The organism is Vibrio sp. TRT 21S02 (assembly GCF_050113675.1).
Taxonomy (GTDB): Bacteria; Pseudomonadota; Gammaproteobacteria; order Enterobacterales; family Vibrionaceae; genus Vibrio.
On sequence record NZ_JBNJOI010000024.1, the window covers coordinates 1 to 44691 of the forward strand.

General features: G+C 44.7%; 42 protein-coding genes and 1 riboswitch. Of the genes, 13 read left to right on the top strand and 29 right to left on the bottom strand.

The features are described from left to right. Positions 1-578: 578 nt before the first annotated feature. Complete coding sequence (locus tag ACQEXU_RS19955) at positions 579-1025, top strand: RNA recognition motif domain-containing protein (protein WP_427012041.1); 447 nt, start codon at positions 579-581, stop codon at positions 1023-1025. Here ACQEXU_RS19955 and murI read toward each other — a convergent pair. The 3 genes from murI to ACQEXU_RS19970 are packed head-to-tail and all read right to left on the bottom strand — an operon-like array spanning position 994 to position 4361. Continuing rightward, a complete protein-coding gene (gene murI, locus ACQEXU_RS19960) occupies positions 994-1785 on the bottom strand; it encodes a glutamate racemase (RefSeq protein WP_427012042.1) in 792 nt (263 codons plus the stop codon). The genes ACQEXU_RS19955 and murI overlap by 32 nt on opposite strands. Before the next feature lie 31 nt (positions 1786-1816). Then, positions 1817-2503 carry an ATPase gene (locus tag ACQEXU_RS19965; protein WP_427012043.1) on the bottom strand — a complete coding sequence of 229 codons (687 nt, stop codon included), beginning with the start codon at positions 2501-2503 and terminating at the stop codon, positions 1817-1819. A 40-nt stretch (positions 2504-2543) separates the two neighbouring features. Continuing rightward, on the bottom strand, positions 2544-4361 hold the full coding sequence (locus ACQEXU_RS19970) for a TonB-dependent receptor domain-containing protein (protein WP_427012044.1): 1818 nt from the start codon (positions 4359-4361) through the stop codon (positions 2544-2546). 44 nt (positions 4362-4405) lie between these two features. After that, positions 4406-4605, bottom strand: a riboswitch (cobalamin riboswitch). A gap of 148 nt (positions 4606-4753) precedes the next feature. On the opposite strand from ACQEXU_RS19970, the gene trmA reads away from it, so the two are divergent. After that, positions 4754-5863, top strand: coding sequence for a tRNA (uridine(54)-C5)-methyltransferase TrmA (gene trmA / locus ACQEXU_RS19975; RefSeq protein WP_427012045.1), 1110 nt, complete (start codon positions 4754-4756; stop codon positions 5861-5863). Between the two features lie 301 nt (positions 5864-6164). On the opposite strand, the gene ACQEXU_RS19980 is transcribed toward trmA, so the two are convergent. From ACQEXU_RS19980 to ACQEXU_RS20005, 6 genes are all read right to left on the bottom strand, one after another. Beyond that, positions 6165-7163, bottom strand: coding sequence for a virulence RhuM family protein (locus ACQEXU_RS19980; RefSeq protein ID WP_427012046.1), 999 nt, complete (start codon positions 7161-7163; stop codon positions 6165-6167). A gap of 222 nt (positions 7164-7385) precedes the next feature. Then, a complete protein-coding gene (locus ACQEXU_RS19985; protein ID WP_427012047.1) occupies positions 7386-8717 on the bottom strand; it encodes an McrC family protein in 1332 nt (443 codons plus the stop codon). After that, entirely contained in the window at positions 8707-11202 is a 2496-nt protein-coding gene (locus ACQEXU_RS19990) for an AAA family ATPase (RefSeq protein WP_427012071.1), read from the bottom strand. The genes ACQEXU_RS19985 and ACQEXU_RS19990 overlap by 11 nt, the downstream gene beginning before the upstream one ends. Positions 11203-11601: 399 nt before the next feature. Then, positions 11602-14916, bottom strand: coding sequence for a type I restriction endonuclease subunit R (locus ACQEXU_RS19995; RefSeq protein WP_427012048.1), 3315 nt, complete (start codon positions 14914-14916; stop codon positions 11602-11604). Positions 14917-15041: 125 nt separating this feature from the next. Continuing rightward, positions 15042-16412: a restriction endonuclease subunit S gene (locus tag ACQEXU_RS20000; protein WP_427012049.1), complete on the bottom strand. Its 1371-nt coding sequence runs from the start codon at positions 16410-16412 to the stop codon at positions 15042-15044. Then, positions 16402-18018, bottom strand: coding sequence for an N-6 DNA methylase (locus ACQEXU_RS20005; RefSeq protein WP_427012050.1), 1617 nt, complete (start codon positions 18016-18018; stop codon positions 16402-16404). Before ACQEXU_RS20005 ends, ACQEXU_RS20000 begins: the two co-directional genes overlap by 11 nt. Before the next feature lie 334 nt (positions 18019-18352). Here ACQEXU_RS20005 and radC point away from each other — a divergent pair, with 334 nt between their 5' ends. The 7 genes from radC (at position 18353) to ACQEXU_RS20040 (ending at position 21471) form a co-directional block, all read left to right on the top strand. Then, complete coding sequence (gene radC, locus ACQEXU_RS20010) at positions 18353-18826, top strand: RadC family protein (protein ID WP_222133925.1); 474 nt, start codon at positions 18353-18355, stop codon at positions 18824-18826. Further along, positions 18823-19260 (top strand): DUF2787 domain-containing protein, encoded by a 438-nt coding sequence (locus tag ACQEXU_RS20015; RefSeq protein WP_427012051.1) that lies wholly within the window; start codon positions 18823-18825, stop codon positions 19258-19260. The genes radC and ACQEXU_RS20015 overlap by 4 nt, the downstream gene beginning before the upstream one ends. A gap of 50 nt (positions 19261-19310) precedes the next feature. Then, complete coding sequence (locus ACQEXU_RS20020; RefSeq protein ID WP_427012052.1) at positions 19311-19754, top strand: DUF2787 domain-containing protein; 444 nt, start codon at positions 19311-19313, stop codon at positions 19752-19754. Positions 19755-19757: 3 nt separating this feature from the next. Beyond that, complete coding sequence (locus ACQEXU_RS20025) at positions 19758-19934, top strand: hypothetical protein (protein WP_427012053.1); 177 nt, start codon at positions 19758-19760, stop codon at positions 19932-19934. Positions 19935-20072: 138 nt separating this feature from the next. Beyond that, positions 20073-20813 carry a transcriptional regulator gene (locus ACQEXU_RS20030; protein ID WP_427012054.1) on the top strand — a complete coding sequence of 247 codons (741 nt, stop codon included), beginning with the start codon at positions 20073-20075 and terminating at the stop codon, positions 20811-20813. 23 nt (positions 20814-20836) lie between these two features. After that, the gene (locus tag ACQEXU_RS20035; RefSeq protein ID WP_427012055.1) at positions 20837-21196 is read left to right on the top strand and encodes a hypothetical protein; all 360 of its coding nucleotides are present in this window, start codon (positions 20837-20839) and stop codon (positions 21194-21196) included. A 47-nt stretch (positions 21197-21243) separates the two neighbouring features. After that, on the top strand, positions 21244-21471 hold the full coding sequence (locus tag ACQEXU_RS20040; RefSeq protein ID WP_427012056.1) for a hypothetical protein: 228 nt from the start codon (positions 21244-21246) through the stop codon (positions 21469-21471). Positions 21472-21918: 447 nt separating this feature from the next. Here the strand turns inward: ACQEXU_RS20040 and ACQEXU_RS20045 are convergent, their stop codons facing one another. The 5 genes from ACQEXU_RS20045 to ACQEXU_RS20065 all read right to left on the bottom strand — a co-directional run bounded on the left by ACQEXU_RS20045 (position 21919) and on the right by ACQEXU_RS20065 (position 25352). Then, entirely contained in the window at positions 21919-23019 is a 1101-nt protein-coding gene (locus tag ACQEXU_RS20045; protein WP_427012057.1) for a hypothetical protein, read from the bottom strand. Positions 23020-23143: 124 nt separating this feature from the next. Next, entirely contained in the window at positions 23144-23581 is a 438-nt protein-coding gene (locus tag ACQEXU_RS20050; RefSeq protein ID WP_427012058.1) for an RNase H family protein, read from the bottom strand. A gap of 81 nt (positions 23582-23662) precedes the next feature. Then, a complete protein-coding gene (locus ACQEXU_RS20055) occupies positions 23663-23863 on the bottom strand; it encodes an AlpA family transcriptional regulator (protein WP_095561332.1) in 201 nt (66 codons plus the stop codon). A gap of 70 nt (positions 23864-23933) precedes the next feature. Then, positions 23934-24530 carry a YagK/YfjJ domain-containing protein gene (locus tag ACQEXU_RS20060; protein ID WP_427012059.1) on the bottom strand — a complete coding sequence of 199 codons (597 nt, stop codon included), beginning with the start codon at positions 24528-24530 and terminating at the stop codon, positions 23934-23936. Between the two features lie 147 nt (positions 24531-24677). Then, positions 24678-25352, bottom strand: coding sequence for an inovirus Gp2 family protein (locus ACQEXU_RS20065; RefSeq protein ID WP_043036012.1), 675 nt, complete (start codon positions 25350-25352; stop codon positions 24678-24680). A gap of 742 nt (positions 25353-26094) precedes the next feature. On the opposite strand from ACQEXU_RS20065, the gene ACQEXU_RS20070 reads away from it, so the two are divergent. Further along, the gene (locus tag ACQEXU_RS20070; RefSeq protein WP_427012060.1) at positions 26095-26988 is read left to right on the top strand and encodes a hypothetical protein; all 894 of its coding nucleotides are present in this window, start codon (positions 26095-26097) and stop codon (positions 26986-26988) included. 68 nt (positions 26989-27056) lie between these two features. Here ACQEXU_RS20070 and ACQEXU_RS20075 read toward each other — a convergent pair whose 3' ends face one another. From ACQEXU_RS20075 to fabR, 3 genes are all read right to left on the bottom strand, one after another. Next, positions 27057-28316 (bottom strand): tyrosine-type recombinase/integrase, encoded by a 1260-nt coding sequence (locus ACQEXU_RS20075; protein ID WP_427012061.1) that lies wholly within the window; start codon positions 28314-28316, stop codon positions 27057-27059. Between the two features lie 262 nt (positions 28317-28578). Beyond that, positions 28579-28953: a YijD family membrane protein gene (locus ACQEXU_RS20080; RefSeq protein ID WP_367987533.1), complete on the bottom strand. Its 375-nt coding sequence runs from the start codon at positions 28951-28953 to the stop codon at positions 28579-28581. Beyond that, positions 28953-29594 (bottom strand): HTH-type transcriptional repressor FabR, encoded by a 642-nt coding sequence (fabR, locus tag ACQEXU_RS20085; protein ID WP_367987534.1) that lies wholly within the window; start codon positions 29592-29594, stop codon positions 28953-28955. The genes ACQEXU_RS20080 and fabR overlap by 1 nt, the downstream gene beginning before the upstream one ends. 240 nt (positions 29595-29834) lie before the next feature. On the opposite strand from fabR, the gene sthA reads away from it, so the two are divergent. Then, positions 29835-31265 carry a Si-specific NAD(P)(+) transhydrogenase gene (sthA, locus tag ACQEXU_RS20090; RefSeq protein ID WP_427012062.1) on the top strand — a complete coding sequence of 477 codons (1431 nt, stop codon included), beginning with the start codon at positions 29835-29837 and terminating at the stop codon, positions 31263-31265. 41 nt (positions 31266-31306) lie between these two features. On the opposite strand, the gene dinF is transcribed toward sthA, so the two are convergent. The 4 genes from dinF to ACQEXU_RS20110 form a co-directional block, all read right to left on the bottom strand. Beyond that, positions 31307-32608, bottom strand: coding sequence for an MATE family efflux transporter DinF (gene dinF, locus ACQEXU_RS20095; RefSeq protein ID WP_427012072.1), 1302 nt, complete (start codon positions 32606-32608; stop codon positions 31307-31309). Positions 32609-32683: 75 nt separating this feature from the next. Then, complete coding sequence (locus ACQEXU_RS20100) at positions 32684-33502, bottom strand: class I SAM-dependent methyltransferase (protein WP_427012063.1); 819 nt, start codon at positions 33500-33502, stop codon at positions 32684-32686. A gap of 84 nt (positions 33503-33586) precedes the next feature. Then, positions 33587-34207, bottom strand: a complete 621-nt coding sequence (gene lexA, locus ACQEXU_RS20105; protein WP_367987537.1) for a transcriptional repressor LexA — start codon at positions 34205-34207, stop codon at positions 33587-33589. Positions 34208-34306: 99 nt separating this feature from the next. Further along, complete coding sequence (locus ACQEXU_RS20110) at positions 34307-34669, bottom strand: diacylglycerol kinase (protein WP_427012064.1); 363 nt, start codon at positions 34667-34669, stop codon at positions 34307-34309. 180 nt (positions 34670-34849) lie between these two features. Here ACQEXU_RS20110 and plsB point away from each other — a divergent pair, with 180 nt between their 5' ends. After that, the gene (plsB, locus tag ACQEXU_RS20115; RefSeq protein ID WP_427012065.1) at positions 34850-37273 is read left to right on the top strand and encodes a glycerol-3-phosphate 1-O-acyltransferase PlsB; all 2424 of its coding nucleotides are present in this window, start codon (positions 34850-34852) and stop codon (positions 37271-37273) included. Positions 37274-37318: 45 nt separating this feature from the next. Here the strand turns inward: plsB and ubiA are convergent, their stop codons facing one another. Both ubiA and ACQEXU_RS20125 read right to left on the bottom strand, forming a co-directional pair. Further along, the gene (ubiA, locus tag ACQEXU_RS20120; protein ID WP_427012066.1) at positions 37319-38173 is read right to left on the bottom strand and encodes a 4-hydroxybenzoate octaprenyltransferase; all 855 of its coding nucleotides are present in this window, start codon (positions 38171-38173) and stop codon (positions 37319-37321) included. Next, the gene (locus ACQEXU_RS20125) at positions 38174-38713 is read right to left on the bottom strand and encodes a chorismate lyase (RefSeq protein WP_427012067.1); all 540 of its coding nucleotides are present in this window, start codon (positions 38711-38713) and stop codon (positions 38174-38176) included. 164 nt (positions 38714-38877) lie between these two features. On the opposite strand from ACQEXU_RS20125, the gene ACQEXU_RS20130 reads away from it, so the two are divergent. Further along, a complete protein-coding gene (locus ACQEXU_RS20130) occupies positions 38878-39285 on the top strand; it encodes a flagellar basal body-associated protein FliL (RefSeq protein ID WP_367987542.1) in 408 nt (135 codons plus the stop codon). 32 nt (positions 39286-39317) lie between these two features. Here ACQEXU_RS20130 and glpG read toward each other — a convergent pair whose 3' ends face one another. The 6 genes from glpG to ftsY all read right to left on the bottom strand — a co-directional run. Then, positions 39318-40151 carry a rhomboid family intramembrane serine protease GlpG gene (gene glpG, locus ACQEXU_RS20135; RefSeq protein ID WP_427012068.1) on the bottom strand — a complete coding sequence of 278 codons (834 nt, stop codon included), beginning with the start codon at positions 40149-40151 and terminating at the stop codon, positions 39318-39320. Positions 40152-40160: 9 nt separating this feature from the next. Beyond that, complete coding sequence (gene glpE, locus ACQEXU_RS20140) at positions 40161-40481, bottom strand: thiosulfate sulfurtransferase GlpE (protein ID WP_367987544.1); 321 nt, start codon at positions 40479-40481, stop codon at positions 40161-40163. A gap of 396 nt (positions 40482-40877) precedes the next feature. Further along, entirely contained in the window at positions 40878-41735 is an 858-nt protein-coding gene (rpoH, locus tag ACQEXU_RS20145; protein ID WP_427012069.1) for an RNA polymerase sigma factor RpoH, read from the bottom strand. Between the two features lie 167 nt (positions 41736-41902). Beyond that, positions 41903-42871, bottom strand: a complete 969-nt coding sequence (gene ftsX, locus ACQEXU_RS20150) for a permease-like cell division protein FtsX (RefSeq protein WP_367987546.1) — start codon at positions 42869-42871, stop codon at positions 41903-41905. After that, complete coding sequence (ftsE, locus tag ACQEXU_RS20155) at positions 42861-43535, bottom strand: cell division ATP-binding protein FtsE (RefSeq protein WP_367987547.1); 675 nt, start codon at positions 43533-43535, stop codon at positions 42861-42863. Before ftsE ends, ftsX begins: the two co-directional genes overlap by 11 nt. 52 nt (positions 43536-43587) lie before the next feature. After that, on the bottom strand, positions 43588-44691 hold a 1104-nt coding region (gene ftsY / locus ACQEXU_RS20160; protein ID WP_427012070.1), incomplete at its 5' end, for a signal recognition particle-docking protein FtsY.

Consider the following 44691-nt stretch of genomic DNA (forward strand, 5'->3'; position numbering starts at 1 on the left):
TTCAATTTAAGATTTTGTCGGCTCAATGAATACTGAACATTACATAAGTAATGTTTGAATTGACTGTGCTGAATCTTGCGATTCAATGGTCACTTCGTTTCATTGAAACCTAATTTGATACCGCTTTCCGTTAAGAAAGAAATACCTAATTGGATTATCATCAACGAGTGCCCACACAGATTGATAGGTTTATATTGTTAAAGAGCTTTTCTAACTGCCGCAGCGCTTAGCGCCTCGTCGTTAGGGGTGCGCATCTTACGCTTCCCATTTTGAGAGTCAAGCATTTATTCAAAATTTCTTTTCTCTCTTTCCAGAACTTCTATGTGACTTCCGTCTCATTCCGTGTCTGTGGGGCGGCATTATAGGGAGTTCAAATGCAATGACAAGGCTTTTTTTGAATTTCTTTTCCATTTGATTAAAAACGCATCAAATCACATTTTATCGACTAAAATTTCAACATTTGAGACATGTCACATCAATCAATTGGAAAAACAACAAGCATATACGTAAGATCCCTGTGTCTATTTTGTTAAAACAGACATTTTCCTTTTATCTATATATGTAAGTTGTATTCCTATATGAATTCGAACAAATCATCTCTAATGGTTATCGCCTTAGCTATTATTGGCGGAATCGTATTTTCACAGGTTGCAGTATCACCTGTAATTGCTTTTTTTGTTGGCGTTGTCGCTACCGCTTTTCTTCTTAAATTTTCAAACAACCCAATTTTAGAGCCAACAAAAGATACACCAGCAACCAAAACTCTTTACGTAGGGAATCTTCCTTATAAAGCGAATGAATCGCACGTAAAGGATCTCTTTGCTAAACACGGCGAGGTTTTTGCCGTCAGATTAATGAAGGATAAACGAACTGGAAAACGCCGAGGCTTTGGCTTCGTGGTAATGGCTGCATCAGATGCACAAACAGCCATTAATGGATTAAATGAACAGGATTATATGCAAAGGACATTAAAAGTCCGTATTGCAAACGATCCTAAAAATCCAGAATCGGATAATGGCGAATAGGATTAAAACCTAGAGCCATTAGCTTGTTATTCAGTGCTTCCTCTTCCCAAGGGGGAGCACTTGAAAAAATCTCTCTTCCCCCTATTTTATCCGCCCTATCTATTTTTAATAAATCCTGCACTCTACGTGCAATCGCCTCACCAGAGTCAATCAGAATCACGTGCTCACCCAACGCTGCTTGAATCTCATCTCGGATCAAAGGGAAATGCGTGCACCCTAATACTGCAACGTCGATATTATCTGCCAAAGGGGAAAGTATTTTTTGAAGTTCAGATAAACTCACTGGCATGCCGCGTAATTTTTCTTCAGCAATATCCACCAAACGGGTCGAACCCAACATCTCTACTGTTTTACTTTGAGCAAAGTCTCGGATCAGCTCTTTGGTATACTGGCGTGTCACAGTCGCAGGTGTAGCGATAAGCCCAACAGCTTTGCTTGCTAGGTTGGAGGCAGGCTTTATGGCAGGTACAACGCCAACCACGGGTATTGACAATGATTGGCGAAGTGTTGGAAGGACGATAGTGCTCGCCGTATTGCAAGCAATTACGACGAGATCAATCTGATATTCAGCAACCAGTTTGGTGACTAAGCATCTAACTCGTTTAATTAACGTCTCGTGCTCAAGCTCTCCATAGGGGTACGCTTCATTGTCAAAAATGTACAAGTAATCTAATTGCGGCAATAGCTTCTGAATTTCTTGGTAAACTGAAATTCCACCAACACCAGAATCAAAGATTAATACCTTTTGTTGTTTTGACACGACCACTTCCCCAAGCACAAGATGGGGCAAATCATACTGTTTCGATCAAATTTGGCAATGTTTTCGCGTGGTATCTTTGATAGCAAAATCGATCCGTTTGTTCTTTTATAGTCAAAGACAACTGAATTTCCCCGCAAAAACAAGGACTACTCGTCACCAAGGTATGAAATTCGCCATTTTCACCGCAGGGGTCAACGTTATCGGGCAATTGATTTAAAAAAGTGTCGCTATACCACTGGCCACAATAATCAGATGACAATACCTGACCGTCTGTCGTTACGACTAATGTTTGAATTCCTCGAGCTAAAATTTCTTTAGCCAATTTATCGCTCGGTTCGTCTAACAATGGAAAAATGCATTGCCACCCTGCTGGTTCGATATAACTGCGTCGGTATTCCGCAATCCCATTACAAAACATATCACCAAATGCTACGGCATCAATCGACAGTGCCGATGCTTTTAACGCATTCACAATTCTGGACTGATAGACCTCATTACTAGGGAAAACCTCTGGCAGTTCTATCATGATGAGTGGCAGCCCAATTAATCGCGCTTGTTGTTCTAGCACTTCAATAGGGGTTCCTTGAAAAGGCACTTCATCTCGAACGAAGGTCGTGTACAGGCCTACAACGTGATAACGCGAGTCCTCAATCAGTCTCTCAAGGACTAATGTGGAATCTTTTCCGCTCGACCAACTGACAATAACATTTTGCTTCATCTTTATTCCTGATAAAAAAACCGCCCGAAGGCGGTTCTAATTAGAACTGGTAACTGACATTGGCAAAGAAGCGTCGCTCTGGCGCGTTATAACCAGGTGCTGTTTGATACTCTTCGTCTGTCAAATTATCAACTCGTCCTCTCACAACTAATTCAGGAGAAATCCAGTACCCAACGGACACATCCCACAAACTAACTGAAGATAGGACATTCGTTGGGTCATAAGACTCATTTGGATTCCCTAAGCGTTCCCCGGTGTAGGTGTAAGTCAGGTTAAAGTCGAAATCTTTGTACGAGGTATCCACTAACCATTTGTAATTCTCATCAGCTCTGCGAGCCAGCTTGTTACCCTGAGAGTCTTTGTGATCTTTAAATTCAGCGACCACAGTATGATTAATAAAACCTGTCTGGAACTCAGTCACTAACTCAAAGCCTTGTAGCTTCGCATCCACATTAAGTGGATACCAAGGTGAACCCTGATACCAAATGATCAAGTTATCGACATCATTGTTGTAGTACGTAGCTTCAACCGAAAATAACTCAAAGTCACCGATGTACCCGATCTCGTGATTATTGGCTTTTTCCGGCTCTAAATCTGCGTTATATGTGAGGTCTGAATAACTAGGCGCTTTGAACGCCGTTCCTACTGCTGCACGAATAGCATGTTTCTCTGTCACATAGAACATACTGCCTAATGACCATGTCGTGTAGTCGTCATATTTATCATGCTTGTCATGACGTACGCTCGCATTTACTTGCAGCTGATTGACATTCACATCTAGGGAAGTGTAAACGCCTGTGGTATCACGTGACTCACCAGCCAGTGCATCAGGCCATCCATAAGATAACGCGTCATCATCCAGCTTTTCTTTACGCCAGTCGGCACCCGCCCCTAGCGTGACATATTGATTGATCAGGATTTGATTTAAGAACTGAAGATTGGATAGATTGATGTTCTTCTGCGTACCAGCATTAGCTTTACCGGCCGATTCTAAATAATCGATATTTTCAATCGATTGCTGGTTTGCTCGCAGTACAGATGTCAGCGTATCATCTTGATACTTTACTTCACCAGTGACACTCAAGTTTTCTGAGTAACCATAGTTTTTTTGACCCAAAGAATCATAGCCCACTTGGCTATCAAACCAACGTAAAGACAATGAACCAGTCAAAGTCTCAGACAACTTGTGAGAATACGATGCCAGTAGATTTTGGCTCTCGTAACCATAATCTTGCCCTGTAGCAGGTACTTTAAAGTCGTAACCTTCTGTTTCTTCAAAACCACCCGCTAACTTTAACGTACCGTTTTCACCTAACTTCTGTACTGTCGCAAAATTCGCTTCACGCTGCTTGTCACTGCCTACACCCAGTGACACCGATGTTAAAGGATTCGTTTGTGTTGAAGTGGTGATGATATTGATCACGCCAGCTACCGCATCGGAACCATAAAGCGCTCCACCAGCACCGCGGATCACTTCAACACGTTCAACAGTACCAAGTGGGATGTGATTGAAACTGATCCCACCTGCTGCCGTATCAATACGCACACCATCAACCAAAATGAGTACGTGGTCACTATTGTAACCACGCATAAAAATTGAGGCACTATGGCCGCGGCCTCCGGTCTGTGCAACTTCGACACCTGGAACACGTTTGAGCACATCAACTAAAGACTTCGCTTGAATATCTTCAATCTCTTGTTTAGAAATCACGGTTGTTGATGCAATCACATCATTCAATGGTTGTTCAAAACGGCTGGCCGTCACTACCACGGTTTCATCAGATGATGTTTGAGCGTGTGAAAAAGAGGCATACGGAAGTAACGATGCTACTGCAATCGCTAAAATTGACTTGTTCATTGTATTTGTCCTAAATCGCGAAAATCCTACTGAGCGATTCCCAATGTCCGGCTCAGCTGCTGGCAGGTATTCGGACTTAAGAGCATATTTGTCTTCCTACTAACTCGACTTCCCATCTCTTTCTAGAGGCAGTGTCTCTTGAGTGTTCGTTCTCTTTTACCGCTGCGCGTCAGTTCTGGATTTTCACCAGATTCCCTTTTGGCCATCTAAACTTCTAGATAGCACCAGCAGGCTGCATACTAGTAAGCTATTGATAATTTGTCTAGTTAGAATTGATATAAGCTATAGTTTTACAGAGCAGAAAGTGCCAATTCCTGTTTAGGGGTGGACAAGCGCGAGGGATTGAATAAAATCTGCGCTCTTTATCTGAATGCACCATGAAAGGTAACCGAATGGCGACTCTCGACGTAAACCCGCAAACTTACCAACAGCAATTGGCCGACAAAGTAGAACGCCTGACCACAATGTTCTCATCATACAATGTGCCAGAGCTGGAAGTGTTTGAATCTCCAGAGCAGCATTACCGCATGCGTGCAGAGTTTCGAGTTTGGCATGAAGGCGATGAACTTTACTACATCATGTTCAATCAAGAAACGCGTGAAAAATATCGCGTGGATCAGTTTCCTGCCGCAAGCCGCTTAATTAACGACTTGATGCCACTGCTGATTGATGCAATGAAAGATAATGACGCTCTGCGCCGTAAACTATTTCAAGTCGACTTTCTCTCTACATTGAGTGGCGAGATCCTTGTATCACTGCTTTACCACCGCCAACTTGATGATGCGTGGACAAAAAACGCAAAAGCACTAAAACAGCGTTTAAATGATGAAGGTTTTAACCTCAACATCATCGGCCGTGCGCGTAAAATGAAAATCGTACTAGACCGTGACTACGTGGTTGAAAAGTTAGACATAAATGGCCAAAGCTACATTTACCAGCAAGTTGAAAACAGCTTCACGCAGCCAAACGGCAAAGTGGCAGAGAAAATGCTGGAATGGGCAGTCGACTGTACTCAAGAAAGCACTGGCGACTTACTTGAACTCTACTGCGGTAACGGTAACTTCTCTCTTGCATTAGCACAAAACTTCGACCGGGTACTCGCGACTGAACTGGCGAAACCATCCGTAGTCTCCGCGCAATACAATATTGCTGCAAACAAGATTGAGAACGTCCAAATCCTACGTCTATCCGCCGAAGAGTTTACGCAAGCTATCGAAGGGAAGCGGGAATTCCGCCGTTTACAAGATGCGGGGGTGGATCTAAAGAGCTACAACTGCAACACAATTTTTGTCGATCCACCACGTGCTGGGATGGATATTGATACATGTAAAATGGTGCAAGGTTATGAGCGCATCATGTACATCTCTTGTAATCCTGAGACATTAAAAGAGAACCTGGACATTCTATGCGAAACGCACAACGTGACCCGTTTTGCTTTGTTCGATCAATTCCCATATACCCACCATATGGAGGCAGGCGTACTGCTAGAGCGCATTAAATAAAGGTTTTATTGCTTTTTATAAATATAAAAGCAAGCACTGGGTACGGCTCGGGGTACGGGGACGAATAAAACGCTCTAAAACTCGAGCCAGTCATAATGAAGGGTTGAGCCTATCTGTATTGGCGTTTCTTATATCTACTGCATACGACTGAAGCCAAAACTGACTTCTATCCAAACGGTCAACATCACCAAAAATCTCAAGATCAGCTAAAATATCAACGTTGAGCTTTACCTACTCAACCAACGAAAAGCTGCACATGACAGTATATTCGTCCTCTACCTACTCGACAGAAAAGGCTAATCTATTTCTTCGTGCTCGATAGTTTCTTTTCTAATGTCTCTAATGCCTTAAGCTCTTCTTCGTCGGTACTAATGGCTTCTTGTTTTTTACGTGCACTATCAAACTCCCCGTAACGTTGATGTACCAGCTGCTCCATTGCTTTATGGCTAATGCTACCTGCATTAGTCAAAACAGACTGATCGTTAAAGGTCAGAAACTTGGTCATAAATTCCTGCCAATCGACCAGGTAGGTATGTTGTTTGTCTTGAGCACGAAACTCGGCAAAATCGAGGAACATAGTGACAAGTCGGTTCAGCTTATTCAGCTCATCCTGCTGTAAGTAATTCTTTGCGATTACTACATCCGCTTTGCGTACTCGTTCCCCTTTAAAGCTGGTCAGTCCCATATTGGGTAATTGTGGATCTGCACGCTCAACAACAATCTCTGCTGCTGTTTTTCCGCAGACGGCATAAAAAAGTTTATTCTGAACCTGGGCAAACAGGTCACGAGTTGCTTGCTCGTTGGCCTTATAGTCTTCGGCTAGAGTAAACAAATCTCTTACTTTCTGATAGAAACGCTTTTCTGATGAGCGGATATCGCGGATACGTTCAAGCAACTCATCAAAATAATCCAGTCCAGGCTCTTTCAGACGTGCATCATCCATCACAAAGCCTTTGGTCATATATTCACCCAAAGTTCGTGTAGCCCACTGACGGAACTGAGTGCCTCGTGATGAGCGAACTCGGTAACCTACCGCGATAATCATGGGTAATGCATAAAGCTGTGTTAGATAGCGTTTGCCATCTGTCGCAGTTGTAAACTTAGAGTTGACAACTGCCCCTTCAGCCAACTCCCCATCTGCGATCACTGCTTTAATATGTTTGCTAATATTCTGCTTTGACGTTTGATATAACTCCGCGAGCTCAAGTTGAGTTAGCCATACCTGACCACCCAATTCGCGTAATACAAACTGAGCTTGCCCGTCATCGGTGCTGTAGAGAATAAGATCGTTGTTGCTCATAAGAGATTAGCTATCCTTCTTCTTTCATCATTCAACATTTTGGCTTTAAAGTCGCCCTCTTTCTTACGTAGTCGTCGCCCTGCTTTTCTCACCCCATTATTGGAGTATGAGAAGTTTTCGGTGGCACCTTCATCAACCGTTCTCTCAAGAAAATCTTGAAAGTCCAGTTCATAATCATCTTGGAAGCTTTTTGAGACCTGCTCGGCGGAGCGATAAGTGTGTTTAGTTCGACAAAATTCGGCATTCCTTAGGCCAGTTCACTCCACCTTTTTCTCCCTCCGCAATTACAAACGGTACGATCCATAATTTGAGCTTATGGCCACCACACGCAACAAAGTTGAAGCTCTGTTCTATTGGGGCCTCAAAGCCATCGTGTGCAGGGTAGATTAGAAACATATCCCTTGTATCGGTTCTACCATCGAAATAGTGCTGCCCATAGGCAAACATCTGGTAAAAGTCGTTTTGCGATAGGCCGTACTTATCAGAACCGTTGTCTTTTGTTTGGTCCAGAAGCTTCCACTTGGTATCCAATATACTGACAACACTCCCTTCCTTTTCAAGCAGCAAATCTGGTTGCAACTTAAACCAACTGGCTTGTTTATGTTCAACCAAGCTTTTACGTTTCACCTGGCTTCTAACAACCAAATTAGCAGGTACCTGCTGCTTCAATACCTTAGCAACGTAATCTTCGAAAACTCTCTCCATAGGGAAGAGAAGAGAGATAGCCTGGTTGCTGCCTTTCATTGTTTGTGGAGAAAAGCCATTGAGTATCAATGTGGCCCAGGCAATTGGTACATGGTAGTGACTCATTCCTCTGTCGAGTCTTAACCTCGATAGATCGCCTTTATAGTCGCGGCTTAACGGAACGTCTTCGAATATAAAAAAGAGCTCGTGTAATTGCTTCTTGTGTTTAGCACTGCGAGAAAACCTGGCAACAGTATTCAATGCAGAATGGATAAGCCTATTGGCTGGCCTATCGACCAAATAATCTTGGTACTCGCAATAAAATTTGTGTTTTGTCACTAGGTTCTTGCGCAGCTGCCCTGCTGCAACGAGCTTGCCTTTCTGATACTTGAGGTTATCCAGTGTTTGCACGTAGTCGCTTTTCAACCCCTTCTTGACGAGGTTTAACACTGATTCGATAAACTGACCAATGAACACCTCAAGCAGCGGCATTTTCTCTTCGTGAATTAGAGCGCTTGATGTTTGAATGTGTGAAAAGCCGTTAAGAGCACGGAGCATAACCAGCAATGACTTTCTAGCTGCTGTCGCGCTAGGCAAGGTTCGACCAATTTTCGGCAATACTTCAATATGTGTGCCATCAGGAGTTAAAATAACGCCCGCATGGCTACGCACTTGCAAAGCTTCCACTCCCGACTTTCTACAAAGCCGAAACAGCTTATTATCTTCTTGCGAGCCTAGCGCTATCTGCTTGAGAAAGACAAAGGCAGCTGGAGAAATAGGTTCTACATAACTCTCCTCTCTGCATACATCACTAGACTCACTGACCAGATAAGAAAACTCGAATAGAGAGATCTCTTTGTTAGCTCTCATCCTTCACCTGTGCTGCAAGCTTCTCGCTCCACTGTGGCTTGTAGATCGCAAGGTAACTTTCACCATTGGTCCAAACCGCGTCATTTTGACCAGATAATGAATAGCGGTACTCATCTGACGTATATCCATCGGGCTCATATTGGTTGCCAAACAGATCTTGATATTCAATTTTGTTTCGGCGTACAAATTGCAACACCTCTAGTTCTTTTCCGTCACTACCTAACTTTTGATTGTCCCCCAATACGAGACAAATCTTACTCCAATCATCATGAAAGTATTCTTGGAGCAAAGGGACAATTTTACCCACAAATGCCTTAGTGAGGTTTGCCAATGCCTTATCATAGTCCCCAGCTTTAGCGGCGTTATAAGCAGAAAAGAAGAACGCATGACCTAGCGTATGCTCCCTGTCATACAAAGCTTCAATACGATCATTGAGAGTCTGTAATAGCTCACCCAGATCAATTTGTTGGTCGTTGCCAATATCAATTAAACCATCAGACTCAAACAAGCGGGGCTCAGGCATCATTTCGATAAACTCGAAACGTCTACGTAACGCCGTATCCATTAGAGCAATAGAGCGATCTGCGGTGTTCATTGCACCGATGATGTCGACATTCGAGGGTACGCTAAAGGGTTTACCGCTATAGGCAAGGTTGACTGACATAGGGTTGGCCCCCTGTGCACGCTTATCAGTCTCTACTAGCGAGATCAGTTCACCGAAGATCTTCGAGATGTTGCCACGATTTATTTCATCGATAAACATGGCATATCGAGAGTCAGGATCTTGCTCGGCTCGGCGACAGAGCTTTAAAAACTCTCCTGGTTCAACTGAGTAGTGAACATTGCCCTCTTCATCCGTTGTGGCTTTAAGCCCTTCGATAAACTCTTCGTAGCCGTAGGATTGGTGGAACGTTGTCGTTGAATACCGCTTCACAATCGATCCTGGTGGTGGTCCATTTTCTAACTCTTTATGCAGAGCCACTAGTTCATCCACCAGTTCTACCTTGTCATCAAGAAGCTGCCAAACAGAATCGCTGGTTTTATCAAATACAGCAGGTTCACCACGGCCTTTGTAATTAACGGTTGTTGACTCAGGTACAGTAAACTTTTGTAAGTAACTCCAAGCCGTTTGGCTTAAGTTCCCGTCTCGGTTGTTCACCTTCGCTTTGGTCTGGAAATATTTGCTAGCTACGATATCAGCCACTTTCGCCTGGTTGCCTAAGCTAAGAAGTGATAGGACTAACACTTGCATCCAATTCAGTGGCGCTATTTTTTCTTGTAGCCACAGTGAAGCATCTACGCCTTCTGTCTGGCTGGTATACTCAGCTTGAAGTTGCTGAAGGTTGTAGGTTTTACCCGTACCTGGGGGACCAAAAAAAATAACGTTTTTAGGCTCTTCGGTTGAGGTTGACTCCTTGTCCATGCTGTATACCTCCCCTTCTTCTTTGACCTGATCTTCGTCTACAGCCTTGTTGCTACTTTGGGTTGCCCATTCGTACAAATTCCATAGGTGGATGTTTCGAGTATGGACATCCCAATCGACCGGAATCAAAGCTTCGACGGCCTCAATCAGCTTGTGATTATCAGCTACCCAATTTCCTGTTGGTTCGATAGATATTTGAAAATGCTTCTTCAGACAATCAATAACAGTGCCCAAGTATTCTCTACCCGCGATGCTAGTGTATTTCTCTGGAGATGCCGCACCAAATAGCCTATGAATCACCGTCCACAACACACGGTCAAATTTACCGTCTATACGCCAATTTTGAATAATGCTGTCATAAGTTGCTTTCGAGGGAGACTTAATGATTTCTTCGGTTAAGCCTTTCAAGTAATGAGTGTTTTCACTTAGCTCTCGTTGGTACATAAAGCCTTGACCAACACTCGCAATGCCATTGGCTTTCACATACCACAGCTTGTGCACATCATCTTCCGATATGGCTTTTCCTTCTTTAATCTGCTTAGCTAGATCACAAGTATCTTGATAGTCTTTATACCAACCATTGGGGTTAAAATGATTTTGCTTATCCCAAGATAGAAACTGCGTCAATGCATGCCTGTTCTTGCCTGCCTCCCATAGCTCAGCCAATAGCTTTGCATTCTCAGAATTGACCTGAATACCGGAGACTTGCGGGCTCCATTGTTGATCTGACATTGCTGACTTAAGAAGCAACATTGGCAACAAGCCTTCTTCGCAAGAGTGCCTGATGTCTTCTACCTGAAATTCGATATATGCTTTCTGCTTTTCAGAGTCCTTCCAATCAGAGTCCGCGTAGTTTTCTTTGGTCACTCTACCTTTAGCAATAATTCCTCTGGGCTCTGTACCCAAGCGGATTAAGTAAACGGTGTCACCAATCTGGGGCTTCTTGCTGTGACAAGACCATTGAACCACTTGCCCAACTTTATAGTCCAATTGGCCGCTTGCACTCCCGTCACCACCTGCATTGAAATGCTTCGGGTTCCAGGTTAATAAATACTCTGACATTTTCACTTCACCAACATTACGCTCATCGTTTATCTCAGCACCAAGAATTTCCAAGAGTCTTTCAATCGCTTCTTGGTCCCTGACATTCAGCGCGTACCCGTAAGGAGACTCATTGTCATTGAACTTAGGAAAGCGCCGATAGCTGGTACTTTTGGTGGGTTTTGACCAGTCGGCGTTAACGCCATCCACCTTATCGATTAAGTGTCGCAAGTTTTTACAATCTGGGGAAACAACCAATGGGCTAGCTTTGACGTCGTGATCTTTTTTGCGCTTTACATACAAGTATTTATTCTCACCTAAGTAGTGCTCATATGCGTAGCTCGGTTCCTTCTTTCCTTCTTCAATACGACACCCAATTGAAACGAGTATTTTATGAACTTCGTTCGATGACAACACCGCTTACTCTCTCCCTCTCTTATAATTCTCTGCCTGCTCTAGCACGCCTTTGTACACATCATCATTTGCGATGGGTGGAAAACCGTACTTGTGCAGCAGGAGAATCAAATCCACTTTTAGTTTGGCTTTAATATCATCGCGACCTGCCCAGTCGGGATATTGGGCAACATTATCGACAATGACTTTCATCTCTTTGGCGAGTTCAAGCATCTTGTCATCTTCATAGTCGAAGTCATACTTGGTGCGCATGTGCTCTAAGATATCGAGGAAGGCTTTTTCTTCCAGATCGATACCGAGATCTTCAAATGAGGTTAGCTCCGAGGTCATCTCATCCATCAGATCTTTCATCTTCTGAATAAGTTCATCGTGTAAGTCATCAACAAAGGGTTCAAACTCTTCTCCGGGGAACTCACTACTCTCTCGGCGTTCATTGTACTGCTCAACTAAAGACTGTAAGCGCTTTGAAAAATCGACACCCTTTAGCTGGTTCACTTTTTTGAAATCACCAATCGCTTTACCAAGCAGCTTTTGCAGTAGCTGAATCTTGGTATGAGGCAGTTTGAGCTTTAGCACACGGTTCATGTAGTCATCATCGAAAATGTCGATGGCTTCGGCTTGTTCCTCCCCAATCGTGAAGATTTCTTCTACGCCTTCCGCTCGCAGTGCTTCGGCCACCAGCTCACGTACATGCTTATTCATTTGTGCCGTGTCTGGCGCGTCCCCTTTGGTCAGCTTATAGATGATAGAGCGCACAGCGATGTAGAAGTGGATAAAATCACGCTCTCGCTTGGACAGAGACTCACTGCCACAACAAACATCGTAAGCCGCTTTTAGACGTTTCACTAAGCCCATAAAACGTTGCTCGTTCTTTTTGTTGACCAAGACAAACTCAGCGGCATTATTTAAGCACTCTAGCTGTAAGCGAGGCTCGCCAGTAAAGTACCCTGAGCTGTCAAAGTTGTGGAACATCTGCCCCAAAAGGTCGAGGTGGTTTTTCACTTCGATGACAGACAGTGCCACATCTTCAAAGTTGCTTTCATCGGCTTTTGAATACATGGCCAGCGCTTGGTTCATACGCGATTTAATGCCGATGTAGTCGACCACCAAGCCTTTGTCTTTACCTTCAAACTTGCGGTTTACTCGTGAAATGGTTTGAATCAGATTGTGTTTTTGTAGCGGCTTATCGATGTAGATAGTATCGAGCTCAGGGACATCAAAACCCGTCAACCACATATCGACGACGATAGCGATTTTAAAGTTGGATTTCGGGTTCTTAAACTGCTCATCAAGAGACTTACGATAATCCTTGGTGCCCAAAAGGGTGTAGAGCTCGTTTTCATCATTGCTGCCTCGGGTCATCACCATTTGCACCATAGCCAGTGGCATTAACTCTTTCGCTTCTTGCTCTGTTAGGCTTTCACCCTCTAGGCATTTCTTCACTTCAAACCATTCTGGGCGCAGCCGCTTTACTTGCTTGTAAAAGTCGTAGGCAATGTCACGACTGGCACACACAAACATCGCCTTGCCTTTTACTGTTGAGCCCTCAGAGACACGCTGCTCATAATGATCCACAAAGTCTTTGGCTAACGCCTCTAGGCGGTCGGGATCGCCCAAGATGGCATTCATGTTAGCTGAAGCTTTTTTGCTCTCTTCAATTTGATGCTCGCTTGCCCCTTGTTCGGCACATGCTTGATAGTATTTTTCGACCTCTTCTAGCTTGCTGTTATCCAGAATAACTTTGGCGGCTCGACCTTCATATACGATACGCACGGTGATTTCATCGTTCACCGCTTCGGTCATGGTGTAACTGTCTACTGGGTTACCAAACACATCTAAGGTGGCGTCAATCGGTGTACCTGTGAAACCAACATAAGTGGCACTGGGTAGCGAGTCATGCAGGTATTTGGCAAAGCCATAGCTCTCTTTGACATCCACGGCGATGCCATCTTTGTATTGCAGGGTGACCTTTTTATCGAGGTTAACTTGTGAGCGGTGGGCCTCGTCCGAGATACAGATGATGTTGGTACGCTCAGACAGCAGCTCGATATCTTCGGTAAATTTATGGATGGTGGTGAGGAACACGCCGCCACTCTTGATACCTTGCAGTTGTTCACGCAGGTCATTACGGCTAGTGACAGATACCACCTTTTCATCACCGATATAATTACTGGCGTTGCAAAACTGCTCTGATAATTGAGTATCAAGGTCGGTGCGGTCGGTAATTAGGACTATGGTCGGGCTTTCAAAGTCGACACTTTTCATCAATAGGCGCGATAAAAACTGCATGGTAAAACTCTTACCACAGCCTGTAGCACCAAAGTATGTCCCGCCTTTACCGCTACCGTAGGGCTTACGTTCTTTGTCGATGTTGTAGTAAAGCTTTCGCGCCGCATAGTATTGCGGATAACGGCAACACACTTTGGTTTCTTTCTTTGAGGTATCAGGGAAGAAGACAAAGTTCTTCACCACATCGAGTAAGCGAACCTTGTTAAACAGGCCTGCAATCATGGTGTAGAGTGAGTTAATACCCTGTTTCTCAGTTGATTCATTGCCCGTCACCTTGCGCCAAGCGTAGTAAAACTCATAGGGGGCAAAGGCGTTACCCATTTTGTTGTTCACACCATCACTGATGATCGTCAGGGCGTTAAACACAAACAACTTTGGAATATCGCGCTTGTAACGGATATGGATTTGCTTCCAAGCGTCAAAGAGGTTGGCCTCTTCTTCGCGAACCGCACTTTTGAACTCAAACAGCACCAACGGCAAACCGTTCACATACAGCAAGCCATCGGGAATACGCTTTTGTTCGCCGTTCTCTGGCGAAATGCCTAAGATTTCAAGCTGATTCACTACTTTGTAGATATTGGCATCTTGAGGTGGAAAGTAGTTAATGTCCCCTTCTGCCACCTTTTGCTCCGCCGATGGTCTTTTGTCCTCAAGAAGCGGGACAAACATCAACCGCAACGCGTGCGCCAAATGTTGCGTGTTGATCAGTTCAATATAGAGATCTTTCTTTGAGCGGTCTTCACGCTTAAACAAAAAGCCGTTCGCCAGCCAGTTACAGAAGGTTTTGTTGCTCTGATAGAGATCACTCGCGGGTAGGCGAGTAAGCTGGTGGACAATTTTTTCAATCTCACCTTCAGTTATCTCATCGGCTTGATATTGTTTGGCAAGATACGCTCGCAAGTCATCAAGAATCAGCACTTGCTCTTGGTCATCACGGGCAATGTGTTCACCGACACTATGCGGGTAGCCTTGCTCACCCAATAATTCAATAATGGCTTGTTCAAGTTTGGCTTCTGTGAATGTCATGCTCATCCGTGATCTCTATTACTGTGCTTAATGTTTGGTTGCTGCTAAGTGTCCATTACTACTGGCCCACTTCACCCGATGTATTGTTTATCCGCTTTATTTGAGCGCCAATTTGTGGGGTAAATACGAACTCACTCTGGCACCTCAACCGATTGGCCTAACTCGATTTCGCCGGAAAGCAATTTAGGAAGTAAGGTGTCGCGAAGCTTCGCAAGCTCAATATTTTGGTTTGAATGGATCATGTCCATCATTGGGGAAACTTGCTTAACAAACGCATCCAAAACTTCGTCAGAAGGAATCACTATGTGTTCAGCTTCCAAGAAATATTTGGTCTGAAAGTTACTGATACCTGTACTTTGGTTTTGATACTCCCAAGTTTTACCTGCCTGATACATCAACTGGAAATGAACGGCGAGAAGTAAACCGATCTCATAACTTTTGGGCTTGAAGCGACGACAAAAACTAGCTGGTTCAGAAGGTAGTTCTAGTCTCTTCAGAATGTTATCAGAGATAAACAACGAGCGACCTGTTGGCTGATCTTTGCTACCACCAGAAACCTCAATCACAATATCACCACGTTCAAGTTTACGAGTCTTCAGTTTTTTGGACTCAACATAACGAACTGGTACTGACTCAATAGCACCGCCATGAAGCTTAGGAATGTCCGTACCTCGAACTATTCTCACTTCTTCAGTATGCTTCTCATCAGGTTCTTCTTTGCCCCAATCGCCGCCGATGGTCTTATCAAGCAACTCACCGACAGGTACAAGTTTCCAACCCTCAGGGAGTTCACCTACTTCAGTATCAACGAGCTTTTCAGGGAATAGCGAGGCAGTCGCCGCATCCATACCCTCTGGTTGCTCGCCATTCATCTTGGCTTTGACTGGGTCGAAATCGACAAACCATGATTTAAAGATAGTCTGTGCCATTTGTTCTAGGGTTTGGTTAATTTGGCTATTGATAACTATCCTTTCATCTAAAGATGAAAGGATATTCGCAATCTTTTTTTGTTGAGAAAGAGATGGTTTGTGAAATTCAATTTTCTTCAATGATGTAAGGGGTTGCCCGATACCTGGCGTACCAACCTGAGAGGCATTTTTCAACAACTCATGTTTGCCTAGAGCACTCTTAAAGAAATAATAAACAAACAGTGGGTCTACTTGTTCTTCGTCTACCTTTAACTTCATCAAACTGGATGACAATACGTAGCGATTATTTTCTTTAATTATGCCAACTTCACCAATAGAGCCTCGGTGAGGAAAGACAAGTTCATTCTTGTATACATTACATGAACCTAATGTGTCAGCTTTCTCTTCTGTAATATATACAAAATCCCCTTCTAAAGTCGGCCCACCAGTAACATTGGTTCCCCTAATCACAGGTACACCACTTTCCACATAGTTGTCGCTCTTCAGACGAGAACCGAACGGACCTATAGCAATAGCCCCTTTCTCATTTGCTTGAATTGACTCAATCGAAACCTTAGTCCACTCACTCCCCATAACCCAACGCCTCCAAGTTGCTGCGAATCGCTTTATCTAGTGCTTCGGCTTGGTTCATTTGACTATAAAGGGCTCGCGACAGTTCACGCATCTTGGTTTCAAAAGGAACACCATCATCCACTTCTTCCGCAGCGCCGACATATCGGCCCGGCGTCAATACAAAATCATGCGCCTTGATGTCGTCAATACTGGCTTGCTTACAAAAGCCCGCCACATCTTGGTACTTGTCTACCTTGCAGTCGCCGCGCTCAACACGAGCTTTGAGTTCAGTGTCATCACTGCGCCATGCGTGGTAAGTGTCGGCAATCAGGGCGATATCATCTTGGGTTAGCTCTTTGTGCACACGACTGGTCATGGTGCCCAGGTTGCGCGCATCGATAAATAGCGTTTCTTGTTCGCGGTTACGGTAGCCTTTTGCGGCATTGGCGCGTTTATTCTTAGTGATAAACCACACACACACCGGAATTTGGGTGGAGTAAAACAGCTGACCGGGTAGCGCGATCATGCATTCCACCACATCGTTCTCGATAAGCTGTTGGCGTATCTCACCTTCACCAGAAGTGTTTGAACTCATCGAACCGTTAGACAACACAAAACCTGCGGTGCCTGTTTCGCTTAACTTAGAAAGCATGTGCAAAATCCAGCCGTAGTTGGCATTGCCCGTTGGCGGAGTGCGGTAGCCAGAAAAACGCGGATCTTTGGTGAGTTCGTTTTCATCACGCCATTTGCTGATGTTAAATGGCGGGTTAGCCATAATGTAATCGGCTTTTAGGTCAGGATGCTGGTCAGCAAAAAAGGTATCGGCTGGGCGCTCACCCAAGTTACCTGATAAGCCGCGAATCGCTAAGTTCATTTTCGCCAGTTTGTAGGTAGTTGAGGTTAACTCTTGACCATAAATGGCGATGTCTTTGGTACGGCCTTCATGCTGTTTTACAAACTTTAAAGACTGCACAAACATACCGCCCGACCCACAGGCAGGGTCATAAATTTTGCCTTGGAACGGCTCTAGCATTTCGGTAAGTAAAGTTACTACTGACTTGGGCGTATAAAACTCACCACCGCCTTTACCTTCAGTGGCAGCGAACTTACCAAGGAAATACTCATACACTCGACCGACGAGATCTTCTTCGCTCATGTCGCATTCGTTGGCAAGCGTGTCGATGTTCTCGATGGTATCAATCAGTGAAGCAAGCTTTTTCACTTCAAGGTCTTGGCGAGAGAAATAGTTGTCTGGCAGTGCGCCTTTCAAGCTCGGGTTTGCTTTTTCAATGTTCGCCAGAGCGGTATCGATCACAACCGCTATGTTGTCTTGCTTGGCGTGTTTTTTCACGAATGACCAACGAGAGGTCTCTTCTAGGTAGAAGATATTGTCTTGCTGGTAGAACTCTTTCATCTCAACAAAGGCGTCTTGGCCATCGTCAATCATCTTCTGGCGGCGAGTTTCGAACTTATCGCTGATGAATTTTAGGAACACAAGGCTCAATACGACGTGCTTGTATTCTGATGATTCGACACTGCCACGCAGTTGGTTTGCGGTATCCCAAAGGGTTTCTTCAAAGCCTTTCTTTTTCGCTGGGGCTTTTTTCTTTGCTGGAGCTTTTGCCATGATGATAAATACTTCTCAATAGATGAACTTGGCTCTAGAGTCAGAACCAAGATTTGTTGCGAGGTATTGTATCGTAAAGGATAGCGATGTGGCGGTTTTGATTAGATATTCTTGAGCTTAATTGCATATTATTTAAGAGTTTTTGATTTGCTTAAAGTCGCAAACTTTTCGGTAATGGGTGATGTAAAGAGTTAGGGGTGTGATCGGTTGTGGCCAACACCTCACAAGACTGCTCACAACCTAAGTTCCACTCACACCTCATCCTCAATCTAAAAATCTTCAGGCATATGTCATCAATGTGAATACCCATCACTGATTCCGACAGGAGCCTGAAATGAATCCCAAAACTTCCGATTACCAAAAGCAGCAACGCTATCAGGAAAATGAAATCCTAGAGCATGCAGCTGAGATACTGGCAACACGCTACGTGCGTGGTGATGCCCTAACTAACCCAGATGCCACCAAAGAGTATGTCCGCTATAAGCTAGGTAGCCATGAGCGTGAAGTGTTTGCCTTATTGTTGCTGGATAACCAAAACCGACTGATTGAGTTTAAAGAGCTGTTTCAAGGAACGGTGGATGCGGCCAGCGTCTACCCGAGAGAAGTGGTGAAAGCGGTGTTAGAAGTAAACGCCGCGGCGGTAATATTCGCGCACAACCATCCATCTGGAGACTCAACGCCATCTCAAGCCGATAGACGCATAACCGAAAGACTAAAAGATGCGCTCGCGCTGGTGGATGTTCGAGTTCTCGACCATATCGTGACAGGCGATACCTGTACCTCATTTGCTGAAAGGGGGTGGTTATGATTGAACAACATTATGGCGAGCTTTCTATTGATGACACGTTACATGCGTCACTGGAAGCACTTCTTAATCGATACTCTCTCCCAGAGAATGCCGAGAGACTCGTGCTGAACTGCCGCCAAATGAGTTACTACCGACATCGACAAGGTTTGCATCCGATGGAGGTACAGTTCAAACGCGAGTCAGATACTAGCCCTTGGCTGGTAGTCTTCTTTGCCAGCTTCTCTTACCCCGATGACAACAGCACAGCCGTTGAACCTGAGTTGTACTTTCACCTCGCAAACCAATGGTGCTACCAGCCTGATGTTGGGAGCACGGATTTATCCCACCCAGAAGTACAAGAGCTGCTGTCGGTATGGATGAAAGCCTTTGCTCGCCACCTCTCCAGAAACGTCTTCGATGACGTGCAACTGACGATGGTTGGTACGTTCCACTAATTCTCACTCTGTTATTTCTTATTTGAATCCTGAAACAAGGAGGACTCACTATGTCCCAATTAACCTTCATTGCCTCCAAACTACCAGTGTCAAAGAAACTGCACACGCTGCTAAGTGAACAGCTCACCGTTCATTTGCTGAGTAATGAAGCACTGACCACCAGCCGTTATCTGGTGTTTAACTTTCGCGATAAAAGTTACAGCGCGGAGGAAGGCGGCTTCCATCCGGTTGAGATTGCGATTTGCCATACCTCAACTGGAGACTGGAGCATTGAGTACATCACTGACTTTGCTTATATGGGGAGTTACTATCCTGAGCTAGAGCGAAACTTGGATTTTGATTTTCGGGTTGGGCAGTTCTTTGTTGCTTATCGTGGCTGGCTCCCGATGCAAGGTAGCCGTGATGCCAAAGAGCTGTATCAATTGTGGGAGAATAACTTTCTTGCCTATGTCGATACGGACGCCTACAACGAGATAGCCGTCACCCCGCAATAACTCATGACTTCCCTTCTTCTACAAACCATCAAACTTGTCACCGCTCTTATCACCCTGTTTACCCTCTCTCCTTTCTTTGGGGCGGTCGGATCTCTAACGATGTTAGGTTTTCTGGTGGTACTACTGATTGGATTATTGGCAGCGATTGCCGAGCTTAGTGACAAGCATAAGCCTCGTTAATGTTAATCGGCTCACGCTTTTGTGAAGCCGATTGATGCTGTTTTCACCGTTGGACATTATGTGTCTGACCCACCTCTATTCTCCCGACATTAAATGTCCGACTCCGGTGTGGAGCTTTGATGTATTGAGAGCGTAGTCATGAGCAATAAAACCAGCATTGAAGGGGTATCCGCTTTGCTGCACACGCTGATGCTTATTCCTCAACATCGATGGATCACCGTTAGGGAATTGCAGCAGCAGTTAGCCCTACTCGATATCCACCGCACCACGCGCAGCATTAAACGCTATCTCGATGAAGTCATTGTGGAGGTGTTTAACGTAGAGTGTGATTCGATGAGCATGCCCCATGTTTATCGGAAAACTTCAGAGCAATTACTGAAGCTCAACAAACAGGAAATGCTCCATTGGCAACTGACCAACAAGTACTTACTACCGCTGGTTCCTGATGAGCTGAATTATGGGCAAGGTCGCCCTTCGGAGAGAGACAAACCCTTACCCCGCAAGGGTTCAGCGCATTCAAAAGAGCAAGCATGGTTAGCTAAAGTCCATGTGGCATTGCCCAACATTTGTGAATGGAGTAATGAGCAGCGGCAAGTGCTAAATGCGGTACACACGGCATTACTGCATAACCGCATGCTCAATATATCGAGTCAAGTTTTGCAGCAAGAGAAAGCGTTCATTGAGCCACTGGGACTCTCGGTTCAGTGTGACGCGCTCTTGCTGCTTTTTCGATTATCCGGTCAACCGACGATACGCACCCTAGCCCTACCTCTAATTGATGAGGCCAGTGTGTCGACGTTTTCTTTTACCTATCCCACTGATTTCAATCTTGAGCAGTTCATGCGTGAACATGCTGAAATCCGTGCATCCCAAATTTAACTCACCAATACGGAGAGATACCCATGAACACTCTAATTCGAACCATCATGATGGCCCTATTGCTATTCAGTATTACGGCTTGCAGCGAGCAAGATGCAGCGCAAACCGTTACCGCCGATGTTGAAGTATCAATATCCACCAACCCTCACTGGGGAACACTGGTCTTTGATATTCAAGCCATCACCGACAGAACGGTAATAACCGGCGTGGTCATCAATCGAGGCAACTGCCGCCTACCCGCAGGCACGACCTCTGAACTATCTAGAAACGTTCAATTGAAGTTCGGTGAAACCTATACCGGATACAGCAACAACTGCACCGTGGACAGCGTGAAAGAGATCGAAGTCACCTCCAGCGTTGGCACCTTTGTGTACACCTTCTAACTCTCTATCCCTCAGTAACACACTAAATCAACTCGTAAGGATCAACTATGAGCAAGTCAACTCTACTCATCGCGACAGCGTTAGTTTTCTCGACCTCTTCCGCATTTGCTGGTGGAACACTGGGTGGTAACCCATCCGCAGATTCGGGAGCCGTCAATGTCAGTGTTGGTAAATGTACTCAATACAAAATGGATGTGAAGGCGGCGCAAGAGGCAGGTAAGGAGGCATCGACCATCACAGTGCCTAAAGGCTGTGAAGATACCAAAGAGAAGTAAGTCCACCCGCAACGATAACAAACGAAATCGGGGAGCGAGATTGCTCCCCATTCTTTTTTTGCCTTAACGCATCTGTTTGAAGGTATATGTTATCTGTAAAAAAGCGAGTTAACTCTATCGGAGTACCAAGCACTACATAAGGGCTTACTGAAGCTGATAACACACATATCCATGTTGGACACCAACGAAAAAGCACTTAGTCACTCCTAATAACTTTCGCTCTTTCCCACCTCCCTGTGAATCTCTGTATTCATGCATGATGGTTGTCGACGAAAGTTCGTCGACAACCTCAATAAAAGGAGCTACTCATGGGTAATAAACAGCTATCAGGAAACAATAGTCCACTATGGCCGACCAAAAATGGCACATCGAATCCTTCAGGTGGTGGGCGCACCAACAACCCGCCAAGCAAAAAATAGAAGCAAACCTAGGCTGCCATAGCGCAGCCTAGGGAGCGTAGTGTTGGAAGTAACGCTGGTAACGACTTGTCGTGTAGATGTCAGATAGAGAACGACTACCCACCTTATCGAGCGCTCTCATGAACAATGCATATATCAGTAAGTCCGCACCTTGACGCCCTGCGTCCATATTGGCAAAAAACGTACTTAAGGCTTCTACAGAGGGGAGACTTTTTCCGCTACGCCACTCTTTAAAGCGTGCTTGTTGGACATCGCGCTTCAACAGACCATTTCGTTCATACTCACTAACGGGTAAGACAACATACTCTGACAACTGCGCGTAAGTTTGATTGGTCTGCGCTTTTATTAGGCCAAAAAACTTGCTAAGAAATGTTCTTTCTTCTCTATTAAAAACCTGTCCGAACACCCCGTACTGCTGCGCATGAACACTCGGAGTGTATTCTTCATAGTGTTTATCCCAATCTTCAAGAAACATTGCATCAATGACCGACATTAAGGACAGCCAAAAATCATGACAGAAACAAAGCATCGCATGCTCCGTTTCTTTTGAGGCAAGTTCACTGGGGGATTTGAGCCAGTTTTTTACTAGCGCCTTTTCTTGCTCACTAAGCAACGTAAAGTCGAGGACTGGTAGGTAATAACCTGAAATTAACTCATTTTGGTTGTTTTCATTGATACCGGGAGCATTCTGCATAAAAGCCAACTGTCTTTGATAAGCGACGCAGCGCCTATCGATATAGCTAACCAAGAGCTCTACATTCAACTCACCAGAAGTCGAAGACAACCCTTGCTGAACGCCTCTAAGAGTGTGAGACCACCAAAAAGATAAGTCTGCTTTATGAATACCACCATCGGGGAGAGAAACGTTAAAGCTCCACCCTTTACGAACAAACACTCTCGCCAGTTGCCAAGCAAACTGACGTATCGATTTCCATCGTATTCCCTCCTTACTAATATTATCCAACGTGCGGTCTGTCGGCAGATTACTCTTTACCACTGACGCATTTAACCACTTTATTTTCTCTCTGGGAGAAACAGGGAGTCCCAAAAACTCTGAGACTTCATCAGGCGAAGGTAGAAATGGGTTACCCAACTTGATAATGGGCAATCTAAACTTTTCGTTGAGCATTAGAGATAACTCGTTCCTCAGGCAATACCGGCACGTTAAGAGAAACAATCGAAACCATCAATACCAATGATAAATAAGAATAGCAGCTTGTGGGGCACATCCCACAAGCTGCGTGCCACTGACCTTAAAACGCTGCGGCTTCAACCGCTAACAAGTCAGCTCTCTCATTCCCTTCAACACCGGAGTGTGCTTTTACCTTTTCAACTTCAACATACTTCCTAGAACTCAGCTCATCCACTTGTTGCCACAGGTGACGGTTCTTGACGGGTTTCTTATCCGCACGGCGCCAACCCCGGTCTTTCCAATCGTCCATCCAGATGTTGAAACCTTTCACACAGTAATCACTATCTGAGTAAATCACGTCCCCATCTTCTGCGTACTCCAACGCCTCAACCAAGGCCAGTAGCTCAAGCTCAGCACTATTCGTTTTGCGGTCAATGGTAATGCTCTCTTCATGCACTATCTCATTGTCTTCATCCATCACTACCAGCCCGATGCCACCTCGCATACAGACGTGTTGATTGTTTGGGGCTGCGCCGTGTACGTAAATTGAATAACTCATTTTTTATCTCTCTCTGATTGAAAAAGGGCGCATGACTTTACTTAGCCAGCGCCCCGTTAATGGTTTGATTTGATGTTTGTATTACTGAAAAGATTCTTGGTTGTCTCGCAGTGCTAGACGCGACTCCATCCATTCTTCGATTTCACTTTCTACCCAGGCCACTGCTCGTCCACCGAGTGGCACACTCTTTGGGAAGTCGGTTTCATCAGCCATGAACTTATAAATAGTGGAACGGCCTAGCCCTGTTAGTGACATCACGTCTTGGATCCGTAGAAATCTCATTGTCATTGGGAATCGTCTCCTGTGTATATACCCATGAGATAAGCCGCCACTGTAAAAAAATGCAGTCGCTCTACTCTGCACTAGAGCCAAAGAAGTAACGCGTTTCTTTCCACGCTTCAGCAAGATTGCTCATCCGCTTGAAGACACTGTTCTTTATGTTAGTGTCAGTGCTCTTACAGCGTGTACCCAGGCTATAGTTCCCTCGATCATTCAGTTGGACCATCGAGCGCTCATTACCTTGGTAGTGCTTTTTAATAGCTTCTCCCCAAGCTGTTTTCAGGTGTCCCAAAATTTCATTGCGCTTCTCCATGTAAATGGCCTCACCAAATTGCTGCTTATAATCAGTAAACAACATCACTTGATAATGGTGCGAACAGTTACCCTCTCGCTTACGCCACACGTAATACAACGAATCGGCGTTCAACTTCTCTTTCAGGATCTCAAAGTAATCATTCAGGATGCAAAACTTCGCATCTTGATGATCTTTAGGCAGATCCAAATCAAAACGTGTAGCGAGAGCGACTTCAAACTGACTGAGTGCCTGTTCAAAGACATCGACCATCGAAGTCAGTGCTGACTCGTACAGTCCTTTGTCGCTGTAATACAGCGGGTATTCTTCAAAAGTTCTATCAAGGGTAATGCTTGGGAGGTGGGTTCTATTTGACATGAGTAATACCTTTTCGTGTGTGAATGACATAGGCATTTCTCGCGATGTATTTTTTAAGGTGAGTCCTGGCTGTAACCAAAGAAGTGATAATCTAACATGCCAGTTCCTGTGGTTTTATCGTTAATCCCACAGGAGCTGACTGTAAGGTCACTTCCGGCTTGTGCCAAAGTTTCGTTGGTGGTTGCCGAAGTGCTTGGTTTTTTCTTTTGCAAGATAGCTTCCATGCTCAAATAGATCATCAAACTGTTGATTGAAGTACTTTGAGTTGGAATCTAGACGATGAACTACTGGAACCCCTGAGCGATCTTTGGATACGTAAACCAAACCATTGGCTTCATCATACTCCACCCCTGCCACTTTCGCCCAAGCATCTATGATCATAGAAAGTAAGTTCTCTCGTTGGTTTCTCGCCTTCCCTAACCAGTTAAAACGATCTTTGTTGAAAAGCAGCAACAAGTGGTAATGGTCATTCAGTGAAGAGCAACACTCTCTTACCCACACATACCTCACGGTACAAGGATGGACTCGTTGTCCATGTCTTTCTTTTCTTCGACCATCATATTCAATCTGAGATTGTAGCGAGCGGATAAAATCGGTGATTGCTCCGCGTTTCTCTTGTCCATTTCTAAGTTTGGGGAATCGAAGATCAACTCGTAACGCCATTGTACGCGGGTAAGCATCCAGGGCCTGCTCGATAGTGTCATAAATTCTATCTAGATACGGAATACAGAGTGCACCATGAGTCGTTTGAATGGGATGACCTCTAAAGGTTTTTTTATTGGTTAGTCTCAGGTTTTTGTTTTTTCTAGAACGTACCTTCATTTCTATCTACTCCTGTGTTTAGGTTCATAGATAGGTCGATGCCGTTATTTTTAGTTGTGCAAGTTGAGTGTGTGTAGAGTCGGATGACGTTACAACAGATACCTAATAATACTAACCAGACAGACAAAACAAGAATCGCCACATACGCAGTTCCAACCCAACAGGGATAACAAACGCCAGGTAACCATCAAAGATAGGGTGATAAACTGTAAAACATCGATACAAGACCACCGATCTCGAATCCAAGTCACTCACAAGTTAAATGACAACCCATTGAGCACGATAATGATCCTTGCATCCTCAGGAATGAGTACAACACAAGCACAACTCATCGCACCCTTTTTCCCAACGACAAGCTGCATAGTTCAATCATTCTTTCCAATACTGTCTTACTGCTTCTAAAACAACATACTCATGTACATTTGAGTTAAGAGCCTTCATTCATAAGCATCTTGCACTACCATCATCACACTGTCACAAGTTTGTACAGATCAGCTCAAATCAAATGAATACCTTTTTCAAGAATAAAAATGGCATTCATTCATTGACAACAAAACTATATAAAATTGACCATTAGCTTAAGAAATAGCAGTATAAGCCCACCAAAACCAGTGAAAATTTACAAATCGATTTTATTTCTGGAACTTTTTAACTACGATTTTTAACTAATTATGAATACAATAAAAATGTAAATAAAATACGGAAAATAATCATTAAAACTACTTAGTAGAGAAGAATAAGAATGATAACAAGCGAACAAGCACTTACTAAAATTGGCCTTTTCAGGGCTAATGATGAAAGGTACTTAAAGTTTTACTGGGGCTATCTTGCTAAAAATTTCGACAAGATTATGGGGTTAGATTGTCAGGACAAGAGAGAGCTACAACGTAAAATATCGATGGTTTTTATGCGTAAAGATCTAGATGTTAAAGGCTTGGTAAACAGGTTAAATACAGCAGCGTTGGACAGCTTAATACCTGAAAAATCGTTCGACTGGATAGATAAAAAAGACGATAGGATTGTCTATTTCGTTTGGTCAATGCTGAGATTAGCAACGCCTAGAACCTTAAAGATCGATGGAAGAGAGTCAGGGCTGAGGTACGCACGTAGACTGGATGACTGTCTTTATTATATTGATTCAAAGAGATCAAACTATTACAAAAGTTTAAAGTTAAATCCACTACCTATGCATCGCTCAGAGGCTTTACCGCTCATTAAAGATTTCTTTGATCAATGGAATGTCACAGCTCGTTCCAAAGAAGAACTCATGCTTACTCTCAAAGAAAAGTGGTTGTATATTGCATCAGATCTTCGTCCTGATTACTCCTGGATCGACCCAAAGAACAAGCAACAAAATACTTGGACCTCTAACTATATTTCCTCTCAACTAGAGTGGTTACCACACCTACCACCGCCTCTAACAACCTCTCAAACTTACAACATCAACATCGCGAACTTGGATACCTTATTTACCTTTCACAAAGGCCAACTCAGAAACCCAATTGAAAGAGATGAGAAAAAGAAGACAGAATACAAAGAATGGCTCAGCCATACAGATGTCATGCACAAAATGATGAAGGCATGGAAGCAAAAGCAGTTTCGAGAAAAGGCTCGGCGCGCATCAGCTAAATCTTAACCAGATGATACGCACTTCGCACAAGCTCTTCCCCTTACTTTGTTCATTACCCTACCTTAGAGCAAAGACTAGGCCATCTTAGCTGAAGGTAACGGGTGGACGTTCCCTTCCATTAGCGATTGCAACTTGTTACCCCATGCCTCCAGAACCTTTAATTGCTCATCGATATAATCATGATGGTTATAAACTCTGAGCATACCTGGGAGCTGGTGGCCGACTGTCTTTTCAATCGCTACGATATCTAACCCCATTTCACTACAACGACTGATAAAGGTACGGCGCAAGTCGTGAGGTGAAAAGCGCTCAAAATCGATAGGTAGATTACGTTTGATCAATGCCCGTACTGCCGCAGGTTCTTGCACTTTATCGACCATTAGCTGGGGCCATACCAACTTCCACTTACTTGGCACACTGTCACGCTGGTCTTTTAGAAGTGCAAGCAAGTAGTCACTTAGAGGCACTTTACGTGCATCTTGGCTTTTAGTGTGTCGTTCTTCTGAGCTGGCTGGTAACAGCCAAGTTCCCTCTTCAAAATCTAACTCACTCCAACGCATTTCTAGTACAGCACTAATTCGCTGTCCACAACCAAGTAAGAACTGCATTAAACGAATGTTAGAGGGATCTGTGCGCCATGACGGCATACTCGTTAACAGAATCTTTAACTCTGAAAAGCTTAAATTACGTTTTGTCACTTTAGAGCCGCCGCCAACATCTTTTGCTTTCAGCTGTGGTGCAGGATGAGTATCAAGCATATTTAGTGCTAGGGCATGGTTAATCACTTGATTGATGATTTTATGACAAACCCCGATAGCCCCCGCCATACGCTTACCGTCTTTATCGACCTTCGCATCAAAGACCCGGTTGAGGTCATATATGCTCAAGTCAGCCAATTTGATGCTACCGAGAATCGGCTTGATATCTCGATAGTAAATGGTCCTCGACTGGTCACCACGAAGCTGTTTTGAAAGACGTTTTTCATCGAAGCTAATAAACGCATCGTCAAAGGTCTTCGCCTCATCTTGCGCTCGTTTCTCGATATCCAACTCAACCTTTGGGTTCTTACCATTCTCCAACCAACTACGATAACGACCCGCTTCCTTTCGCGCCTGATCCAATGTCATCCCGCGCTCTGGTTTGATCTTAATGTATCGACCCATAGAGATTTTTTCGTGTTTCTTCCCTACTTGAAAACGAAAGATCCAAGTCATTGTGCCTGTTGGACGAACTCGAATGTTCAATCCTTCGACCTTCTTATCGGGGATCGAGTATTCCTTATCCTGTGGCTTCAATGCTTGCAACGTTGCATTGGTACTGATTCGTTTCGTCATCGTTGGAAAACCTCTACATTTCTGGGTACGGCTCTGGGTACGGCGTGGGGTACGGCAAACGTCGAGTTTCTATTGTACGGCTTTGGACTTCACCGGACAATACGATCACAAAAATCAATAAAAATCATTACTTTAAGTTCAAAAAATATAACTCTATAGACTTTGACGGATTAAAGGTTCGATTTACCCACCATATGGAAGCTGGGGTGTTACTGGAACGTAAATAGATCAGATAAAAAATGAGCCTTTCGGCTCATTTTTTTTATTCAGCTGGTCGGGACATAAATCCCATCTTCTTTCCTATCCAGAGAAGAAGCAGTAACGATACGATAATCGCAAAGAAGTTCGATCCTGAATCAGGGTATTGCGCCTTAATAAAGGCCGAATGGCCAAATGCGCCAACAAAGAAGCAAGCCAGTCCAACCAAAGGAATATCCTCTGATACTGGGTTACGTAAGTATTCTTGATAAAGTGCCTGTACTGAAAGTACTAAAGCGATCAATGGGAAAATAGAGAAAGACACTTCACTCATGGTTAACCATGACAGTAGCGCATCGCCACACATACCGGCAATCACGGCCAGTACTAAGGTTTTCTTCTCTGAGCCACGATTAACTTGGTTAATTTCGTTCGACATTAATCTAATCCGCCTTTTAATCGGTTTCGTTCACGTTCTTTGCGATACCAATAAGCCCCTTTGGCTATCATTCGCAACTGCATGATCAAACGTTCAGCGAGTTCATCGCGCTCACGTCGATCTAAATCTAAAGCTTCTGCCCCAGAGCTGAAGACTAAGGTTACCGAAGCTTCTGCTTGGGTATAAGCTTCATCTCGGGTTGTTCCGGTACTAATTAAGTACTCTGTCAATTCTGCAACAAAGTGTTGTATCTCTCTTGCAACAGCGGCACGAAAATCCGCTGAAGTGCCAGAGCGCTCTCGCAACAATAATCGAAACACATTTGGGCTGCTTTCAATGAATTCCATGAACGTTTCTATTGACGTTCTAATCACACTGCCCTCTTTCACAATACGTTGACGAGCCTGGCGCATTAGTTGACGCAGCAACAACCCGCCCTCGTCAACCATGGTTAACCCTAATTCATCCATATCTTTGAAATGGCGGTAAAAGGAAGTAGGAGCGATACCGGCTTCTCTGGCGACTTCTCGTAAGCTTAGATTAGAAAAGCTACGATCGGCACTCAATTGACGAAATGCCGCATCAATCAGAGAACGACGCGTTTTTTCTTTTTGTTGTGCGCGAATGCCCATGGATTTCATAGATACAATTTCTTTTTCTTCAATAACTAGCCGCTACTATAGCGCGATTTACCTATTGGCATATAACCAAAAACAGTGAGCCAGCGACAGTTCAGCAATTTGCCTCCATTATTCCATCGCTGATCAAATAACTGCAAGTTGTGATCTCCCACATTTCACATCTTCTACGTGATCCGCTCGACTCTCTGGTTTGCTTGCCATTTACCACTAGAGTAAATGAGTTAAAATCTCGCTAAAGCAATGTTAACGCAATATAACAAGGATAGACATATGGCTCAGAGCAACCACTTTGATGTAATCGTAATTGGTAGTGGCCCCGGTGGTGAGGGGGCAGCGATGGGATTAACCAAAGCGGGATTAAACGTAGCCATCATTGAAAAAGAAAGCAGTGTTGGCGGTGGATGTACTCACTGGGGGACGATTCCGTCGAAAGCACTGCGTCATGCCGTCAGCCGAATCATCGAATTCAACAATAACCCTCTGTTTTGCCATAACAATACCAGCCTACACTCCACCTTTTCGAATATTCTCGGACACGCAAAATCCGTAATCGATAAACAGACGCGTTTAAGGCAGGGCTTCTATGACCGTAACCAATGCGCCTTAATTTTTGGCACCGCTCGTTTTACCGACAAATACTCAGTAGCGGTGACACAAAGTGATGGCACGGAAGAGCTATACACCGCCGATCGTTTCGTCATCGCAACGGGCTCTCGTCCTTACCAGCCCGCTGATGTCGATTTCCTTCATGAGCGAATCTATGACAGTGATTCGATACTTAGCCTCAAGCATGATCCTCGCCACATCATCATTTACGGCGCTGGGGTGATCGGTTGTGAGTACGCCTCTATTTTCCGTGGCCTTGGGGTAAAAACCGACCTTATCAATACCCGTGACCGCCTTTTAGCTTTTCTGGATAATGAAGTATCTGACGCCTTGTCTTACCACTTCTGGAACAGTGGCGTGGTGATTCGAAATGATGAAACCTACGAGAAAATTGAAGGTACAGACGATGGCGTCATCATTCATTTGGAATCAGGTAAGAAAATGCGTGCCGATTGCCTGCTTTACGCGAATGGCCGCACAGGTAATACTGATAAGCTGAACCTAGACGCAGTAGGCTTAAATGCGGACTCTCGTGGTCAATTGAAAGTGAATACCAATTACCAAACGGATGTGGAACATGTCTACGCCGTTGGCGATGTGATTGGTTACCCAAGCCTTGCCAGTGCTGCATACGATCAAGGGCGCTTTGTAGCGCAAGCAATTACACAAGGGCAAGCGCAAGGTTACTTAATTGAAGACATCCCAACTGGGATTTATACCATTCCCGAGATCAGCTCTGTAGGGAAAACCGAACAAGAGCTTACTGCGGCTAAAGTGCCTTACGAAGTTGGCCGCTCTTCCTTCAAACACCTTGCACGTGCACAAATTGCCGGTAAAGACATCGGTAGCCTGAAGCTCTTATTCCATCGTGAGACTAAGGAAATTCTCGGCATTCATTGCTTTGGAGAACGGGCAGCAGAAATCATCCACATCGGCCAAGCCATCATGGAGCAAAAAGGGGAAGCGAACACTATTGAGTATTTCGTTAACACAACCTTTAACTACCCAACGATGGCCGAAGCCTATCGTGTTGCCGCTCTCAATGGCCTAAATCGATTGTTTTAAGTAGATAAAGAAAACGCAGCCTTGGCTGCGTTTTCATTTCTCTATACAAATGCGCCTCTACGCCATTGGGAGTTCAAGACCACCGCAAGCCCAAAACCTCGCATCGCCATAAAGCTCAGCATCGCCAACCACAGCGCATGATTCCCCCAATCGGAGTACAGATAAAAGATCGCAAAGAAGCTGCAAGTTGCGACAAACATACTATTACGCATTTCTTTACCTTTGGTTGCCCCCACAAATACCCCATCCAATAAAAAGCACCACATGGAAATCAGTGGCATTGCGACCAACCAAGGCAGATACATTTCGGCTTGGAGCTGAACAAGCTCGATATTGGTGATAACAGAGATTAACTGCGAGCCCGCAAACCCAAACACCAAAGTAAGCCCTAAACAAATGATCAAGCTCCAAAATGCCGTTCCCAACATCGCGCTACTCAGCTCTTTTTTATTGTTGGAACCCACAGCTTTACCCACTAAAGCTTCCATCGCATAAGCAAACCCATCCATGCCATAGCTGATCATCATCAGAAAACTCATCAACACCGCATTTGCTGCCACGACTTCGTCACCAAAGCTGGCTCCCTGAAAAGTCATGAAGCTAAACGTGGCTTGAAGGCAGAGCGAACGTAGGAAGATATCGCGGTTTAGCCTTACAAAACGGGCAATATCTCGACCTACCAGTGGAAGCAGAGAGACAAACGATGGGATACCTTTACGCTGCCAAATTCGATACGCACAGATAAGCCCAAATGCGAACCCAGAATAATCAGCAATCACAGAAGCGAGTGCGGCTCCTTCCACTTTCCAACCCAGCCCAATCACAAACAACACATCGAGCACAATATTGGTAAGGTTAGAAATGATCACCATCCACATCGGCGCTTTAGCGTTGTGCGTTCCCAGTAGCCAGCCCAATAATACAAAATTGGCTAATGCAGCGGGCGCACTCCATACACGTATCGCAAAATATTGTTGACCGTAATGTTTGACTTGTTCACTGGCATCACTAAACGAAAAGATCCCTTGAGCCAGCCATTGATGGATCAGGAGAAAAAAAGCTGCAAATCCTAGAGCCATGACCAAACCTTGGATTAACACCAAACCAAGTTGTTGCTTATTATCAGCGCCATAGCTCTGTGCGGTTAAGCCAGTGGTCGACATACGCAAGAATCCGAGCAGCCAAAACGTTACGCTGATCAGGGTACTGCCTAAGGCGACACCTCCTAAGTACCATGCATGCTCTAAATGGCCAATAACCGCAGCATCAACCAAACCAAGCAAAGGCACCGTAATGTTGGATAAGACCATCGGGATCGCGAGCATGAGCACACGTTTGTGCATCATACGATCGGAAAGGGTATAGAGAATGGACACATTAACACTCTTTGCGAAAACAGAGTGCAAAGTGTAACCGGATCACCAGCTAAGCTGAACCAAAACCGGGGTTAATCTTTGTTTAAGAAAGGTAAACTTTGTCAGCCAACGCTGCCACAGTTTCCAGCGTCCACAGTCACGCTCTAGCGGGGAAAATGTTTTTGACCATTTCGCCCATGGTAAATAATTCAACGCAGCATCACCGGGATGCTGATAACCATGAGCATAGCTACCGGAACCCATTTTTTGTCCAAGCTTACTGGCAGACATATCCCCAGCAAGCACCAAACAAGCCGTCGCATTGACAAAATGGCGGCCAAGCGCCTGAATAAACTGGGCAACACCTTGTTCATTACAATCGAGCAACGCATGCTCACACACTATCATCACTGTGGCGTGCTCGGGCACGGGGAGGGTTTCAAGCCAACTTATATCACTCACACTGCCACACTGGTGATGATAGCGCTCGCTTTTATGGAATAACTTTTGTCGCCAAAGCAGATTCTCTGTTACATCCAGCTCTAACCAATGGCAACGACCATTATCAACACGATAAAAACGCGTGTCTAAACCCGCGCCGACATTAATGATCCAGGCTTCGGGGTTTTGAGACAAGAATGAGGTTAACTGTTGATCGCACAGTTGAGTGAGTGTTGCATGCAGAAGTTGTTTTTGGTCAATATCGCCAGATAAACATTCAGGAGCCAAGTCGCAACGCTGGCAAGCACGAGCTGCAATTGGGTCGTAAACCAAGCCATCATCAACAAGGCTTTCACGGCTTCGAAACCACAATGGCTGCAATAGGTTTGCAGGTATTTGATAGCGACGATTGGAAATCGTTTTCTGAGTAACCATTATCATCTTCCGTCCATAGCAGAAAGAAGATGATAATGAATATCAATTAGATTATCAAGCGAGAAAGACTACATTGATAAGCAGAATGAATTACATCCAGTCCGTGTTACGAATAATACCAACGGCCAAGCCTTCAATCGTCACATCCTGACACGTTAGGTCGACTTTAATCGGTTCAAACTCTTCGTTTTCAGCATGAAGTAAAATGGTCGAGCCTTTACGCTCTAAACGCTTTACAGTGACATCATCTTCGACACGAGCCACCACAACTTGACCATCACGAACGTCTTGAGTCTTATGTACGGCAAGTAAATCACCATCCATAATACCGATGTTCTTCATACTTTCACCGTTAACTCGCAGTAAGAAATCCGCTTGCGGTTTGAACATCGACGGATCCACTTGATAATGTGTTTCCACATGCTCTTGGGCTAAAATCGGTTCACCAGCAGCAACCTGTCCGATAAGCGGCAAACCTTCATCATCGTTCGCAGCGTCATCCAGTAAGATACGGATACCACGAGAGGCACCAGGAATTATTTCAATTACTTGTTTACGAGCTAACGCTTTCAGGTGCTCTTCAGCAGCATTAGCAGAGCGGAAGCCCAGTTCACGAGCGATCTCAGCACGTGTTGGCGGCATTCCTGTATCTTCGATCTTACCTTTAATTAAGTCGAATACTTGTTGTTGGCGGGGCGTCAACGGCTTCATAAGTCACCTGTCTTTTTATACAGTTAACTGTGAGTATATCCAGTAATTGGATAAATGAAAAGCCAATCGGTTATTTTTTGAATCACATTGCAATTCGTACTAGAGAATGATGATTTCGAACCACGTGTAGCCAGTCACTATCATGCTCATCATGACCGCAGCTGACCCCATGTCTTTCGCTCGACCAGAGAGTTCATGGTGCTCTTCACTGACCCTATCCACCACCGCTTCAATCGCACTGTTCACCAATTCTATGATAAGCACCAGAAATACGGTTCCTATCAATAGAATGCGTTCTATTTGAGTGACATCAAGCCAAAATGCCACCGGTATCATCAATGAAGCTAAAACAATCTCTTCGCGAAATGCGGGCTCATTAGCAAATGCGGCTTTCAATCCTAACCAAGAATAGCGAACTGCATTACGTAGTCTTTTTAAACCGTGAATATTTTTTACGGGCACGTAATTCTCTCTTTTTAATTAAGTCTTGTTAAATTGACGCATTCATGCGCAATTAGAAGTAAAAGGTTGGACCAGTTTCTGTTATCCTTGCCGGCTAAAAATCACAGTACCTGCGCCCATTTTGTGTCATAACTAATTACATGGGCCTGAGTGTAATACGAGTTTGAGGCTAAGAACCTTATGTCGTCCGGACAATCATTTTCACGTTCACTGCTAAAACTGCCGTTGTCAGTTATGGTTAAGGGAACGGCCATTCCTTCAAATCCTATTGAAGATCATAGTATTGATATAAACAAGCCCATTATTTACGCACTGCCATATCGCTCCAGTGTTGACTTGTTGACCTTGCAATCTCAAGTTGCACAGCTTGGGTTACCGGATCCATTAGAACCTGTCGAAATTAATGGTAAACGCTTCGATCGTTATGTTTTCACTTCATCACGTTCCACCGTCATGAACGATGATAATGATGCGCCTAATGAATCCATCACGCTATTTTCTGAACTGCTTGAGCTACACCAATACGATAGTGAGCTTGATGTACAAGTGCTGCCAACAACGGTTTTATGGGGGCGTAAACCCGGTAAAGAAGAGCAACACAAACCTTACCTACAAGCATTAAATGGCCCTCAAAAAGCCAAGGCAGTTATGCTTTCTGGGCGCGATTGTTTAGTGCGTATCAGCCCTGTGGTCTCACTGCGTTATATGGCCGATTCTCACGGCACTGACAGCACTATCGCGCATAAACTAGCGCGAGTCGCACGCATTCACTTTTCTCGTCAAAAATTAGCCGCTTCTGGACCAAACTTACCCAGTCGCCAAGCGCTATTTAAACGTTTGATGAAATCAGAGGCGATCGAAAAAGCGATCCGAGATGAAGCTAATGCCAAAGACATTCCAATCGATAAAGTGCGCAAAGAAGCGCACGCTATCATGGATGAGATCGCCGCAGACTTTTCATATTCACTGATTAAAAATGGCGAGCGCCTATTAGGCTGGCTTTGGAATCGGATTTACCAAGGCCTGAACATCACCAATGCGTCAACGGTACGCAAGCTTGCACAAGATGGTCACGAAATTGTTTACGTGCCATGTCATCGTAGTCACATGGACTACTTATTGCTTTCTTATGTTTTGTATCGCGAAGGCATGGTCCCACCACACATTGCCGCTGGGATTAACCTCAATTTCTTCCCTGCCGGCCCTATTTTCCGCCGTGGCGGTGCCTTCTTTATTCGCCGTAGTTTCAAGGGTAATAAGCTGTACTCAACAATTTTCCGTGAATATTTGGCGGAGCTGTTTAGTAAAGGTTATTCCGTTGAATACTTCAGTGAAGGTGGCCGTTCACGCACTGGCCGTCTGCTACAAGCCAAAACTGGCATGCTGGCGATGACGATCCAAGCCATGCTGCGTGGTTTAAATCGCCCAGTCACATTGGTGCCGGTTTATATTGGCTATGAACATGTTATGGAAGTGGGCACTTACGCCAAAGAGCTTCGTGGTAAACGTAAAGAGAAAGAAAATGCCAGCTTAGTGCTACGTACTATCCGCAAGCTACGTAACTTTGGCCAAGGCTATGTTAACTTTGGTGAACCTATTCCACTGAATCAGTACTTAAATGAGGCAGCACCTGAGTGGACCAAAGACATCGATCCGATGGGTGGCACTAAACCACAATGGCTAACACCAGTGGTCAATGACCTAGCTAATAAGATGATGACACACATCAATGATGCCGCAGCAACCAATGCGTTGACCTTATGTGCAACAGCCCTACTTGCATCTCGCCAACGTGCTTTGTCGCGCGATAGCTTAGTCAACCAAATCGACTGCTACCTTTCGTTGCTGAGAAATGTGCCCTACTCCAGTACATATACCGTACCTAGTGAAGATGCAGAAGCCTTAGTACAACACGCAGAATCCCTCGATAAGTTCGTCATCGAGTCCGATACCATGGGGGATATCGTGTCACTTGATCGTAACCAGTCGATCCTGATGACCTACTACCGCAATAACATCATTCACCTATTGGCCATTCCATCGCTGATAGCACAAATGCTGATCCGCCAGCAAAAGCTGACGTTGGAGCAAATTAAAGCCAATATCGCATTGATTTATCCATTCCTTAAGCAAGAGCTGTTTCTTGGCATTGATGAACAACAACTCGATGATGTCGTTGAAGCTTACTTACTTGAATTAGCGCACCAAGGTTTAGTGACGGTTGATGCTACCCATGTCGCGATTAACCAAGCCAATACCCAAGTTTTGATGTTGCTTGGCCGCACTATTTCAGAAACCTTACAACGCTATGCAATTGCACTTAACTTGTTGGTCAATAACCCTGATCTGGGTAAGTCCGATCTAGAGCAGAAGAGTCAAGATATTGCACAGCGTCTTGGTCGCTTGCATGGTATCAACGCACCTGAGTTCTTTGATAAGGGCGTGTTCTCATCTATGTTTACGACCCTGAAACAGCAGGCTTACCTTGATAGTGATGGGAACAGTGATCGGGATAAATGCCAGATGCTAGCCAACCTGCTTTATAGCAGTCTGTACCCTGAAGTACGGCTCACGATTCAGGAAAGTGTCTGTCAATCCAGCTAATACAAAAAAAGGCATCCAATGGATGCCTTTTCTTTTTATCTTGTATTACCAAAATGCAATCAACAAACCAGCCGCAACGACCATTCCGACATAGTTGTTATTGAGGAACGCTTGAAAGCAGAGTTGACGCTCTCGGTGGCGGATAAGATGCTGCTGATAGACGAACAACGCCCCGACAATGAGCAAACTCCAGTAATAACTTGCCCCTAATTGGTACCAGTTTCCTAACGCAATCAACATAGTCAATGTGATTAATTGCAGGCCGCCAATGATCATCTTGTCAAAACGCCCAAACAAAATCGCCGTTGATTTGATACCAATGTTTACATCATCATCGCGATCAACCATCGCGTATTGAGTGTCATAGGCAATGGTCCAAATGGCATTAATTATAAAGACAAACCACACCGTTAACGGTAATTCATTCGCCTGCGCGGCCCAAGCCATCGGGATCGACCAACTAAAAGCTAGCCCCAGAAAAAGCTGCGGAAGATGGGTAAAACGCTTCATAAATGGGTAGATAAACGCCAATACAATCCCCGCAAAAGACAGCTGGATAGTGAGACTATTCATCGTGAGCACTAACAAAAATGAGGCAATGGCTAAAAACAAAAATAACCCAATCGCCTCTTTTGAGCTGACACGCCCTGATGGTAATGGACGCCCCTTCGTTCTTTTAACATGACCGTCTACTTTGCGATCGGCAAAGTCGTTAATCACACAACCGGCGGAACGCATAAAGAGAACACCAAGCACAAACACCAGCAACACTTTCAGGTCAGGTATTCCTTCCGCTGCTAAAATGAGGGCCCACAATGTTGGCCATAGCAACAACAACGAACCGATCGGCTTATCCATGCGCATCAACTGCCAATATGCGCGTGCTTTGGTCGTTGTCATTTACACTCTCTCCTTAGAGTAAATCGGTGCTGCAGGTAAAAATAGTTCAGCGACTAACATCGGTTTGTCATTCATCCATAAACGTGAACGACGAGCTAATAGATCCCCTTCCGCGGTAGAAACAACCCCGACTTGGAGTGCATCGCGTTTAACGTTATCTACGCTAAACACTGTCAAACCAAGTGGTATTTTACCTTGCTTTGTGAGATCAAACGCCTGTCCTTGCAGTGAGGATTGCGGGATCAATGTTCGTCCTAAGACCCAAGGTTCATGATCACCTTGCAACACCACTTTGCGCAGCAAACAATCTTCTCTCGACAACAACCCAACTTCTTCAGGATTAAGTTTTTGAGCCTTCACCGTTTTGTTGTGCAGTAAATCCACACCTAAAGAGTGACAATGGGACTCCAATAAACGTGACAACGAGCCCTGTTCTAATAACCAATTTTCCGAAATTGGCGAAGGAAAGCTAAACTTATCAGGTTGTTGCCAAGTTACATTCCGTAACGCTGATAAATAAAGCGAAATCAATTGATTCATACTAGTATTCAATAAGCAGCTTTATCATCGTACAATAATACTTCGATCTTTAGTTATAGCCGCCGCATCAAGTGCTTATGCAGTTTTATTACAAATAGATGCTCTATTGTAACAAGACTCGGGCGATTCGAGTATCGCGATTCAAAGAAAGAAAAGATAGAAATATGTTTAAACGTTACTTAGTCCAAATATTTGTTGCTCTAAGCTTGCTTATGAGCCTCCCTACACTGGCTGAAGAAGAAGGAACGCCACAACTGGCTTACTTTACTTTGGAGCCAGATCTCACAACCAACTTCCACACCAAAGGAAAAAAACTCGGCTACATTCAGGTGCGTATCGATATTATGGTAGCCAGCGCTGCCGATTTACCCATCATCGAATTACACCAGCCACTCATCCGCGATGCCGTGATTGAGCTGCTTGGTCAGCAATCGGAAGATACCATTAAGTCATTATCAGGCCGGGAAGATCTACGTAAAACCTTAGTCGAGCAGCTCAACTCTGCCCTTCTACCTGAAACTGGACGAACCATCATTGCTGATTTGCTGTTTACCAAGTACCTCTATCAATAAGACAGCAACAAAAAAGCGGCTTAGCCGCTTTTTTAACTTTTACTCCATCGACTCGCATCCAGAAAACCTATCCCGACGCCAGCAAGCAAGCCGGCAAGGTGTGCCGTATTGGCGATGGCCATAAAGGGCTGAACGAAACCCAAAATAAGCCAAACTAACATAAAACCAATCACAGGTTTCGGCATCGACAATCCCAGTTGTGGCGCTCTTGCTCCCAATACCCACAAGTAGCCAACTAACGCATAAACCACACCGGATAAACCGCCAAAATTCGCCCCTTCTACCCAGTATTGCCCTGCACCAGAAAGTGCGGCAGAAAGAAGGAATAATTTAAGCAATCGTCCGGAGCCAAGTTTCTTTTCAATATCGCCCCCCAGTTGCCACCACCATAAAAGGTTAAACGCAATATGGATGACCGAGAAATGTAATATCGCATGGGTAACCCAGCGCCAAAGCTGCCATTGCTGCCCTTCATAAGCTGGAAAATGTAAAGCAGCAAAAACAGGCTCTGCCATACCAAATTGTTGCAATGCAAAAATGAATAAACACAACCCCATCACAAACAAAGTGAATGGGCCGGCTTTAGCTTTGACCATGTCTAGCATGCTGGGAGAGCGATAACGGAATTGCGCCTTGCGGCTATCTGCCACATCCCAAGATGCGGCTTGATATTTTTTCGCTGTCGGCTCTTGAAGAAAGTGCTTCAGCTCAGCTTCCGCTTCTATTTGATGTTGCCCATCCGTCAACCAAAGAGCAAACTGACCACCTCCTTCAGGCATCATCTTAATATCGATCTGACGCGATGCCATATAATCAATAAAGGCTTGAGCCATTCTTGGGTTAGTTAAGGTGATCAATTTAATCATAACTGCTCTCTATACTGATTCTGTGGGTAAGCCAGCACGATGCCAAGCTTCAAAGCCACCATCGACACTATACACCTCTTCAAATCCTTGATTAACCAAATATTGTGCGGCTCCTTGACTACTCACGCCGTGATAACACATCACCAATATGGGTTGATCAAATTCAATATCTTCCATAAAGCTGACAATAGTGTCATTGGTCAGATGGAAAGCGGATGTTGGGTGTGATACCGCAAATGACTGAGGGTCACGAATATCCACTAAACGCGCCTCATCATCGATTAACATGCTATGAGCACCTTGCACGTCAATATGTTTAAACTGGTCCATTTACCTTCTCATTTATCATGTTTTTTTATTGCTGCCATTGTAACCTATCCAAAGCCACACAAGTACACGGCAACACTAAGGTTATCCACCAGCGATCATTTATTCGCCATCTGTGGATAAATTTGTGGATTACGTTGATAAAGTGTTTTTGGCATATTGGATCCACAATATGTTGTGATGATCCTTATTTAAATGTGTGTAAATGAAAACATATCCCCATTAAACCATAAGCTCAAATCCTTTATACACCCGACTTTCTGACAGCTGACAAAGAAATTTACCACAGAGTTACCCACAGGCAAGCTACCAAAATGAGATCCCATTTTTCGATCCCAAACAAAAAAGCCGAGATCAAATGATCTCGGCTTTCGATATTCAATTGCGATTTATAACAAGTTAGAACTCACCAACCGCCATTTTCAATTTCTTCATCGCATTCTTTTCTAGCTGACGAATTCGCTCTGCAGATACACCGTAGGTTTCAGCCAGTTCTTGTAGCGTGGCTTTTTGATCATCCAACCAACGTGAGCGCACAATATGTTGGCTACGGTCATCTAAACTTGCTAACGCTAAGCCTAAACGATTATTGGTGTGCGCTTCCCAGTTTGAGGCTTCGACATTCTCAGCTACGTCAGACGCTTTATCTTCCAAATACAGCATTGGAGCGGTGTAAGACGTGCCTGAATCATCATCATCCACAGAAAGCTCAAACGTAGCATCTTGAGCTGCTAGGCGCGATTCCATTTCACGAACTTCAGAAGGCTCAACACCAAGTTCTTTGGCAACAGTTTCAACTTCACCGTTATTAAACCAACCTAGACGCTTTTTCGATTTGCGTAAATTGAAGAACAGTTTACGTTGTGCTTTGGTTGTCGCAATTTTCACAATGCGCCAGTTACGTAGTACGTACTCATGGATCTCTGCTTTGATCCAGTGCACTGCAAACGACACCAAACGAACGCCGACTTCAGGGTTAAAGCGTTTCACCGCTTTCATCAGACCAATGTTACCTTCCTGAACTAAGTCTGCCATTGGCAAACCATAACCAGAATAACCACGAGCCACATGCACAACAAAGCGAAGGTGAGATAGGATCAACCCTTTCGCCGCGTCAATCTCGCCGTTGTAATGCAATCGCTCAGCCAGTTCACGTTCTTCGTCAACGGTCAGCATTGGGTAACTGTTCACTGAGCGAATATAGCTATCTAAGCTATCTTGTGTAACTACAGCCATTGGATACGCTTGGTTAGTCATTCAATTCCTCATCAATATCTGATCTGGACTACAATTTAACCCACCAATCTTGAACCTAAAATGAACCGGTTTCAAGTTTCAACCTTGTCTAGAGTTGATATTTGGTGGTTGAAGCGAAAAAGTATACGGCAGCAACCGCGTTTTTCAAGAGATAAGACCCCGTAAGACTAAACAGGTTCAATCTCTTTTAAATGGCGCTGAGCAGAGACCTTCGCCGCTAAGCAACCTAAAAAAGTACCGATGATCAAAAGCAGCAGTGATTCATCCCAGCTCAAACCGATCAAACGGAAGCGACTGTCATACAACAAAGCAAGTTGTTCCACACTGTTGTTCAACACGATGGTGATCACCGCGGTCAGCAACCAAGCAACAAAAGCCCCTAACACACCAAACCACATCCCCGAATACAGGTAAGGGCGCAAAATGTAGCTGTCAGTCGCACCGATCAGCTTCATGGTTTGGATCTCTTCTTTGTTCGCAAGAACGTTGAAACGCAATGTATTGCCAACAATTAAAAACACCGAGACCAGCATCAAAATAGACAGAGAGAGCACAATAGTACTCACTAAAGTCCGAATCGCATCCAAGCGCGCTAGCCAGTCTTCATCTAAACGTACATCACTGATCGCTTCTTCCTGACGCACTTTATGCGCCAGTGCTTTTATCATTGTTTTATCTTCGCTACTTGGGGTGATGATCAACACCCCAGGCAACGCATAATCATCAAGCAATGAAATCGCATGCTCAAAGCCTGAATATTGGCTAAGATCCTCTAACCCTTGCTGTGGCGAGATGTAATCAACCGCCGCCACTTCTTGCAAACTCTCGAGTTCATCTTTCATCACCATGATGCGAGGCTCAGGTGTTTGCTCTTTTATATAAGCGCTGATCTGCGAAGGGCTAGTTACATTGACCGAGGCAGCCGCCACATTCTTTCCAAGTAAATACAAACAAGCGGGCATGGCCAATGCCATTGAGATCACGGCCAATGTTAAAATGTTGCCAAGAGGGCGGACCCACATAGAGGAAAACGATGCTTTCGCTTGCTTTAGGTGAACTTTACAAAAGCCATCTGTTTTGGCTTTGTTTGCAACGCGACCTTTAGCTGCATTTTTATTACGAACATTAGCAGCCATAGTCTTCTACCTCACTTAAAAAGCCCTGATTTAATTCAAAGTGGCGATACTGTGGGCGAGTATTTACTAACCCTAAATCGTGCGTTGCTAAAAGGATAGTGACTCCCGCACGATTAAACTCTTCAAATAGTTTTAGTACACGGGTGGATAAGTCTGGGTCAAGGTTACCTGTCGGTTCATCAGCCAACAGCAACGTCGGTCGGTTCACGACCGCACGTGCAATCCCCACACGCTGCTGTTCACCACCCGATAACTGGCTTGGTAAACACCGCGCTTTATCCAGTAAGCCCGTTTTATCTAAAGCTGCAGAGACACGACGTTTGATTTCATTTTCAGAAATGGATTCAATGCGCATCGGTAGCGCCACGTTGTCATAGACACTACGATCCATCAACAAACGGTGATCCTGAAATACAATGCCGATATTACGACGTAGAAAAGGCACATCTTTAGCAGGTATACGAGTAATGTCGTGGCCATTGAAGCTCACTTTGCCATCAGTGGGACGCTCAATCGCACAGATCAACTTGAGCAAGGTACTTTTACCTGCTCCAGAATGTCCCCCCAGAAAGGCCATTTCACCTCGGCGGAGGTGAAAATCTACTTTTTGCAGTGCCTGACGGCCACCGCGATAAGCCTTACTCACTTGCTGAAACTTAATCACCCGTAATACCTCTTAAAGAGCTGTTGTTTTTTTGAAAGCTAGGCTTTCTTTTTTATTCTTCTCGACTAAATAACGCATCGATAAATTCTTGTGTTTCGAATGGACGCAAATCATCAATTCCTTCACCTACACCGATGTAGCGAATTGGAATGCTGAACTGATCTGCAATGGCAAAAATCACTCCACCTTTTGCCGTACCATCAAGCTTGGTCAACGTGATCCCGGTTAACGGTGCCACATCGCTAAATAGTTTTGCTTGGCTAATGGCATTTTGGCCCGTGCCCGCATCCAACGTCAGCATGATTTCGTGCGGCGCAGAGTCATCAATTTTCTTCATCACTCGTACGATCTTACGTAGCTCTTCCATCAGGTTGGCTTTGTTCTGCAAGCGGCCAGCCGTATCTGCGATCACTACATCCACACCACGTGCTTTGGCTGCTTCAATGGCATCGTAAATCACTGATGCACTATCAGCGCCAGTGTGCTGCGCAATAACTGGAACATTGTTGCGCTCACCCCATACTTGAAGCTGCTCAACAGCGGCCGCGCGGAATGTATCACCAGCAGCCAGCATAACTTTCTTGCCTTGAGCTTGGAATTGTTTCGCCAGTTTACCGATAGTTGTGGTTTTACCAACACCATTTACGCCAACCATTAAGATCACGTACGGCGTTTTGCTGCTGTCCACTTCCAATGGCTGCTCAACATGAGACAAGATCTCGGCCATTTCTTCCTTGAGCAAACCATACAGTGCTTCACCGTCTTTCAAATCTCCACGTGATGCTTTCTCAGTCAGGTTTTCAATAATTTTGAGCGTGGTATCCATACCCACATCGGCAATCAATAACTGCTCTTCAAGCTCTTCAAAAAGCTCATCATCAATTTTCTTGCCTTTGAACAGACCAAAGAACCCTGCACCAATATTGGCTTTGGTTCTTGCGAGGCTACGTTTTAATCGCGCAAAGAAGCTCTCTGTTGGTTTTTCTTGTTCTTGAACGCGAGGGGCTTGTGGCTCTGCTTCTGCTTCTGCTTCTGCTTCTGCTTCTGCTTCTGCTTCTGCTTCTGCTTCTGCTTCTGCTTCTGCTTCTGCTTCTGCTTCTGCTTCTGCTTCTGCTTCTGCTTCTGCTTCTGCTTCTGCTTCTGCTTCTGCTTCTGC

Excerpts from the sequence above, each read along its gene's own strand:
- ACQEXU_RS20070 (WP_427012060.1), top strand. The coding sequence starts at position 26,095 with ATGATAACAAGCGAACAAGCACTTACTAAAATTGGCCTTTTCAGGGCT.
- ACQEXU_RS20000 (WP_427012049.1), bottom strand. The coding sequence starts at position 16,412 with ATGGGGAGTGAGTGGACTAAGGTTTCGATTGAGTCAATTCAAGCAAAT.
- rpoH (WP_427012069.1), bottom strand. The coding sequence starts at position 41,735 with ATGACTAACCAAGCGTATCCAATGGCTGTAGTTACACAAGATAGCTTA.
- ACQEXU_RS20015 (WP_427012051.1), top strand. The coding sequence starts at position 18,823 with ATGATTGAACAACATTATGGCGAGCTTTCTATTGATGACACGTTACAT.
- sthA (WP_427012062.1), top strand. The coding sequence starts at position 29,835 with ATGTTAACGCAATATAACAAGGATAGACATATGGCTCAGAGCAACCAC.
- ACQEXU_RS20040 (WP_427012056.1), top strand. The coding sequence starts at position 21,244 with ATGAGCAAGTCAACTCTACTCATCGCGACAGCGTTAGTTTTCTCGACC.
- ACQEXU_RS20125 (WP_427012067.1), bottom strand. The coding sequence starts at position 38,713 with ATGAATCAATTGATTTCGCTTTATTTATCAGCGTTACGGAATGTAACT.
- lexA (WP_367987537.1), bottom strand. The coding sequence starts at position 34,207 with ATGAAGCCGTTGACGCCCCGCCAACAACAAGTATTCGACTTAATTAAA.
- ACQEXU_RS20030 (WP_427012054.1), top strand. The coding sequence starts at position 20,073 with ATGAGCAATAAAACCAGCATTGAAGGGGTATCCGCTTTGCTGCACACG.
- glpE (WP_367987544.1), bottom strand. The coding sequence starts at position 40,481 with ATGGACCAGTTTAAACATATTGACGTGCAAGGTGCTCATAGCATGTTA.
- ACQEXU_RS19985 (WP_427012047.1), bottom strand. The coding sequence starts at position 8,717 with ATGAGAGCTAACAAAGAGATCTCTCTATTCGAGTTTTCTTATCTGGTC.
- ACQEXU_RS20100 (WP_427012063.1), bottom strand. The coding sequence starts at position 33,502 with ATGATAATGGTTACTCAGAAAACGATTTCCAATCGTCGCTATCAAATA.
- glpG (WP_427012068.1), bottom strand. The coding sequence starts at position 40,151 with ATGATTAAATTGATCACCTTAACTAACCCAAGAATGGCTCAAGCCTTT.
- plsB (WP_427012065.1), top strand. The coding sequence starts at position 34,850 with ATGTCGTCCGGACAATCATTTTCACGTTCACTGCTAAAACTGCCGTTG.
- ACQEXU_RS20025 (WP_427012053.1), top strand. The coding sequence starts at position 19,758 with ATGACTTCCCTTCTTCTACAAACCATCAAACTTGTCACCGCTCTTATC.
- ACQEXU_RS19970 (WP_427012044.1), bottom strand. The coding sequence starts at position 4,361 with ATGAACAAGTCAATTTTAGCGATTGCAGTAGCATCGTTACTTCCGTAT.
- trmA (WP_427012045.1), top strand. The coding sequence starts at position 4,754 with ATGGCGACTCTCGACGTAAACCCGCAAACTTACCAACAGCAATTGGCC.
- ACQEXU_RS20075 (WP_427012061.1), bottom strand. The coding sequence starts at position 28,316 with ATGACGAAACGAATCAGTACCAATGCAACGTTGCAAGCATTGAAGCCA.
- ACQEXU_RS20045 (WP_427012057.1), bottom strand. The coding sequence starts at position 23,019 with ATGCTCAACGAAAAGTTTAGATTGCCCATTATCAAGTTGGGTAACCCA.
- ACQEXU_RS19995 (WP_427012048.1), bottom strand. The coding sequence starts at position 14,916 with ATGAGCATGACATTCACAGAAGCCAAACTTGAACAAGCCATTATTGAA.
- ACQEXU_RS19980 (WP_427012046.1), bottom strand. The coding sequence starts at position 7,163 with ATGAGCAACAACGATCTTATTCTCTACAGCACCGATGACGGGCAAGCT.
- ACQEXU_RS20005 (WP_427012050.1), bottom strand. The coding sequence starts at position 18,018 with ATGGCAAAAGCTCCAGCAAAGAAAAAAGCCCCAGCGAAAAAGAAAGGC.
- ACQEXU_RS19990 (WP_427012071.1), bottom strand. The coding sequence starts at position 11,202 with ATGTCAGAGTATTTATTAACCTGGAACCCGAAGCATTTCAATGCAGGT.
- ACQEXU_RS20035 (WP_427012055.1), top strand. The coding sequence starts at position 20,837 with ATGAACACTCTAATTCGAACCATCATGATGGCCCTATTGCTATTCAGT.
- ACQEXU_RS20060 (WP_427012059.1), bottom strand. The coding sequence starts at position 24,530 with ATGTCAAATAGAACCCACCTCCCAAGCATTACCCTTGATAGAACTTTT.
- fabR (WP_367987534.1), bottom strand. The coding sequence starts at position 29,594 with ATGAAATCCATGGGCATTCGCGCACAACAAAAAGAAAAAACGCGTCGT.
- ACQEXU_RS19965 (WP_427012043.1), bottom strand. The coding sequence starts at position 2,503 with ATGAAGCAAAATGTTATTGTCAGTTGGTCGAGCGGAAAAGATTCCACA.
- ACQEXU_RS19955 (WP_427012041.1), top strand. The coding sequence starts at position 579 with ATGAATTCGAACAAATCATCTCTAATGGTTATCGCCTTAGCTATTATT.
- ACQEXU_RS20065 (WP_043036012.1), bottom strand. The coding sequence starts at position 25,352 with ATGAAGGTACGTTCTAGAAAAAACAAAAACCTGAGACTAACCAATAAA.
- ubiA (WP_427012066.1), bottom strand. The coding sequence starts at position 38,173 with ATGACAACGACCAAAGCACGCGCATATTGGCAGTTGATGCGCATGGAT.
- ACQEXU_RS20020 (WP_427012052.1), top strand. The coding sequence starts at position 19,311 with ATGTCCCAATTAACCTTCATTGCCTCCAAACTACCAGTGTCAAAGAAA.
- ACQEXU_RS20055 (WP_095561332.1), bottom strand. The coding sequence starts at position 23,863 with ATGAGATTTCTACGGATCCAAGACGTGATGTCACTAACAGGGCTAGGC.
- ACQEXU_RS20050 (WP_427012058.1), bottom strand. The coding sequence starts at position 23,581 with ATGAGTTATTCAATTTACGTACACGGCGCAGCCCCAAACAATCAACAC.
- ACQEXU_RS20130 (WP_367987542.1), top strand. The coding sequence starts at position 38,878 with ATGTTTAAACGTTACTTAGTCCAAATATTTGTTGCTCTAAGCTTGCTT.
- dinF (WP_427012072.1), bottom strand. The coding sequence starts at position 32,608 with ATGCACAAACGTGTGCTCATGCTCGCGATCCCGATGGTCTTATCCAAC.
- radC (WP_222133925.1), top strand. The coding sequence starts at position 18,353 with ATGAATCCCAAAACTTCCGATTACCAAAAGCAGCAACGCTATCAGGAA.
- ftsX (WP_367987546.1), bottom strand. The coding sequence starts at position 42,871 with ATGGCTGCTAATGTTCGTAATAAAAATGCAGCTAAAGGTCGCGTTGCA.
- ACQEXU_RS20080 (WP_367987533.1), bottom strand. The coding sequence starts at position 28,953 with ATGTCGAACGAAATTAACCAAGTTAATCGTGGCTCAGAGAAGAAAACC.